This window comes from Arthrobacter sp. 01N444, assembly GCF_056399305.1.
This window is the reverse complement of the sequence record NZ_JBFTRB010000004.1, coordinates 111,578-164,343: the sequence shown is the minus strand read 5'-3', so window position 1 is coordinate 164,343 and position 52,766 is coordinate 111,578. Positions and strand designations below refer to the sequence as shown.

Annotated in this window: 63 protein-coding genes and 2 pseudogenes (2 of these 65 running past the window's edge); 32 read left to right on the top strand and 33 right to left on the bottom strand. The window is 65.5% G+C overall.

Annotated features, from left to right (window positions below):
• Window positions 1-429, bottom strand: partial view of a ScbR family autoregulator-binding transcription factor gene (locus tag AC1DKN_RS07130; RefSeq protein WP_476870871.1) — the 5' portion only. Its footprint begins 246 nt before the window's first position; 429 of the gene's 675 nt are visible here — the first part of the coding sequence; it begins with the start codon at window positions 427-429; its stop codon lies beyond the left edge, outside the window.
• A gap of 441 nt (window positions 430-870) precedes the next feature.
• On the opposite strand from AC1DKN_RS07130, the gene AC1DKN_RS07125 reads away from it, so the two are divergent.
• On the top strand, window positions 871-1,665 hold the full coding sequence (locus AC1DKN_RS07125) for an MBL fold metallo-hydrolase (protein ID WP_476870870.1): 795 nt from the start codon (window positions 871-873) through the stop codon (window positions 1,663-1,665).
• 101 nt (window positions 1,666-1,766) lie between these two features.
• Here the strand turns inward: AC1DKN_RS07125 and AC1DKN_RS07120 are convergent, their stop codons facing one another.
• Window positions 1,767-2,489, bottom strand: coding sequence for an AAA family ATPase (locus tag AC1DKN_RS07120; protein WP_476870869.1), 723 nt, complete (start codon window positions 2,487-2,489; stop codon window positions 1,767-1,769).
• A gap of 123 nt (window positions 2,490-2,612) precedes the next feature.
• Window positions 2,613-3,038, bottom strand: coding sequence for a GNAT family N-acetyltransferase (locus AC1DKN_RS07115; RefSeq protein WP_476855800.1), 426 nt, complete (start codon window positions 3,036-3,038; stop codon window positions 2,613-2,615).
• A 191-nt stretch (window positions 3,039-3,229) separates the two neighbouring features.
• Between AC1DKN_RS07115 and AC1DKN_RS07110 the strand changes: the two genes are divergently transcribed.
• Window positions 3,230-3,559 (top strand): YqfO family protein, encoded by a 330-nt coding sequence (locus tag AC1DKN_RS07110; protein WP_439954074.1) that lies wholly within the window; start codon window positions 3,230-3,232, stop codon window positions 3,557-3,559.
• 37 nt (window positions 3,560-3,596) lie between these two features.
• Here AC1DKN_RS07110 and AC1DKN_RS07105 read toward each other — a convergent pair whose 3' ends face one another.
• A complete protein-coding gene (locus AC1DKN_RS07105) occupies window positions 3,597-4,292 on the bottom strand; it encodes a class I SAM-dependent methyltransferase (protein ID WP_476870868.1) in 696 nt (231 codons plus the stop codon).
• 96 nt (window positions 4,293-4,388) lie between these two features.
• On the opposite strand from AC1DKN_RS07105, the pseudogene AC1DKN_RS07100 reads away from it, so the two are divergent.
• A pseudogene (locus tag AC1DKN_RS07100) lies at window positions 4,389-4,978 on the top strand (helix-turn-helix domain-containing protein).
• Between the two features lie 23 nt (window positions 4,979-5,001).
• Here the strand turns inward: AC1DKN_RS07100 and AC1DKN_RS07095 are convergent.
• From AC1DKN_RS07095 to AC1DKN_RS07060, 8 genes are all read right to left on the bottom strand, one after another.
• Window positions 5,002-5,541, bottom strand: a complete 540-nt coding sequence (locus AC1DKN_RS07095) for a dihydrofolate reductase family protein (RefSeq protein WP_476870867.1) — start codon at window positions 5,539-5,541, stop codon at window positions 5,002-5,004.
• Window positions 5,542-5,573: 32 nt separating this feature from the next.
• On the bottom strand, window positions 5,574-6,080 hold the full coding sequence (locus AC1DKN_RS07090) for a hypothetical protein (RefSeq protein WP_476870866.1): 507 nt from the start codon (window positions 6,078-6,080) through the stop codon (window positions 5,574-5,576).
• Window positions 6,081-6,240: 160 nt separating this feature from the next.
• Window positions 6,241-8,886 (bottom strand): PEP/pyruvate-binding domain-containing protein, encoded by a 2,646-nt coding sequence (locus AC1DKN_RS07085; RefSeq protein WP_476870865.1) that lies wholly within the window; start codon window positions 8,884-8,886, stop codon window positions 6,241-6,243.
• Window positions 8,887-9,126: 240 nt separating this feature from the next.
• Window positions 9,127-10,302: a PRC and DUF2382 domain-containing protein gene (locus tag AC1DKN_RS07080; protein ID WP_476870864.1), complete on the bottom strand. Its 1,176-nt coding sequence runs from the start codon at window positions 10,300-10,302 to the stop codon at window positions 9,127-9,129.
• 604 nt (window positions 10,303-10,906) lie between these two features.
• The gene (locus tag AC1DKN_RS07075; RefSeq protein WP_476858480.1) at window positions 10,907-11,254 is read right to left on the bottom strand and encodes a hypothetical protein; all 348 of its coding nucleotides are present in this window, start codon (window positions 11,252-11,254) and stop codon (window positions 10,907-10,909) included.
• A 159-nt stretch (window positions 11,255-11,413) separates the two neighbouring features.
• Entirely contained in the window at window positions 11,414-11,860 is a 447-nt protein-coding gene (locus AC1DKN_RS07070; RefSeq protein WP_476849222.1) for an Hsp20/alpha crystallin family protein, read from the bottom strand.
• Between the two features lie 326 nt (window positions 11,861-12,186).
• The gene (locus AC1DKN_RS07065) at window positions 12,187-12,453 is read right to left on the bottom strand and encodes a GlsB/YeaQ/YmgE family stress response membrane protein (RefSeq protein WP_028276267.1); all 267 of its coding nucleotides are present in this window, start codon (window positions 12,451-12,453) and stop codon (window positions 12,187-12,189) included.
• Window positions 12,454-12,655: 202 nt separating this feature from the next.
• On the bottom strand, window positions 12,656-13,093 hold the full coding sequence (locus tag AC1DKN_RS07060; protein WP_476870863.1) for a MarR family winged helix-turn-helix transcriptional regulator: 438 nt from the start codon (window positions 13,091-13,093) through the stop codon (window positions 12,656-12,658).
• 382 nt (window positions 13,094-13,475) lie between these two features.
• On the opposite strand from AC1DKN_RS07060, the gene AC1DKN_RS07055 reads away from it, so the two are divergent.
• The 4 genes from AC1DKN_RS07055 (at window position 13,476) to AC1DKN_RS07040 (ending at window position 16,592) form a co-directional block, all read left to right on the top strand.
• Window positions 13,476-14,315 (top strand): ATP synthase subunit B family protein, encoded by an 840-nt coding sequence (locus tag AC1DKN_RS07055; protein ID WP_476870862.1) that lies wholly within the window; start codon window positions 13,476-13,478, stop codon window positions 14,313-14,315.
• A gap of 8 nt (window positions 14,316-14,323) precedes the next feature.
• Window positions 14,324-14,725 (top strand): phage holin family protein, encoded by a 402-nt coding sequence (locus AC1DKN_RS07050; RefSeq protein ID WP_043435594.1) that lies wholly within the window; start codon window positions 14,324-14,326, stop codon window positions 14,723-14,725.
• A gap of 18 nt (window positions 14,726-14,743) precedes the next feature.
• On the top strand, window positions 14,744-15,352 hold the full coding sequence (locus tag AC1DKN_RS07045) for a DUF3618 domain-containing protein (protein WP_476870861.1): 609 nt from the start codon (window positions 14,744-14,746) through the stop codon (window positions 15,350-15,352).
• 82 nt (window positions 15,353-15,434) lie between these two features.
• Window positions 15,435-16,592, top strand: a complete 1,158-nt coding sequence (locus AC1DKN_RS07040; RefSeq protein WP_476870860.1) for a YihY/virulence factor BrkB family protein — start codon at window positions 15,435-15,437, stop codon at window positions 16,590-16,592.
• A 12-nt stretch (window positions 16,593-16,604) separates the two neighbouring features.
• On the opposite strand, the gene AC1DKN_RS07035 is transcribed toward AC1DKN_RS07040, so the two are convergent.
• The 4 genes from AC1DKN_RS07035 to AC1DKN_RS07020 form a co-directional block, all read right to left on the bottom strand.
• Window positions 16,605-17,237 carry a CG0192-related protein gene (locus tag AC1DKN_RS07035; protein ID WP_476870859.1) on the bottom strand — a complete coding sequence of 211 codons (633 nt, stop codon included), beginning with the start codon at window positions 17,235-17,237 and terminating at the stop codon, window positions 16,605-16,607.
• Between the two features lie 215 nt (window positions 17,238-17,452).
• Window positions 17,453-17,800, bottom strand: coding sequence for a DUF6510 family protein (locus AC1DKN_RS07030; protein WP_476849216.1), 348 nt, complete (start codon window positions 17,798-17,800; stop codon window positions 17,453-17,455).
• On the bottom strand, window positions 17,797-18,534 hold the full coding sequence (locus AC1DKN_RS07025; protein ID WP_476849215.1) for an FAD-binding oxidoreductase: 738 nt from the start codon (window positions 18,532-18,534) through the stop codon (window positions 17,797-17,799). Before AC1DKN_RS07025 ends, AC1DKN_RS07030 begins: the two co-directional genes overlap by 4 nt.
• Window positions 18,535-18,544: 10 nt before the next feature.
• The gene (locus AC1DKN_RS07020; protein WP_476870934.1) at window positions 18,545-19,138 is read right to left on the bottom strand and encodes a sulfite oxidase-like oxidoreductase; all 594 of its coding nucleotides are present in this window, start codon (window positions 19,136-19,138) and stop codon (window positions 18,545-18,547) included.
• A 221-nt stretch (window positions 19,139-19,359) separates the two neighbouring features.
• On the opposite strand from AC1DKN_RS07020, the gene AC1DKN_RS07015 reads away from it, so the two are divergent.
• The 5 genes from AC1DKN_RS07015 to AC1DKN_RS06995 all read left to right on the top strand — a co-directional run bounded on the left by AC1DKN_RS07015 (window position 19,360) and on the right by AC1DKN_RS06995 (window position 22,740).
• Window positions 19,360-20,796 carry an MFS transporter gene (locus tag AC1DKN_RS07015; RefSeq protein WP_476870858.1) on the top strand — a complete coding sequence of 479 codons (1,437 nt, stop codon included), beginning with the start codon at window positions 19,360-19,362 and terminating at the stop codon, window positions 20,794-20,796.
• A gap of 125 nt (window positions 20,797-20,921) precedes the next feature.
• On the top strand, window positions 20,922-21,482 hold the full coding sequence (locus tag AC1DKN_RS07010) for a Chromate resistance protein ChrB (protein ID WP_476870857.1): 561 nt from the start codon (window positions 20,922-20,924) through the stop codon (window positions 21,480-21,482).
• A 5-nt stretch (window positions 21,483-21,487) separates the two neighbouring features.
• Window positions 21,488-21,952: a DUF1232 domain-containing protein gene (locus AC1DKN_RS07005; protein WP_476870856.1), complete on the top strand. Its 465-nt coding sequence runs from the start codon at window positions 21,488-21,490 to the stop codon at window positions 21,950-21,952.
• Window positions 21,942-22,547 carry a cation efflux transmembrane domain-containing protein gene (locus tag AC1DKN_RS07000; protein ID WP_476870855.1) on the top strand — a complete coding sequence of 202 codons (606 nt, stop codon included), beginning with the start codon at window positions 21,942-21,944 and terminating at the stop codon, window positions 22,545-22,547. The genes AC1DKN_RS07005 and AC1DKN_RS07000 overlap by 11 nt, the downstream gene beginning before the upstream one ends.
• A 40-nt stretch (window positions 22,548-22,587) precedes the next feature.
• On the top strand, window positions 22,588-22,740 hold the full coding sequence (locus tag AC1DKN_RS06995; RefSeq protein ID WP_028276278.1) for an LPXTG cell wall anchor domain-containing protein: 153 nt from the start codon (window positions 22,588-22,590) through the stop codon (window positions 22,738-22,740).
• A 238-nt stretch (window positions 22,741-22,978) separates the two neighbouring features.
• On the opposite strand, the gene AC1DKN_RS06990 is transcribed toward AC1DKN_RS06995, so the two are convergent.
• Both AC1DKN_RS06990 and AC1DKN_RS06985 read right to left on the bottom strand, forming a co-directional pair.
• Window positions 22,979-23,614: a LysE family translocator gene (locus AC1DKN_RS06990; protein ID WP_476870854.1), complete on the bottom strand. Its 636-nt coding sequence runs from the start codon at window positions 23,612-23,614 to the stop codon at window positions 22,979-22,981.
• A 167-nt stretch (window positions 23,615-23,781) separates the two neighbouring features.
• Window positions 23,782-24,600, bottom strand: a complete 819-nt coding sequence (locus tag AC1DKN_RS06985) for an alpha/beta fold hydrolase (protein WP_476870853.1) — start codon at window positions 24,598-24,600, stop codon at window positions 23,782-23,784.
• A 97-nt stretch (window positions 24,601-24,697) separates the two neighbouring features.
• Here AC1DKN_RS06985 and AC1DKN_RS06980 point away from each other — a divergent pair, with 97 nt between their 5' ends.
• Window positions 24,698-25,762 carry a hypothetical protein gene (locus tag AC1DKN_RS06980; RefSeq protein WP_476870852.1) on the top strand — a complete coding sequence of 355 codons (1,065 nt, stop codon included), beginning with the start codon at window positions 24,698-24,700 and terminating at the stop codon, window positions 25,760-25,762.
• 27 nt (window positions 25,763-25,789) lie between these two features.
• Here AC1DKN_RS06980 and AC1DKN_RS06975 read toward each other — a convergent pair whose 3' ends face one another.
• From AC1DKN_RS06975 to AC1DKN_RS06945, 7 genes and pseudogenes are all read right to left on the bottom strand, one after another.
• Window positions 25,790-26,803, bottom strand: coding sequence for a patatin-like phospholipase family protein (locus tag AC1DKN_RS06975; protein ID WP_476870851.1), 1,014 nt, complete (start codon window positions 26,801-26,803; stop codon window positions 25,790-25,792).
• Window positions 26,804-27,059: 256 nt separating this feature from the next.
• The gene (locus AC1DKN_RS06970; protein WP_476870850.1) at window positions 27,060-27,587 is read right to left on the bottom strand and encodes a DUF427 domain-containing protein; all 528 of its coding nucleotides are present in this window, start codon (window positions 27,585-27,587) and stop codon (window positions 27,060-27,062) included.
• A pseudogene (locus AC1DKN_RS06965) lies at window positions 27,584-27,673 on the bottom strand (hypothetical protein); the annotation flags it as partial. The pseudogene AC1DKN_RS06965 and the gene AC1DKN_RS06970, both read right to left, overlap by 4 nt.
• Before the next feature lies 1 nt (window position 27,674).
• Window positions 27,675-28,610 (bottom strand): polyphosphate kinase 2, encoded by a 936-nt coding sequence (ppk2, locus tag AC1DKN_RS06960; RefSeq protein WP_028276283.1) that lies wholly within the window; start codon window positions 28,608-28,610, stop codon window positions 27,675-27,677.
• 211 nt (window positions 28,611-28,821) lie between these two features.
• Window positions 28,822-29,589, bottom strand: a complete 768-nt coding sequence (locus AC1DKN_RS06955; RefSeq protein WP_476870849.1) for an SDR family NAD(P)-dependent oxidoreductase — start codon at window positions 29,587-29,589, stop codon at window positions 28,822-28,824.
• Window positions 29,590-29,694: 105 nt separating this feature from the next.
• Entirely contained in the window at window positions 29,695-30,129 is a 435-nt protein-coding gene (locus tag AC1DKN_RS06950) for an SRPBCC family protein (protein WP_223916232.1), read from the bottom strand.
• 81 nt (window positions 30,130-30,210) lie between these two features.
• Window positions 30,211-30,573: an ArsR/SmtB family transcription factor gene (locus AC1DKN_RS06945; RefSeq protein ID WP_028276286.1), complete on the bottom strand. Its 363-nt coding sequence runs from the start codon at window positions 30,571-30,573 to the stop codon at window positions 30,211-30,213.
• Between the two features lie 342 nt (window positions 30,574-30,915).
• Here AC1DKN_RS06945 and AC1DKN_RS06940 point away from each other — a divergent pair, with 342 nt between their 5' ends.
• From AC1DKN_RS06940 to AC1DKN_RS06880, 13 genes are all read left to right on the top strand, one after another.
• Window positions 30,916-31,380, top strand: a complete 465-nt coding sequence (locus AC1DKN_RS06940) for a YegP family protein (RefSeq protein ID WP_476870848.1) — start codon at window positions 30,916-30,918, stop codon at window positions 31,378-31,380.
• A gap of 67 nt (window positions 31,381-31,447) precedes the next feature.
• On the top strand, window positions 31,448-32,125 hold the full coding sequence (locus tag AC1DKN_RS06935) for a PAS and ANTAR domain-containing protein (RefSeq protein WP_476849203.1): 678 nt from the start codon (window positions 31,448-31,450) through the stop codon (window positions 32,123-32,125).
• Window positions 32,126-32,270: 145 nt separating this feature from the next.
• Entirely contained in the window at window positions 32,271-32,888 is a 618-nt protein-coding gene (locus AC1DKN_RS06930; RefSeq protein ID WP_018772833.1) for a TetR/AcrR family transcriptional regulator, read from the top strand.
• A 193-nt stretch (window positions 32,889-33,081) separates the two neighbouring features.
• Window positions 33,082-33,474 (top strand): ArsR/SmtB family transcription factor, encoded by a 393-nt coding sequence (locus tag AC1DKN_RS06925; protein ID WP_230008795.1) that lies wholly within the window; start codon window positions 33,082-33,084, stop codon window positions 33,472-33,474.
• The gene (locus AC1DKN_RS06920) at window positions 33,471-34,451 is read left to right on the top strand and encodes a TIGR03086 family metal-binding protein (RefSeq protein WP_476849202.1); all 981 of its coding nucleotides are present in this window, start codon (window positions 33,471-33,473) and stop codon (window positions 34,449-34,451) included. The genes AC1DKN_RS06925 and AC1DKN_RS06920 overlap by 4 nt, the downstream gene beginning before the upstream one ends.
• A 48-nt stretch (window positions 34,452-34,499) precedes the next feature.
• Complete coding sequence (locus AC1DKN_RS06915) at window positions 34,500-34,838, top strand: YciI family protein (protein WP_476849201.1); 339 nt, start codon at window positions 34,500-34,502, stop codon at window positions 34,836-34,838.
• Window positions 34,839-35,319: 481 nt separating this feature from the next.
• Window positions 35,320-36,375 (top strand): ABC transporter substrate-binding protein, encoded by a 1,056-nt coding sequence (locus AC1DKN_RS06910; protein ID WP_476870847.1) that lies wholly within the window; start codon window positions 35,320-35,322, stop codon window positions 36,373-36,375.
• A complete protein-coding gene (locus AC1DKN_RS06905) occupies window positions 36,372-37,310 on the top strand; it encodes an ABC transporter ATP-binding protein (protein WP_476870846.1) in 939 nt (312 codons plus the stop codon). Before AC1DKN_RS06910 ends, AC1DKN_RS06905 begins: the two co-directional genes overlap by 4 nt.
• The gene (locus AC1DKN_RS06900) at window positions 37,310-38,227 is read left to right on the top strand and encodes an ABC transporter permease (protein ID WP_476870845.1); all 918 of its coding nucleotides are present in this window, start codon (window positions 37,310-37,312) and stop codon (window positions 38,225-38,227) included. The genes AC1DKN_RS06905 and AC1DKN_RS06900 overlap by 1 nt, the downstream gene beginning before the upstream one ends.
• 28 nt (window positions 38,228-38,255) lie before the next feature.
• Window positions 38,256-39,203: a TauD/TfdA dioxygenase family protein gene (locus tag AC1DKN_RS06895; RefSeq protein WP_476870844.1), complete on the top strand. Its 948-nt coding sequence runs from the start codon at window positions 38,256-38,258 to the stop codon at window positions 39,201-39,203.
• On the top strand, window positions 39,200-40,618 hold the full coding sequence (locus AC1DKN_RS06890) for an LLM class flavin-dependent oxidoreductase (protein ID WP_476870843.1): 1,419 nt from the start codon (window positions 39,200-39,202) through the stop codon (window positions 40,616-40,618). Before AC1DKN_RS06895 ends, AC1DKN_RS06890 begins: the two co-directional genes overlap by 4 nt.
• An 88-nt stretch (window positions 40,619-40,706) precedes the next feature.
• The gene (locus AC1DKN_RS06885; protein WP_028276296.1) at window positions 40,707-41,009 is read left to right on the top strand and encodes a DUF4193 domain-containing protein; all 303 of its coding nucleotides are present in this window, start codon (window positions 40,707-40,709) and stop codon (window positions 41,007-41,009) included.
• 94 nt (window positions 41,010-41,103) lie between these two features.
• Entirely contained in the window at window positions 41,104-41,856 is a 753-nt protein-coding gene (locus AC1DKN_RS06880) for a lytic transglycosylase domain-containing protein (RefSeq protein ID WP_476870842.1), read from the top strand.
• Between the two features lie 86 nt (window positions 41,857-41,942).
• On the opposite strand, the gene AC1DKN_RS06875 is transcribed toward AC1DKN_RS06880, so the two are convergent.
• Entirely contained in the window at window positions 41,943-42,530 is a 588-nt protein-coding gene (locus AC1DKN_RS06875) for a hypothetical protein (RefSeq protein WP_476849193.1), read from the bottom strand.
• A 332-nt stretch (window positions 42,531-42,862) separates the two neighbouring features.
• Between AC1DKN_RS06875 and AC1DKN_RS06870 the strand changes: the two genes are divergently transcribed.
• Window positions 42,863-43,441, top strand: a complete 579-nt coding sequence (locus AC1DKN_RS06870; RefSeq protein WP_476870841.1) for a histidine phosphatase family protein — start codon at window positions 42,863-42,865, stop codon at window positions 43,439-43,441.
• 9 nt (window positions 43,442-43,450) lie between these two features.
• On the opposite strand, the gene AC1DKN_RS06865 is transcribed toward AC1DKN_RS06870, so the two are convergent.
• Window positions 43,451-44,350, bottom strand: coding sequence for a C2 family cysteine protease (locus tag AC1DKN_RS06865; RefSeq protein WP_476870840.1), 900 nt, complete (start codon window positions 44,348-44,350; stop codon window positions 43,451-43,453).
• Window positions 44,351-44,664: 314 nt separating this feature from the next.
• Between AC1DKN_RS06865 and AC1DKN_RS06860 the strand changes: the two genes are divergently transcribed.
• The 5 genes from AC1DKN_RS06860 to AC1DKN_RS06840 all read left to right on the top strand — a co-directional run bounded on the left by AC1DKN_RS06860 (window position 44,665) and on the right by AC1DKN_RS06840 (window position 48,682).
• Window positions 44,665-45,339: a DNA alkylation repair protein gene (locus AC1DKN_RS06860; RefSeq protein ID WP_476870933.1), complete on the top strand. Its 675-nt coding sequence runs from the start codon at window positions 44,665-44,667 to the stop codon at window positions 45,337-45,339.
• 121 nt (window positions 45,340-45,460) lie between these two features.
• A complete protein-coding gene (locus AC1DKN_RS06855) occupies window positions 45,461-45,949 on the top strand; it encodes a histidine kinase (RefSeq protein WP_476870839.1) in 489 nt (162 codons plus the stop codon).
• 77 nt (window positions 45,950-46,026) lie between these two features.
• Window positions 46,027-46,872: a DUF4097 family beta strand repeat-containing protein gene (locus AC1DKN_RS06850; protein ID WP_476870838.1), complete on the top strand. Its 846-nt coding sequence runs from the start codon at window positions 46,027-46,029 to the stop codon at window positions 46,870-46,872.
• A 32-nt stretch (window positions 46,873-46,904) separates the two neighbouring features.
• Window positions 46,905-47,849, top strand: a complete 945-nt coding sequence (locus tag AC1DKN_RS06845) for an ATP-binding cassette domain-containing protein (RefSeq protein WP_476870837.1) — start codon at window positions 46,905-46,907, stop codon at window positions 47,847-47,849.
• On the top strand, window positions 47,846-48,682 hold the full coding sequence (locus AC1DKN_RS06840; protein WP_476870836.1) for an ABC transporter permease: 837 nt from the start codon (window positions 47,846-47,848) through the stop codon (window positions 48,680-48,682). The genes AC1DKN_RS06845 and AC1DKN_RS06840 overlap by 4 nt, the downstream gene beginning before the upstream one ends.
• 204 nt (window positions 48,683-48,886) lie before the next feature.
• Here AC1DKN_RS06840 and AC1DKN_RS06835 read toward each other — a convergent pair whose 3' ends face one another.
• From AC1DKN_RS06835 to AC1DKN_RS06810, 6 genes are all read right to left on the bottom strand, one after another.
• Window positions 48,887-49,909 (bottom strand): LLM class flavin-dependent oxidoreductase, encoded by a 1,023-nt coding sequence (locus AC1DKN_RS06835; RefSeq protein ID WP_476870932.1) that lies wholly within the window; start codon window positions 49,907-49,909, stop codon window positions 48,887-48,889.
• Between the two features lie 310 nt (window positions 49,910-50,219).
• Complete coding sequence (locus AC1DKN_RS06830) at window positions 50,220-50,402, bottom strand: hypothetical protein (protein ID WP_476870835.1); 183 nt, start codon at window positions 50,400-50,402, stop codon at window positions 50,220-50,222.
• Between the two features lie 411 nt (window positions 50,403-50,813).
• Window positions 50,814-51,752 carry an NmrA family NAD(P)-binding protein gene (locus tag AC1DKN_RS06825; RefSeq protein ID WP_476870834.1) on the bottom strand — a complete coding sequence of 313 codons (939 nt, stop codon included), beginning with the start codon at window positions 51,750-51,752 and terminating at the stop codon, window positions 50,814-50,816.
• A gap of 145 nt (window positions 51,753-51,897) precedes the next feature.
• The gene (locus AC1DKN_RS06820) at window positions 51,898-52,278 is read right to left on the bottom strand and encodes a hypothetical protein (RefSeq protein WP_476870833.1); all 381 of its coding nucleotides are present in this window, start codon (window positions 52,276-52,278) and stop codon (window positions 51,898-51,900) included.
• A gap of 6 nt (window positions 52,279-52,284) precedes the next feature.
• Window positions 52,285-52,605: a hypothetical protein gene (locus tag AC1DKN_RS06815; RefSeq protein WP_476870832.1), complete on the bottom strand. Its 321-nt coding sequence runs from the start codon at window positions 52,603-52,605 to the stop codon at window positions 52,285-52,287.
• Window positions 52,606-52,648: 43 nt separating this feature from the next.
• Window positions 52,649-52,766 carry the end of a Y-family DNA polymerase gene (locus AC1DKN_RS06810; RefSeq protein WP_476870831.1) on the bottom strand. 1,181 nt of this gene lie beyond the right edge of the window, so the window shows 118 of its 1,299 coding nt (coding positions 1,182-1,299); its start codon lies beyond the right edge, outside the window; the stop codon is at window positions 52,649-52,651.

Below are 52,766 nucleotides of genomic sequence, written 5' to 3'. Positions count from 1 at the left end.
CTGCAATTCTGCCTTGGCCCGTTCGGTAAGCTGCTCCATGACGGCGATCCAGTCCTCGTAGGGGCCGCGCACGGGCGGACCAAAAGCCGTCGCTTCAAACGTCAATCGGATGCCGGCCCTGACAACTGGCTCGTGCACGAGCTGAAGACCGAAAGCGCGGCACAGCAGGATCATTGCCGTCAGGCCTGGCCAATCCCCGGCAAGGATGCTCTCGCTTTCGGCCACGACGATCCGATGCTGCTCCTCGATGACCGCCCTGGCGAGATCTTCCTTGGACTGAAAGTGGAAATAGAGGGCGCCCTTGGTCACCCCGGCTGTCTCAGAGACCTGGGTCAGGCTGGCACTGCCGTAGCCGTGCTCCTCAAAGACCGCAGCGGCACCGACGACAATGGCACCGCGGGTGGCCTTCGCGCGATCCTGAATGACCATCTGTGAACCTCAACTTCAACTCTGGGATGTGGAAGCAGGATCTTTACCCACCCGCTGCGCGAGTTGATCGGGAGTTCCGCTGGCCTTCTCTGAAGCACCCTGGCGCGCATTTCCGGGATCCACCGGCCGCCAACTGAAAGGTAGGGGACGAAAGACTGGTCCGATCCTAGCAAAACGGTCAACCGTCTTGGTGCGCCAGCCGAGGCCCCAGCTGGCGACGGTGTATTGGGACCGAGGTTCCACGATTCCTCCTTGACAGGTATTTAGTCCTCAATATATGAGTTGCAGAACGTATCACTGTTAGGAAGAGGAGATGATGGGCCGCATCGACCATTGGATGAATGTCTCCGCCGAGCTGCGGGTCGAGCAAGTTCCGGGGGACAACCACGCCGTCCGCGATGTAAACGAGGCCAGCTCGTGTTGAGGCAGGTCGCGGAGGGTGTGCTGATCCACGAGAGCGAGTTCTGCGAGAGTAACGCCGTCGTCGTAAAGGGCCGGGCTGGCGTGTTGCTCATCGACGCCGGGGTGCACGGCTACGAAATGGACTGCCTCGGGAAGGATCTGTCCGATTCGGGCCAGACCGTTGTGGCAGGCTTCTCGACGCATCCTCATTGGGACCACCTGCTTTGGCACGCCGGGCTCGGCGCGGTTCCCCGTTACGGCACCGCGCGCTGCGCGGCTACCGCCCGGGATCGGCTGTCGGGCGGAGTGGACGCGGTCGCGAAGGCGGCCGGCACCCCCGAACAGGTACCGCTGGACCTCCTCGGCCTTATTACCGGCCTGCCCGTCGGGACGGTGCAGATTCCTTGGGATGGGCCCCAAGTCCGCATTCTCGAGCATCGAGCACATGCCCCGGGCCACGCGGCGCTGTTGATTGAGGAACGTGGGGTTCTCGTCGCCGGCGACATGCTTTCTGATGTTTTGATCCCGATGCTCGACTTGAACGACACCGAAGACCCGATCGAGGACTACCTCGCCGCGCTGCGGCTGCTCGAGGGCGTGGCGGGCGACGTCGATGTCCTTGTCCCCGGACACGGGTCCGTCGGCGGAGCTGAACAGGTACACGCACGGATCGACCAGGATCGGGCGTACGTGCACGCCTTGCGTGACGCCCATGAGCCCAGCGACCCGCGGGTCGGCCCATCGGCCGCTCCCGGGTGGGACTGGGTGAGCGGCGTTCACGCACGGCAACTCCAGCGCCTCGCCCAAAGGAAGTCTGGAAAGCTCGACACATGACATGAGCGTTGACCGCGGTCGGCGGTTCGTTTTTCCCCTGTGGCGTTGTCTGGCATTTTCCGTTCGGGGACGCCGTTAGTTCAACCCCGACCGGGCCGGCCTTATAGGTGTCTCAGGTATCTTTCGGGGGAGTCCATGAATGATCGCCAGTTGGAAACCAGATCGAGGTCCGACCATTCCTGCTGCCGAAGTCCCCACGGGCCGACTTCGAGAATCTGCGCGCCTGGAAGCGCTGCAAGAACTGGGGAGTGCGTGGACATGATGACTTGCGAGGAGCCTTCGGCGAGGAGATCTTTCAAGACCGCAAGGAGGCTGAGGCATCCCGCGAAGGACAGCGCTGATTCCGGTTCATCGAGCACCCACAATCCGGGTCCGCGGAAACGATCCACGGCCAGTTCCAGGAACGATTCACCGTGTGACATGTCGTGGAACGAGATGTCCGGACCCGCGGTGCTCGGGTTCTTCTCGAGGTAGGTGAAGAAGCCGTGCATGGTTTCCGCGCGCAGGAAGTAGCCGCGTCTTGTGGCGCCGGCGGTGCGGACAAGCTGCAGGTGATCGGCAAGTATGGACTCCGTGGATCGGGTGCTGTGGCGGGCGCCTGTAGATCCGCCTTCTGGAGACAAGCCATAAGCCAGTGCGATGGCTTCCACGAGAGTGGATTTTCCCGACCCATTTTCGCCTACGAAGATTGTGGCCGGGGTCAGGTCGAGCCCTTGGTCCAGAACCTGTGCGACAGGGGGCAGGTTGCCTGGCCACCGACGGCGGTCGAGGACGTGGGCCGGGTCTTCGGCCAACCGTCTGATCGGAAAGCTAGGCGGGGGCATGCCCCATTCTTACAGGCACCTCTCGCGGTCCTGCCCCACCGGGCAGGGTCACTGGGGAGTTCGCAGCGGCTCATTACGAAAGGTCCTGGAACATACCAGTCATTTCGAACTGAAACTCCGGGACTACCGAAATAGAGCGAAGACACGCACGGGTTCCGGAGCGAAGTTCGACCCCTCCGTAAAACCCATGGCTTCGTAGAAGGCGCGTTGCCCCGGTTCATTGTCAGTGATGAGTACTGTTTGCCGGACATGCGCGTATCGTGCCGTGACGTGCTCGACCAGAGCCCGGCCTACGCCCGTGCCTTGGAAAGGCGGCCGTACAAGGATGTCCTGCAGATAGCAGATGGTCGCATCGTCGGACACAACCCTCGCGAGGCCAACAAGCTCACCATCCGCAGTCCGGGCCGTCACGACAAACGAGGAACTTCGGATCGCTCTGGCGAGCAGTTCCGGATCCCGGGTATAGGCGGCCCACCCCACAGATTCGTACAACGAGAGAACCTCGGCATCGGAAAACTCGTTGGATGTGAGGATGCTGAACGCCGGCATCCGACCAGTGTTGCATGGCCTTGCCATTTGTTCATGGACACCGTGCGCAACTCCGATTACGGCGCCGACGAGAACGATCCGAAGGTCGCCCAGATCGAGCGCGTGGACCCGCTCGGCGGGTCCGGAGCATCCACATTCTGATTAGCTGGAACCCTCGGCGCTGAGAGGCACCCGGTGGCAGACTTTCTGCCATGGAGCCCATGGATTGTCTGGTCATTTACGTCCCCACCGACGCTGCGCCCGCGGTCCGGCAGGCCATTGGCGACGCCGGGGCGGGCAGGCTCGGCAATTACTCCCACTGCTCGTTCAGCCTCGACGGCACCGGGCGTTTTACCCCGTTACCCGGCGCGACCCCGTTCGTCGGCGTCGTCGGTTCCTCCGAGGAGGTGCCGGAAACCCGGATCGAGGCAATCTTCCCCCGCTCCCGGCGTAACGCTGTCGTCAATGCCGCGTTGTCCGTTCATCCGTACGAGACGCCGGCGTTCATGACCTACCCGGTAGATGCCAGCCGGCCGGACTGAGCAACACCGGGGGTGCAGCGCGGCGGAAACTGTGAGGTCACCCGCGCCGGGTGGCACGCACGACGACGTCGTGCAGCGGCAACGCACGGTCACCGGGTCCGGGGAGTGTCCGCGTGATCTCCTCGGCACTCGTGATGCTCCATACGGCAGCGTTGAGACCCCCGGTGATGTCCGCGAGGGTGACAGTCGCTTCCGGGGGCGGGCGGTGCCCGTGCCCCGGGGAGGCGGGAGCGTGCAGGTGCCCGACGATCAACAGCGTGCCGCCGGGGGCTACCCAATCCGAAATGCGTTCGTAGAAGGCAAGTTGCGGCATCGCCGGGTGAGCGTAGTGGGTGGTCACAAGGTCGAACCGATCACCCGGTGCCCATGACGTCAGGTCCGCCTCGACCCAGGTCACCGTGCCGGACACAGACTGCCCTTCGGCACGCTCGGCCGCTTGGGCGAGGGCAGCGCCGGAGATGTCGGCGCCGGTGACCTGCCAGCCGTGCGCGGCGAGCCAGGTCGCCTCTGCCCCTGTCCCGCACCCGGCATCCAGCGCCGTTCCCGGTGCGAGTCCGCTGGTTTCGCGGATGAGATGCGGGTTCGGGGCAGCCCCTCCCGAATCTGCCTTGGCGGGACCGTGGGCCTGTTCCCAGTGCTGTTGCCAGTAGTCCTTGTCGAAGCTGTGCGTCATCGCGTCACCGTCGCGTCCGCCCGCTGCTTCCCCTGGCGATGTCTCTGCCGTCCCGGCCATGTGGAACCCCTTACGATCTGATGTGCCTTCAGATTCCATGCTCCCGGGCCGGCAGGTGGATGTGCAAGCGGTATTGCCGAATGGCAAAATAGCCCCATGAATGACGATCTCGACCACACACTCAGCGCCGTCGGGCCGCGCCTCAAGCGCCTGCGACTCCGCCGGGACGTCACCCTCGCAGACCTCGCCGAGCAGACAGGCATCTCCGCCAGCACACTCTCCAGACTCGAAGCAGGCCTGCGGCGGCCCACTCTCGAGCAGCTCCTCCCCCTGGCCCGCGTGCACGGGGTAACCCTCGACGAACTCGTCGATGCGCCGCCGACTGGCGACCCCCGGCTCAATCTGCGTCCCGTCGCAGGTCCGGACGGGTCGACGATCTTGCCTCTCACGCGCCGCCCGGGCGGCATTCAGGCCTACAAGTTCATCCTCCCCAAGGGCAGGGATGGCAGGAGCCTCAGCTGCGCACCCACGAAGGCTACGACTGGGCCTATGTCCTCAATGGCACCTTGCGCCTGGTCCTCGGTGAACATGACCTGATCCTGAGGCCCGGCGAAGCCGTGGAGTTCGACACCCGAACCCCGCACTGGTTCGGCGCAACCAGCGCCGGTCCGGTCGAATTCCTCAGCCTTATCGGCAAACAAGGTCAGCGCACCCATGTCCGGGCGGCACCCAAGCGCGATAGCTAGGCGCATCCTCTGATGTGCTCTCCTTAAAACCCTGCCGGCGCCATTCGGAGGGCCAGCATCCCGCCTTCGAGGAGTTCAAGTTCGACGATCCGCAATGTGTGCCGGGTTCCGTCCTCCGGCAGCATTTTCTTGCCACGCCCGAGCACGATGGGGGAGACCAGCAGGACGTACTCGTCCACGAGGTTCTCCTCCATGAGCGTCTTGGTCAGCGTCGGGCTTCCCCACACGAGCACGTTCTCCCGCTCGCGAAGCTCGCGGACCTGGCCGGGTATGTCGTCGGCGATAATCGTGCTGTTGTTCCAGCCGGCGTGGTCCAGTGTGGTCGACAAGACATACTTCGGCATCGCGTTGAAAGTGTCGGCGGTGAAGTCGCCCGACCGCGACGGCCACGAGGCGGCGAAGCCGTCATAGGTGACCCGGCCGAGCAGCATCGAATCCGCCCCGGCCAGAACTTGTTCGTTGTAGGCCACGGTGGCGTCGCTGAAGAATGGGCCCGTCCAGAGCTGGGGCTCCTCGGCGACGTTGTCCAGAGTGGAAAAAGCAGTCACTGTCAGCTTGCCCATGAAGATCTCCTTCAGGTTGTGGCGCCTGGCTGTTATCCGCGGTTTCGGAGCCGGAGTGTTCGGGCCTCGTGGATGGCGGCCAGGGCAACTGCGCTGGCGGCGAGCCTGACGGCGTGGACCCTGTACCACCGCTTCAGTAGGGGGTTGCGGCGCGTCTCACTGAGCGGTTGTGGGCTGAAGAACAGGTCGGGGTTGATGGACCGGAGCAGATAGGCGGTGGCGGCCGCACCCGTCGTCGAGCTGGCCGCAGCGACTAGCAGCCATGGCCTGCTGTCGGCATGATTCCAGCCTGCCACGAGGGCAGCGATCGCCGCCGGCGCATTGATCGGTGCAATCGGTGCGTAATAACGGCCCGGGCTTCCCGCTCCAAAGGGCGAGCGGGGCAGCTCACGGCTTGCTTCAGCGGCCGCGACGCGGTGCGGGATTTTGACGAGGACCTCATAGAGATTGCCGAAAAACCAATGCGCGTGGCTGAACTCCGCCACGCCCAAGATCCGATCAGCGAAAAAATCCCGGCGGCCCGAGGAAGCCTGTCCCATGCCCACAATCTACCGCCGATGCCCACCGCCGGGCCATGGTGACGAGCCCGCGCGCCCCGGGGCGGGAGTGCAGAACCCCGCGCTGCTGCCGTCAGTTCTGCTGAAATTCTGGCTGGCCTCCGTGGTCGGCGGAACTCGGGGAACTGTCCTGAGAACGCGGTCAGTCTGCGACCGTGACGGTGCCGGCGTCGCCGTCAACGCGGATCCGTTGGCCGCTGGTGAGCCGCTGGGTAGCCACACCGGTGCCAAGCACGGCCGGGATGCCGTACTCGCGGGCCACGATCGAGCTGTGGCTCAACGGCCCTCCGACGTCGGTCACCACGGCGGAGGCCATCGCGAACAGCGAGGTCCAGGCCGGGGTGGTGATGCGGGCTACCAGGACGTCCCCGGGCTCCATCAGACCGAAATCCTGCGGGCCCCTCAGGACGCGGGCCGGGGCGGTGACCCGGCCCGCGCTGGCGCCGACGCCCTTGATGGCGTCGCCGAGCTGGTCCCGTGGGCCCGCCGGCATCATTGAGCCGAAGGCCCGCTCCATCCACCGGCTCTCCGGCAACAGTTGCGGGGCAGCGGCCTTGGCCTGGCCCCGCCACAGCATCTTGCGCTCCTCGACGGCGCCGGCGCGGACGGGCCGGTCTGCCCCGGTAATTGCCACGGCTGCCGGTGTGCCCGACCCGGCAAGGCCGAACTCGACGGCGCTGCGCAACTCCCGGTGGCGCAGCCAGAACACGTCGGCGGGCTCGGCGATGACAGCGGAGCCGACGAGCCGTCGTCCGAGCTCGAACAGCATCCGCCGCAGCAGCGGCCACGCCAGTCCGACGTCGGCAAGGGCGTCCTCGCGGATCGGAGCCGCATTTTGCGCCCACCGAAGCAGCCGGAGGAATGCGGCCCGGCGCCGCGGCCCGAGCCGGGCGATGATTTGGCTGGTTTCATCTTCGCGGCGGGCGGCCGAGAGCCGCTGGCGCTCGTATGGGTCATTGCCATGTCCCCGCAGGTAAAACTTCACGGTCTCCAGCAGCGGCGAGGGATCGTCAGCAGGCACCGGACTGACGAAGTCCAGGTTATAGACCGCATGGCCGAACCGGCCGAGGTGCTCCTGGAAGCGGGCCTGCCATTGCTGCCAGGGTGCCGGGTCCACTCCGGCAGGCGTGGACCCGGTGCGTTGCGGCCCGGCCAGCGCAGCGGTGGGGGCGTTGAGGATCGCCGGGGCCAGCCCCGGGACGTCCCGGGCCCAGGCTGCGAGGTCGTATAGCGACTTCTCTGCGCGGATGGGTTCGCTGTCGTAACCAAGGAGGAAGGTCTGGGCGGGGGGATCGCCGTCGCGCCGAACGAACTTGTCGTAGTAGGCCCGGAAGGAGATTTCGCTTGTTGCGGCGATCGGAATGATGGACTGCACGGCCGTGTAGTACACCGTGCCGGCGTCAAGCAGCGTCTGAACACCCGCCAGCAGTTCCTCTCCGGAGAGATCCCCGACGGGCTTCGCGGACCAGTCCTTGATCACCTGCTCGTAGCGGGGATGCGAAAATTCCCGCCAGCCGGCCACTCCCATATGCGCCTTGCCACGGGCCAGCGCACGCATCGCCGTCAGCGACTTGCCCATCACCCGCCACATTCCCGAGTTGCGGTAGTAGTAATAGGCGTAGCCGTTGATAGTGGGCAGCCCGACGTCGTCCTCGCGGATGACCTCCTTGCCGACGGCGCCGGCCATCAGGGCCCTCAGCGACCGTGACACCGAGCCGTCAATGAGGTCGGCGAACAGCGGTGAGAGCGGATCGGGCAGCTGTTCAACGATGCTTGCCCGGAAGTAGAGCCCGTGCCGGTAGGGCACCGGCCAGGTGTCCGGGATGTCGGCTGCCGGTTCGGGCAGAGCGGTGATGGGCCGGGATTGCAGGATGAAGAACTCGCCACCGGCGCGTGCCCACTCGATGTCCTGCGGCGTCCCGAAATGCTCCGCGATCCGTGTTCCGTAGCCGGCCAGCTCAGCCGCCGCCGGGTCGTCCAATACGGCCTGCCGGCGGCGCGTCGCCGTCACCGGCTGCTCCAGGGTGCCGCGCTCCGCGTAGACGGTCATGACCTCCTTGTCAGCTGTCCGGCGCGACAGCACACGGCCCGTCCCCGCTTCCACGACGACGTCGTCCGTGGTGACCGATCCGCTGACAACGGACTCGCCCAGGCCCCACGCGGCACTGATCACCGTCTGGTCGCGGCGCCCGTTGGCCGGATTGGCGGTGAACATCACCCCGGCGGCCTCGGCGTCGACCATCTGTTGGACCACGACGGCGAGGCGCACCGTGTCCGGGTCGATGCCTTCACGGGCGCGGTAGGCCATGGCACGCGCCGTCCACAGGGAGGCCCAGCACTCGGTCACGGCCGCGGCCACAGCCTCCGTCCCCCGGACGTTGAGGTAGGTTTCCTGTTGCCCGGCGAAGCTGGCTGAGGCGAGGTCCTCGGCCGTGGCGGAGGAGCGCACCGCCACGGCTGTGCCTCCGTCGCCGAGCCTGCCGTAGGCGGCGCCGAGCTCCGCCGCGATGGCGTGCGGCATGGTGCCGCTGGTGAAAAGGGCGCGGATCCGGTTCGAGGCTTCCTCGTAGTCCTGTGGTGCCGCGTGTGGCGACAGTACGGCAAGTTCATGGATGCCGGCCTCGAGATGGTTGGCAGTCACGTAATCCGCGTAGGCTGCGGTGTTCAGCACGAACCCCGGCGGGACCGGCAGTCCTCCCTGGCTGAGGCCGCCCAGTCCGACGCCCTTGCCGCCTGCCACGGCGACGTCGCCGCGCCCCACATCGTCGAAGTTGTTGATGTAGGTCATGACCTCGAGTCCTTTCCGCCCGGAGCCGGGGCTCCGTGGTTCAGCCTGATTCCCAACATACTGGCACTGCCGCAGGCGAGAGGCCATAGCCGTACCGGTGGGCAGGGGATCCAGTTAATCCAACCGGCCGAGGGGTGTGGCCGGGGGGCCACCAATCGCTCGCACCCCCGTTCCGACAACAAAATGCCCGGGGCTATGGGTCGCAGCCCTTGCCCCGGGCATCTAAAACAATCCGCATTTTCAGCCGCGGCTGGCGTCGGTTCCCTCGGAGCCCTCTGATCCCTCGCTGTCCTCGCCGTCAAAGTGTTCCTTGTGGACCTTCTCACGGATGGTGACTTCATCTGCGACCGTTTCAGTAACGATGCGGACCCGTTCAACCGGGACGGTCTCCTTGGTCACTATGACTCGCTCTTCGTGAAGGATTACCTCGTCGTCGCTGGCCGGACGGTTCGAGACCTCGTCGCGGTCTTCCTCGGCAATCGGTTCCCGCTCGATACGAACCTCTTCGCGCTGCACTGGCACCGTCCTGGTGACGGTTTCCGTCGTGACGTATTTGCGCAGGCGCCCCCGGCCCTTGGCGTCGCGGGTTTCGGCGCGGTCCTTATCGGTGTCCTGTGGTGTGGCTGGGGTAGGGGCGGTGTCGGTGGCTGGCGTGGTGGTGCCGTATCCGGCTGTGCCGGCGGCGTCGCGGGTTTCGGCGCGGTCCGTATCGGTGGTGTCCTGTCGTGTCGTGGGTGGCGGGGCGGCGTCGGTGGTGGGTGTCGCTGTGCCGTATCCCGCTGGGCTGGTGGCGTCGCGGGTTTGGGCGCGGTCGGTTCCGGTGGTGTCCTGTCGTGTCGTGGGTGGCGTTGCGGCGTCGGTGGTGGGTGTCGTTGTGCCGTATCCGGCTGGGCTGGTGGCGTCGCGGGTTTGGGCGCGGTCGGTTCCGGTGGTGTCCTGTCGTGTCGTGGGTGGCGTTGCGGCGTCGGTGGTGGGTGTCGTTGTGCCGTATCCGGCTGGGCTGGTGGCGTCGCGGGTCTCGGCGCGGTCCGTTCTGGAGGCGTCCTGTCGTGTGGCGGATGCTTCGTCAGCTGTATCCGCGTCGGTGTAGGCGCGTCCGCTGTCCATCCGGTAATGCTGGTAGAGCCGGTCTTCCTCGGCAGGCTCCAGAGGCCGATCGGCGTCGATCCTTGGCGCGTCTTTGACCTGATTTTTGTTGTACGGGACGACGATGTCATTGCCCTCCAGCCGAGCACCCTCGAGGGGAACAAATGATTCGGACATCCCGAACAGGCCCGTACGGACGGTTACCCAGCTGGGCTGGCCGGCTTCGTTGTCTACGAACACCTGGCCGATGGAGCCGATCTTTTCTCCGTCTCCCGACAGGACATTTGCGCCTTGGCTGAGCAGACGGTTAATTTGTTCGGTGGTGAGCATGACGTCTCCTTGGATCTCTTAGGTTGAAATAGTGGGTCCGATCGGGAGCCCTTGATGGGTCGCCCGACCGGTACCGGACAGGTCGCTTTGGTGCTGTCCGGTGCTTGGGAAGCGTACGCGGCAATGCGAACCACGGGAGGGGGCGATGATTAGTCGGCAGTGCGCTCAGCTGAGGTTTTCCGAGGCCGACCCGCAGTTCTGGCAAGGTTGGGGTCCTGCGCGAGACCTTCGCGAGCGGGGGCCTGAAGTCGAAAGGGAGCGCAGACTGGGGATGAACGTTGTCGCCACCGCCAGTCCGGCTTGGAGCCGGTGGGAAATGTCCAATGGAATGCGCCGCCATTCGATCAGGAGGCTGGGACCGGTCCCGTTGCGCAGGGAGTTCTCCTGCGCCGTTTTTCGTGTTATATCACGAGCCCGGTTAGATTAGGAAGCCCCCTTATGAATAGGTGATCTCCCGGTGGTTGGGCTCCGCCGGAGGGCACACGGGGGAAGCCCGGGCGCCCAGGAGACGGCCCGGTGAGGACACCCGCGGCGGGCATTCCGGGCCGTACAGGTGGGGCCTTGCGCGAGGCGATGGCGGAAAGAGAATTGTGCTGGCCCAGGTCTAGTCTTGGTCCAGTTCGTCGAGTAGGGACTTCGCTGCGGCGGCGACGTCGTCGTGGTTATTCTGGGCGGCCCGGCTCTCGATGGCGAGAATCGCGCAGCGATGCAGCCGGCGGAAATCACCGAAGGGAAAGCTGTAGCGCCCCTTCGTGTCGTGCGTCTTCTCGGCGTCTTCGCCCAGATGCCACGTGCCGTACTCCTTGTACCCGTGCTTGTCGATGAATGCATTTTCTGTCTCAGCGTCGGGCGCGTGCTCGCTCCAATCGTCACGGGTATCCCGGGCAAACCTCGAGTCCTTGATGAGCTGCCGAGCATGACGCAGCGCCGCGTCGTTGATCTTGATAGTCATGAGATGGTTTCCGCTCTGTGGCAATTTTCGGAGGCGGGGGCTGCGGAGGCCGTGGCGACGCAGGGCACCGGAAAGAATACCGATGGCCCCCTACGCCATGCCAGAAGGAGCCCGTGGTCGCTGGTCGGTGCCGGGCGAGTCAAGTGCCGAAAATGCCGTTCAGGTCACGAAGTTCTCTGGTGCTTCCGGTGACTGGTTTCCACCGCGGGAGACATGGACTTTCGTGGCGGACGGTCCGGACTGCTCCGGGATCTGGGCGCGGATTTCCAAGACACCGTCGATGTAGCTGGCCTCGACGGTGTCGGGGTCCGCGCCGCGGGGCAGCGGGACGCTTCGCGAATATTCGCCGTACCGCACTTCGCTTCGGTAACCCGGTTGATCCTTGTGCGCGGGCTCGGTGCGCCGGGCAGCGATATTCAAGTTGCCCTCGGTGACGGTGATATCGATGTCCTTGTCCGGGTCGATGCCGGGGATATCGGTTCTGACCACCAAGGTGTTTCCGTCCCGGTATTCCTCGACCCTGAGCCAGGTGTCCGTCTCGCCTTGCAGGAAGCGCCGGACTGGTTCGGGCACGTCGATGCCTGTGCGGCGGAATAGGTTGTCCATGTCTATCTCCTTGCTGTTTAGCATCTCTGGTCGCATGGTGTCGGATGCGCGCGGAGCAATGACTTCTGCCGCTTTGGCGATTACTACTTACGACAGCGGAACCGGCCGCCGGGGCTGCGCCCGGAGGCTTTCAAAGCTTGTTCTCGACGAAGCGTTGCGGGCGGGCGCCCGGCATGAGGTCAACCGTCATGCCGTTGGACTCGGCGGCGCGGGCCGAGAAACGCCGGGTGGTTCCTCCCGGGGTGTTTCAGCAGCGGCCCGCAGCCGTCTAACAGAAGTCGCAGGGCGTCCTCAGTGGCAGCCCTGCATCCGGAGGATCGAGGCTGCTACGCCCTGGTCCTCCGACCGGCAAGAGCCCCATAGATCAGGAGCACAATAACGGCCCCGAGGATGGAGAGGAGCCAGGTCCGCAGGTCAAAGAAGTCAGCGAGCCCTCCGCCGAAGATCAACGAGCCGATCCAACCTCCGAGGATTGCGCCCACGACGCCAACAACGAGTGTAATCAGCCAGCCGCCTCCTTGACGGCCGGGAAGGACCGCCTTGGCGATAGCTCCAGCGATAAGGCCGAGAATGAGAAAAGCGAGAATTCCCATCTTTGTACTTCCTTTCGGTAGACCGGTCGTGGAATGCGGCCGTAACGGCGATTTAATCAGCATGCATAGTAACGCGCAATACCCGGCTCATGGGCCTTCTGTCTTGCTCGCCCCTTGCCGGTCCGAACTGCAATGGAAGCGGCGACTGCCCGTGGGCGCCGGGCGGGGGAGGCCCAGAGGCACCCAGCCGCGGGCGGCTAGTTCATTGGCGCCGGAGGCCGTCTTGGGCAGGGGAGGGCACGTCGAGCCTGGAGTTCCCGGTCGTGGAGCCTTGGGTGCCGGGCCGTGGAGCCTGGAAGAAATCCACAAACCGGGCGAGTTGCTCAGACAGGGCCTCCCACCCGTCGAAGTCGGCAGGAACGGCTGCGCGCTCAGCCTGGGAGGCTGCTTGCAGTGCGGCTGTGCCGGCGTCGGTAATCTCGACCTGAAATTGGCGCCGATCGTCCGGGTTGCGCGTCCTGGTGACCAGACCCGCGTCCTCGAGCCGGGCAAGGACGCGGCCGAGCGTTTGGCTTTGGACATGAACTCTTGCGGCGAGCTGTTCCTGGTACATGGGGCGGGGAGCCACGGCTTCCAGTGCGATGACGGCGGCACGCGTCAATCCCAGTGGCGCCAGGGCATCGTCGTGGAGGCGTTGCACTAAACGGGCCGCTGCGGTTAGAAGCCGGTAAACGTCCCGGGCGTGGGGCTCGCGGGCGAGGATCACGAAGACGACCTTCCTGATTGGGTGGCAACGAAAGTCACGCTACCTGCGACGGCGGCACAAAGCGCCGACGCTGGACCCCCACCATATGCATGCCGGACTCCTTTTTGGCAAGTATGCTTACTATTTTTCACGCGCGGCTTGCAGTGCGCGCCGCGCGTCACCAGGCGGGCGGGAGGCGGCCCGTCCGATTTTCGATCGAGGCCTTGCGCGACATATAGCAAGTGTGCTTAGTATTTAGTTAGTAACCGTGCTTACTAATTTCATCCGGTAGCGCTAGTCACGATCCCAAGCGGACCATTCCTGAAAGAGAGCAACGATGACACAGAACCCATGGGCCCAGGCAGCACCCGAAGCTTCCCCGGACCGGTACGCCGGCGTTGGAGTTGTGCCCCCACAAGGCACGGGACGCGCTGACTCTAAACAGGAAGCGGCCAAGGACGAAGCTGCGGACGTAACGCGGCACGCGGCAGATGCTGCCCAGAACGTCGCCGAGACGGCTAAGACGGAGGCAGTCAACGTTGCCGCCGAGGTCAAGACCAATGCCCGGGACCTGCTTCACCAGGCCAAGTCCGATCTCACCGAGCAGGCAGGAACCCAGCAGCAGAAGGTCGCCGAAGGTCTGCGGTCCGTCGCCGGCGAACTGCATTCCATGGCTGCCGCCTCCGACCAGCCCGGCGTGGCCACCGACCTTGTCCGCCAAGCTGCCGAGCGGTCCTCCGCTGTTGCGTCCTGGCTCGATGGCCGGGATCCGGGTTCGCTGCTGACCGAGGTTAAGTCCTTTGCCCGCCAGCGCCCGGGAACCTTCCTCCTGCTCGCGGCCGGAGCCGGTGTTCTGGCCGGGCGTCTCAGCCGCAGCTTGAGCGCCGGCGCCCCCGAAGCGACGGGCGCTACCGCTACGGGCACGTCCAATGGCGGCCGGATCCCCGATACCGGGGTAGCGGTTCCGCCGCCGCCGGTACAGATGCCCGCTCCGCAAACCACGACGGCGGGCCTAGCCGACACCTACCCGCCGAATCCGCTGGACTCCGATTTGGGAACCCCCGATCCGCTCCGCGACGCCGGGCAGGGCCGCCGGTCCTCAGAGTCCGTGGCCGGTGAGCCCTTGCAGCAGGCTGATCCGCTGCGCGATGACCCCTTTGACGGTGGCCGTCGATGAGCAGCGAAATGCCCCCCACAGCCGCGCAGGCAAAGGCTGAATCGACTTCCCTGGGTGACCTCCTCGGTGAGGTCACACGGGACATGTCCACCCTGATGCGACAGGAAGTGGAACTGGCCAAGGTCGAACTTAAGCAGTCCGCCACCCGGGCAGGCAAAGGCACCGGCATGCTCGCCGGCGCCGGCGTCGCTGGCCATTTCGTGCTCCTGTTCCTGTCTTTGGCGCTCTGGTGGGCGCTGGGGATCGTAATGGGACTGGGCTGGTCCGGCGTTGTTGTCGCCGTCATCTGGGCAGTTGTGGCCGCCGTTCTGGCAGCCATGGGCCGCAAGGAACTGAACGCGATCAAGGGCATGCCGAGGACGGCTGAAACCCTCCAGGAAATCCCGCCCACCCTAAAACCCAACTCCTAGATTCAGCGAGGAAACACGATGAGTGAAAACCCGGATGTCATCCGAGCAGATATTGAAGCAACCCGTGCCCGCCTGGGCACAAACGTGGACGCCGTCGCTGACAAAGTCACGCCGTCGCATATCGTCCAGCGGCAGACGGACAGAGTCAAAGAGAACGTCAAAGACGCCGTCTTCGGAGTGAAGGATAAAGTCATGGGAGCCGCAGACCACACCGCCGACCACGTCCACTCCACCACCGGAAGCGTCGGCTCGCATGTGAGCGACGCCGGCTCCGCAGTTGCGGGCGCGCCGGGCCAGCTGAAGAACAGCACACAGGGGAACCCACTGGCTGCCGGGCTGATCGCCTTCGGTGCCGGCCTGCTCGTTTCCTCCCTGATCCCGGCCAGCCAGAAGGAGCGTGAAGCCGCTGATGCCCTCAAATCGGCGGCCGAGCCACTCACCACGGAACTGACGGACGCCGCCAAGCACGTGGCCGAAGGCCTCAAGGCGCCCGCCCAGGAAGCCATGGAGAACGTCAAGGCCACTGCCGCGGACGCAACCGATCACCTCAAGGCAGACGGGCAGGCCGCTGTGGAGGACGTCAAGGATCGGACTGCAGAAGCCAAGGACAACGTTCAGCAGGCCTGAGGCCGCGTCTGAATACGGCCGGCTGCCCTCGCTGATGCGCTGGGCGGCCGGTCATTTCCCTTAACCCCCCGAAGGAATTTCCATGGCCAAGAACCCAACCAAGGCAGAAAATGAATCCATGACCGACGCCGAAACGGACGAGAGCAGCACCGCCAAGGCCCGCACGGCACCTGCCCCGGACGACTCCCGTAAACCGGACAGTCCGGCCGACGTCACTAAGCCCTCGTGGAAGTACATCGCCAAGAAGACCCTGCGTGAGTTCACCAAGGACCAGTGCCCGGATCTCGCCGCAGCCCTGACCTATTATTCGGTTCTCTCAATTTTCCCGGCGCTGTTGGCACTCGTGTCTTTGCTGGGCATTTTCGGGCAGGCAGAGAAGACCACGTCCGCGCTTCTGGAGGTCGTCCAGGGTTTCGCGCCTGCTGAAACTGTGCAGGCGATCAAACAACCAGTCGAGCAGCTCAGCAGTTCCTCCGCTGCCGGACTCACCCTGGTACTCGGCATCCTCACCGCCCTCTGGTCCGCCTCCGGTTACGTCGGCGCGTTTGGCCGGGCCATGAACCGGATCTACGAAATTGACGAGGGCCGGCCGTTCATCAAGCTTCGGGGCACGATGCTCGCGGTCACCATTGCCACCGTGCTGATCGTTCTTGTGCTTTCGGCCATGCTGGTGCTGAGCGGGCCGGTGGCCGAGGCCGTCGGCAACGCTATCGGCTTGGGCGGGGCCGTCCTGACGGCGTGGAACATTCTCAAGTGGCCGGTGATTCTGTTGCTCGTGATTCTGGCGATCGCCATCCTCTACTACGCTACGCCGAACGTAAAGCAGCCCAAGTTCCGCTGGATGAGCCTGGGTTCCGCTATCGCCTTGGTCATCTTCCTGCTGGCGTCCCTGGCCTTCGCTTTCTATGTGGCCAACTTCAATAGCTACGAGAAGACCTATGGTGCGATCGGCGGCGTCATTATCTCGCTGCTGTGGCTCTGGATCCTGAACATGTCGTTGCTGTTCGGTGCCGAGTTCGACGCCGAGATGGAGCGTGGACGCCAACTCCAGGCCGGCATTGAGGCCGAAGAGACCATCCAATTGCCGCCACGGGACACGAAACAGAGCGATAAGCTCCAGGCCCGCGAAGAAGAGGACATTCGCCGCGGGCGCGAGCTGCGGGAACGGCGCGGGATGCAGCCTGAACGGCAGGAAGGCGATACCCAATCCCGGGACACGGACGGAGTGGGGCGCCCCTAACCCGCGGAAATGTCAGGCACCACTGACGGCGGCGAGTTTGACGTTGTCCTTCTGACCTTCCCAGGTGCCGGTCAGCGCGAGCGGGCCGACCGGTTGCTCATCCAGGTCCAGCCGCCGGATAACAAGCAAGTGAAGGTCAGCAGTCTCGATGGCGGTGCCGGCGTCGGTGGCGCGCGGTGCCGCTGAAGAGACGTCAGGGACTGCCTCGAGTTTCGGTCCGGTGCTTCGCACGAAGACCGTCTGGGCCAGAAGTTCCAGATTTTCCCCCTTTTGGAGGTATTGCTCTGCCTGCGGCCGGCCCAGCATGATGCTCGCCGCCAGCGCTGCCACGTAGATTGGATCGGCGCAGGCATCGTAAACCCACCTCGGGCCGAGAACCGAGTGCTGCATGGTTCCGACCAACCAGGATTCCGCTCCGGCCAAGGGCTGGGCCCTGTACGTGAGTGGGACTTGAAAAGTGGAGTTGCCCACCGACACGATGATGGTTTCTATGCCGACCTCGCCGGCGGGGTCGTCGAACCGGTAGGAGCCTACTTTGTGCAGCGCTGCCGTGCCGGGTTGCGTGAACCACGGCTGGCGGGGCAGCCACTGTGCGAGAAGTTCAAGTTTCGTCGGCTGCAGTTCTGCCGGGTGGATGATCGCCATGACTGCAAGCCTAACCGTGCACTGGCGACACGTTGATCAAATAACTAGAGGAAAGGTACTGACCACTGGTTGGCGATCGCCCGGCCGAGTGTCGTTGTTCCAGATCCACTGGCTCCCATGATGAAGGGTTGAGAGTGTTCAGCATCGTCGCAGGCTACCCCTTCACGCCCCCTGCGGTCTTGAGCACGCCGGGGTGCGGATAGCAGAGCAGCGCGTTAGGTCTCCCGGTCGATCTGGAGGTAGCTGAGTCCGCTGACATCGAGCCAGAATTTAGTCGGAGTCTCTACGAGACGCAGCAGGACGCCCCCGCAGGAACTGCAGCGCACAACCATTCCCGGGGCATCGGCATAGACCGCTGCTTCCCCGAAGACCCTGACAGCGCCACAATTCTTGCACCGACCGATCGCTGCAATGATGTCGATGCGGAACAGTTCCCACAAGGGTCCCGCTGCCGCGTTCCCGTCAAGATGAGGTATCGGATTGCCGCCGGTCCCGGCGATGTCCTGGTCCTCGAGGCGCGGGTCCTCAGCACCAGGGGAAGCGGAGCCGTTGTTGCCAGTCACCGTATTCCTCCCGTTCCGCCAAAGCGTTCGGTCTTGATCGAGGCGGCCGGATAGCCCGCCTGCACCATCCACTCTGTGACCGTTTCGACAAACATCGTCTGACCGCAGATGAAGATGTCGGGTGCCATGTCCGCCGGCAGGATGCTTGCCAACAGTGTTTCAGCGGTGAGTCGCTGCGGGACCATTGGCCAGCCCTCCGGGACTTTGCGTGTATAGACATAGTCGACCGTCAGCTTGGGAGATCCCTGGTTCAAGGTGAGCAGCTCCTCCCGATAGAACCCTGCCTCGGGCGATTTCAGCGAGTACAGCAACCGGAACTGTGAAGGATTCCCGGATGCCTCGTGGGCGCGGATCATGGACATGAGCGGGACAATGCCGGATCCCCCGGCGATCAGCTGAACCGGGTTGGGGTCGGTCGGAAGCCAGACGAACCAGCCGCCGACGGGCCCCCGGATCTCCAACTGGTCCCCGACCATCAGGTCTCTGACCAGGTAGGGGGAGACCTCCCCGTTGGCCAGTTCGTCGACCGTGATCTCCAGGAGTTCGTCCATGCCGGCTGTGGCCACTGAGTAGGACCGCACTGCCGTGTATCCGTCGTCCGCCGTGAGCCGGATATCGATGTGCTGGCCGGGAAGGTTGCCGTTCAGCCCGTCCACGCGCAGGCCGATGGTTCTGGAGGATTCCGTTTCTGGAACGCCACGAATCACCTCGGCGACGCGCCACAGGGTGCTCATCTGTCCTGCCTCATGAGTAACGCTCCTCGCGCCACGGGTCGCCATAGATGTGGTACCCGTTCGATTCCCAGAAGCCGGGAACATCGTGCGGCATCAGCTCGATGCCATTGATCCACTTCGCACTCTTCCAAAAGTAAAGATGGGGTATCAGCAGGCGGGCAGGGCCACCGTGGGCCCGTTCCAATGGCTCACCGTCGTATTGCCAGGCCACCCATGCCTGGCCGTCCAGCAGGTCCTGCAACGGGACATTGGTCGAATAGCCGCCGTAGGAGTGAGCGGTAGTGAACTCGGACGTTGTTTCCACATCCGCGAACAAGGTGTCCAGGGACACCCCGCGCCACGAGGTGCCTAGCTTGGACCAGCTGGTCACGCAATGAATATCGGTCCGGATATCAATCTGCGGTAGCGCCAAGAGCTCGTCCCAGGACCAGGCGCGGCGCTGCCCAGTCTCCGTTGTAATAAAGAATTCCCAGTCAGCCCGGGCGATATAAGGTGCAGGGCCCGCCGTCAGTACGGGAAAGCTTGGCGTCTCGTATTGGCCGGGTGGTAACGCTGGATTGCCGGTGCGCCGTTTTCCACGAAAACCAGACGAGATGATTCCCATCATGTACCTCCGATGCGGAGCTCCGCCGGTCGAATGTAATCGGTGCCCCAACGATAGGGCAACGGCGGGACAGAGACCAGACATAAAAATATACTCCGGTGCCGCCAGGATGCGCCGAGTTCGTAAACGCAGCCGACGGCGTCGTCTGTCGCCAGAGCGACGGGCTGAACGTCCTTCCATAGGTGAGTCCGGCAACCGCCGGCGCGGGTGTAGCTTGAAGGATGAGTTCCCTACCGTCGGCGCGTACGCAGAGGCTCGTGCTGTGGATCGCGATTCTCGCTTCCTTTGTGTCGTTTCTCGACGGCAGCGTCATCAATGTAGCGCTGCCGGCCATTTCCCGTGAACTGGGCGGCGGACTGACAACGCAGCAATGGGTTGTCGATGCCTACCTGATCACCCTGGGTTCACTGATCCTTGTCGCCGGTTCGCTCTCTGATTTGCTGGGCCGGGTTGTCGTTCTCCGGGCAGGCCTGATCGGGTTCGGCGCGACATCAGTGATGTGTGCGCTGGCACCGACAGCGGACTGGCTGGTCCTGGCCAGGGCGCTTCAAGGCGTCGCGGGCGCCTTGCTGGTGCCCAGTTCCCTGGCTCTGATCACATCAAACTTCGACGAAGCGCCCCGGGCGAAGGCAATCGGCCAGTGGACTGCCGGTACAACCGTGGCTTTCATCGCGGGACCCCTGCTCGGCGGAGTGCTCGTTGATTCGGTGGGCTGGCGTTGGATCTTCGGAATCAACGTCCTGCCCATTGCCGTGACCTTGTACCTGCTAGCCGTGTTGCGGGTCAAGGATGTTCGCAAGGAGGGCGTGCGGATCGACTACGCGGGTGCCGTGCTCTGTGTGCTCGGGTTGGCGGGGCCGGTCTACGCGTTGATCGAACAGGGCAACTATGGCTGGGGGAGTCCGCTCATTCTGATGCCCCTCGCCCTCGGTATCCTGTGCCTCGCCGGGTTCATTTGGCGGGAAAAGACCGCGAAGTACCCGCTCCTGCCGCTCAGCCTCTTCTCCGTCCGAAACTTTGCCGTAGGCAACGTGGCTACGGCCTTCGTCTACGCCGCGCTGTCGATCGGCGGGTTCATCATCGTGCTTTTCCTGCAGCAGGTTGCCGGGTTTCCGGCGACGTCGGCCGCTCTGGCCTTGCTTCCCGTCAGCCTCGTCAACATCCTCCTGGCGTCATGGTTTGGCTCACTGGCCGGGCGGTCCGGGCCGAGGTGGTTCATGGCCTTCGGACCTGCCCTCGCCGGGGGCGGCTATCTCCTGATGCTCGCATCGGAAATCCCGGTCGATTACTGGACCCAGCTGATGCCCGGGATCCTCCTGTTCGCAGTCGGGCTCTCGGCGACAGTCGCGCCGCTAACCGCCGCCATTCTCGGTTCGGTGTCGGAACAGCAGGCAGGCATCGGTTCGGCAGCGAATAACGCCGTCAGCAGGGTAGCCGGTCTGGTCGGCATCGCCCTGGTGGGCCTCGTCATGGGCGGCAAACTTGATCTCGACGGATTTCACCGGGTGGTGACCGTGACGGCGGTGCTGCTCATCCTCGGGGGCATCGTTTCCGCCGTCGGTATCCAGAACCCGCCTAAGCGGCCTGCACTTCGGGCCACGCAGAAAGTCCCATCCCAAGGCACCCGGAGCTACCGTATTTTCAGACCGGGCCGATAGGGCTAAGAGATTCCATCGGACCGACCGAACGTACCGGCCGAGGCCCTCGGGTATCTGTGCCGTCCAGGGCAGTGGGTGATGTAACAGCTGTTACTTACCTTGTTGTAGCAGTATATGATTGACGCATGGATTGGTTGGTTCTTGTTGTCCGGTTGACTGGTGAGGCCTCACGGACGAGGGTCGGTGTGTGGCGGGAGCTCCGGAGGATCGGTGCTGCGCCAGTGGCCTCAGGGGTGTGGACCGTTCCGGACACGCCGTTCTTCTCGGAAGCCGTGCCGAGGGTCGTGGAGCTGGCCGGCCGCGGAACCGGCAGTGTCCTTGTCCTGCCCACGCCGGGCAGCGGCGATGCGGGAGTGGAAGGCCTGCGCTCGGCATTCGAGGAGCTCAGGTTAGATGAGTGGAAGGAATTCACCGGCGATTGCGGGGCGTTCGAGGCCGAAATCGCCAAGGAAACCCGAAGCGGCAAGTTCACTCTGGCGGAGCTGGAAGAGGAAGAGCAGAGCCTGGACCGCTTGCGGCGCTGGTACCGTGATCTGAAAAGCCGTGACGTTCTGGAACTGCCGGAAGCGCAGGCCGCCGACGAGCGGTTGCGCGAGTGCTCCGCTGTATTCGACGAGTACACCGAGAAGGTCTACGCGACTCTGCATGCCCCGGCAGGCCATGGCTTGCCTGAGGCCGGGGAGTAGGGGCCGTGCAGTGGTGGCAGACGGCGCTGGGTATCCTGGCCGGGCTCGTTGGCGTCTACGCGGTTCTTCTGCTGGGGTTGTGGGTCTATGCGAGGTCCCATCCGGAGACGGTGGGAATGCGGGACGCGTTGCGGCTGCTGCCGGATGTGTTGCGCGTGCTGAGGCGTTTGGCGGCCGACCCGGCGGTATCCCGCGGCGCCCGGATCAAGCTGTCGCTTTTGCTGGGATATCTGCTCTTGCCGCTGGATCTTGTCCCGGACTTCCTCCCGCTGATTGGCTATGCCGATGACGTGATCGTTATGGCCCTGGTTCTTCGTTCCGTGATCCGCTCCGCGGGTCCGGAGTCTTTGCGGCGGCATTGGCCGGGCACCACGGCCGGGCTTGCCGTCATCGAACGGCTGGCCGGCCTGCCGGCACCCATCGCCGGAAACGCCGGGGGCGCCGGGAAAGAGAGCACAGATGCTGCCTGAAATTTTGAAGCGCCCTGAGATGGCGCGCCTGAGACGTCGCGGGTTCATCCTTGAGGGCATCACGTTGGGCTGGAACGTCGTCGGAGTGGCAGTTCTTGCCGTCACTTCCATCACGGCCGGATCGGTGGCGCTGGCCGGCTTCGGCCTGGACAGCCTGATCGAGATCGGTGCCAGCACCGTGGTGATCTGGGAACTCTCCGGGGCCGGGGAACGGCGTCAACGGTTCGCGTTGAGGCTGATCGCCGGGGCGTTCGTTGCCCTGGCCCTCTATCTGCTCATCCAATCCGGACTTGCCTTGGCGGCCGGGCACCACGCACGGCCTAGCCCCACCGGAATTATCTGGACGGCTGTCACGGCAGTGGTCATGTTCGCCCTCTCAGCCGGAAAGGCCCGCACGGGCAAGGCGCTGGGCAATCCCGTTCTGATAGCAGAGGGCAAGGTGACGTTTATCGACGGTCTTCTGGCGGCCGCCGTGCTGGCCGGTATCTTGCTGGACACCTTTGCCGGTTGGTGGTGGGCCGACCCCCTGGCCGGCATGGTCATCGTCTACTACGCGGTCCGCGAAGCCGTGGCCATCTTCCGCCACGATCACTGATCGTTCGGAAACAGCCACCTGGGTGGCTTAGGCTTTCCGTATGGGACTAATAATCACACTGCTTATCATTTGGCTTATTCTTTCGATCCTTGGCTTCGCTGTGAAGGGTCTGCTCTGGTTGGCCATCATCGGACTGGTGCTCCTGGTGGCTACGGCTGTATGGGGCTGGGTGAAGCGCAAGGCCAAGGCCTGACGCAACCCTGATCTTCATTCGGCGGCGGCCGGTCCTCTTCAGGACCGGCCGCCGTTTTCGTGAAATTCGCGGAGTCAATGAGCCAACTCGGGGGTGGCGTCCTCAACAGGCCTGGACTGCGAAGGATCCCGGTGATGTATGCCCTCGACTGGTCGCAGCCACCCGAGGAACGGCTGGATTCGGGTTGGCGTTCTACCGGATAGGGAACTGCACCTGTCCGTCGAGGTCCGGCGCGCCGCTACGAGCTGGTGCTGGATGCCAGTACACCCAGGCCGAGCGCGGCGATGATGCCGCTGCTGCCGCGTTCGAGACAACTGCTCACCCGGGGGCGCTGCAGCCAGGCCATTGCCTTCGCTGCCGCGACGGCTACAGCCGCCAGGTAGAGGAATCCAATGGCGCTTTCGATGGCACCGAGCACCATGGCTGTATCCAGCGTGTTGCCGCCGTGTGGAATGAACTGCGGCACGACGGCGAGGTAGAACAGGCCGACCTTGGGGTTGAGCAGTGTGGAGAACGCGCCGGCGCCGAAGCCGGTCCTTCGGCTGTAGCTCCGGCGGGGAGCGTGCCCGGCCGCCGGGGATGCAGTTGTGCGGCGCGCCCGGATCAGCGACGAGACTCCCAGATACAGCAAGTACAACCCGCCTGCGATCTTCAGCCAACGGAACACTTCCGCCGAGTCCTCCAGCACGGCGGCGAGCCCCACTCCCACCAGCGCGGCCCAGACCAGGGATGCCAGAGCTGAGCCCAGCGCCGCCGCCAGGCCGGCCCCGGCACTTTGCAGCGAGATCCTCAGCACCAGGAAGGTATCCGGGCCGGGGGTAACGGAAAGCAGCAGGCACAGCCCGGCAAAGGCCAGGAGGGTCACGGCGGTCATGGGCACCATTGTCCTTTCGCTGGCCGCCCGACTGCAATCCGTCGCGATGGTTTGCTGCTTACCGGGCATTGCATGACGCCGGTTGGACGCCGCGGACGCATCGCCTTGCCCTTCTTCGGCGGAGCCATGACACAGGGATTCCGTCCGCATGCGGGCGCCACTGCCCGCTAGCTTTTGTCGTCTGACGCCTCACGCACGCGCATGAGCCAGTCGGCGGCAAGGGCTCGCACGAGGTTGGGTTGCTCATGGATCAAGGCGTGGCCGGCGCGGTCGAGTACGGCCAACGTAGCGCGTGGGTAGTGCAGGATCAGCTCCGACGGTCCTGTGTGCCCGGCGGTGGCATCCTGTCGCCCGGCAACGACCAACACCGGATGAGGATAGGCTTTCGCGGCTTCCGGCCGATCCCGCAACTCCCAGTGCCAAAAGATCCGCATCAGGCTCGACTCGTCAGCCAGGGACGTTGCGGGAGCCACATACTCCTGGAACCGACGCAGCGTTTCAGGCGTCTGCACAACGAAGTAGCTGCGGTAAGTAGCCTCGAGATCCGAGCCGAGTGCACCGGTCAGATCGACCGACGAAACAAGGACCTCGTGCTGAGGCACGTCGCGCGTCTGTTGGCCAACAGGGCAGATTAGCGCCAGCCCGACGGCCTGATCAGGTCGCAGACTCGCAATCGCACGGGCCAGGTATCCGCCGTAGGACTGACCCACGATAAGAAACGGTTCATCACCAATAGTGCTGGCGATAAGGCCGAGCAGAATGTCCACGACGTCGTCATTGCTCGTGATCGTCTCAGGCGCCGGGGTCCGGCCCATCCCGGGCAGGTCCGGATACAGGCGCCGGTAGCCAGGCACGTCGTCGAAAATCGGTTCAAGGGCACCGGCGATCTCGCGATGATCCACACCGGCGCCGTGCAGAGCGAGAACCGGCGTGCCACTGCCGTACTCGGCGTAATGCACAGAAACTCCGCTAACCGTGGTCTCCATCACGCTATGGTAAAACGCGTTGCGACGATACCCGCCATCATCGACGGCACCTGAGACCGCTCCAGATAAAGCTGCGCTGTGGTGGGAGGATGATCTGATGACGCCAAGTGTGGACGTATTTCTGCGGGGGCCCCGGGGGCGCCGTCTGTGCCTCGAACTGGCGATGCAGCTGGATCCGGAGGTCAAAACGGCGGCCTTCTGGTTGGGATACGAACTTGATAGTGGACCGGGGACCTCGCGGGTCCTGCTGAGCGCTGCTGCCTCCGGGGAGACCGCGATGCCGGCCTTTGCCGCGTCACCAGAACAGCTGGCTGCCAGGCTCGCCTCACTGGATTTTACCGACCTTGACAGCGACCTGGTCCAGGCGGCCCTCGAGCGGTCCGTGGACGCTGCAAGGTACTGGCAGGCACCCGATGGAGAGGACGTGCTCGCGGATCTCCCGGGTGTGACGGCGGCCCTGTCGCCCGTCGCGGAACAGGTCATGGCGCTGCCCGACATCCAGTGGTTCTGGCGGCCTCGCCGGGCGGAGCAGTGGGCCATCGACTGGCGATCGACAGACGGCCAGGCACTGCTGCCGAAGAATCCGCGACAAACACTGGCTGGGTGGGGCCGAGACGAACGAGCCGGTGAATTGCGGGCCGCGCGCGAACGCCCGGGCGACCCTCGCGCCAACTGGTCAGGAACCTGGTGGTCGATACCGCACGGGCTAGTCCACACCGTCGGGCAGGTCCCGGCCGCACTGAGCCTCGTGGAAGATTCCCTGGGCTGGGAGCAGGCGACCACGGTTCCAGTTCAGGGAGCGGGCCGGACACTTGAGATCGGCACAGCAAAAGAGTGGATAACGCTGTGCCGCAGGTTCCCAATGGAGGTCACTGCATCCCGGCGACACGACTGGTTCCGCCTGACTGGACGCGACGGCCGGTGGGTCATCCCGGATTGGGAACAAGTGGCAGGGGAGTGGGACGCCGCGCACCTCTCCGTCCTGGGTTACCTCGACGGCGCGACGCGCCCACTACAGGTCGACGCCGAAACGGCGACGGTCATCGCCGGATGGGCCCCGGACAGCACGATCTGGCTGACAGATGTCGCGCACGAATCGGGTGGCCCGCGGCAGGCATGGCACCGCGCCTCGCACGGCGACCCCTGGACTCTCGCGCCGTAACAGTCGAACACCGACAGGTTTCGGCCGTCACCGCCAGATTTCGGCGACCAGCTCCGCGAGGGCTCTGCCCTGGCTGTAACCAGCTCGAGCCGCAGGCGGACGCAAGGACAGATCCATCGCATTGGCGCCGAACATGTGCTCCGCGGCGCTATCCGGGAAGATAGTTTGGACCCTGCTGCCCCCGGCGCGCAGTTCGTCGACTTGGGTGGCGAGATCCATGCCCCACTCGAGCGGCATCCGCGACCTGCCGCCGAAGGGTGACAGCACCAGCACAAGCCCGTATCCAGCCGCCAGGTCGGCGTTCTCACTGCGTCGATAGCCGCCGTTGATGTACCGGCTCCCGCCGATGCGGTAGCCGTTGCTGGTGCTGGCGGCGACGGCGTCCACCAGATCGATTCCGCTGTTGCGGTCGAACACGACCGGTTCCCCGGTATCCGCATCAACAGCCGCGATCAGCACGGGCTGTTGCGGCCAGTGCCGGCTGGGAAGCCGGGCCGCGACGATGTCGCGCCAGCGCATCTGGGCAGAGCCGTCCGAAGCTTCCATCTCGAGTGCCGCGGCGCCCATCCTGCGGCGCATGTCGGTGGCATCCGCAGCAGAACCAATGATTCCGTTGGACCACTCCAGATAGGTCTGCCCCGAGAAATTCGGAGCGCGTCCCCTGTCCGGTCCGGAGTGGCCGGCTTGTGGCCGAGGCACCTCGGCGAGGATGGCGGCGTACAGTTCGGCCGGCCGTGTCCCGCTGGTGATCTGGGCAGCCACTGTCGATCCTGCCGATGTCCCGATGATGAGATCGGCCTCGGTGACATCGATGCCGGCATCGGACAGGCCTGCGATGAGACCGAGTTCCCACGCATTGCCTGCCGCTCCGGCGCCGGCGAGCACCAAGGCCCGCTCGTGTGAATTGCCTGCCTGTCGTCCGGCGTCGGCCTGTTGGCCGGGAGCGGGCCAATTTCCGGGCTGTGGTGTCCGCGTCACTGCAACGGCACCGGAAGCGGTCGCCGAACGGATGCGCGGAGTTGAAGAAGATGTTGTGTTCATGGGAGTCGCCTTTCGCGAATTTGCCTTGCGGCACTCCCGGAGACGACTACTTCAGTCGCGCGACCGTGTACTTCGGGGGAGCGCCCATTACGGATACTGCTTTCATGGGTCTCACCTCCTGAAGATTGATCACGATCACCGGAAAGCTATCACGCCGGCAAGGCGGGGCACAACGGGCTTCAAGCCGCCAGAGCGAGCACCGGCTGAGTCGCCACACGCACCGGCAGCAAGTCTTGCCGGCGTAAGCGCGATGTGCTCACCACCCGGCCGTGCCCGGGCCGCCCTTGAAAGGACCAACGATCTGCGTGGTGATCCAACCGCCGTAGAAGTCACCTTCCTGGAAGGTCACCTGCTCGCCGTCGACTTGGCAGGAGTCCATGTGAGCCGGGTAGAGGGCCACTCGGGAGCTAAGCGCCCCGAAACCCCGGGTGGGTTCGGGGTAGGTCCACCCGCCACGGGGAACGACGACTCCGCCGGCAACGACGTCGAAGTAGTGCGCTTCTCCCTTGAACTCGCAGAAGCTGGTGCCCCCTACCGGGACGAGTACACCGGCAGGAAATGAGTCCAATGGCAAGTAGTAGACAGGCGGGTGACTTTTCTCCAGGACGCGCACCGCATCGGTGGTGTCGGCAATCACCTGCCCGCCAAGCCGCACGATAACCCGTTCGGATCGGGGCTCGACCCTCGGCGGCCGCGGATAGTCCCACACCGATTCCTGGCCCGCCTTGGGTTTGATGGGCTGGGGCCGCCGGAAAAGGCCGGAAGAACCGTGTGCAGGAGTCATGTCCCCATGGTGCCATCTTCTGCTGGGATCCCACCGTGAGCGCGACGCAGCCGTGCGACAGCGAATACGCCGACCGCGAGCCAGCCGCTAGTCGCCGGCGGCTTCGCGGCCGCGGCGCACGATCAGCCGGTCGGGGCTGTGGACCACTGACGTGTCCTTGTCCTCGTAGTCGAACTGGTTGAGGAAGTAGCGCATGGCGTTGATCCGACCCCGCTTCTTGTCGTTGAACTTGATGGTGATCCACGGCGCATGGTCCGTGTCGGTTCGCAGGAACGTCTCCTCCTTGGCGGCCGTGTACTCCTCCCACCGGTCCAGGGAGGCGAGATCGATGGGCGAGAGTTTCCAGCGCCGCACCGGGTCGATCTGCCGGATCGCAAAACGGGTGCGCTGCTCGTGGCGGGTCACCGAGAACCAGAACTTGGTCAGGTGGATCCCGGAATCCACCAGCATCCGCTCGAAGAGCGGGGCCTGAACCATAAAGGTGTCGAACTCCTGCTCCGTGCAGAAGCCCATGACCCGCTCCACATTTGCCCGGTTGTACCAGGAGCGGTCGAACATCACGATCTCCCCGGCCGTGGGCAGGTGCTGGATGTAGCGCTGGAAATACCACTGGCCCAGTTCACGGTCAGAGGGTTTACTCAATGCCACTGCCCGGGCCGAGCGGGGATTCAGGTGCTCGGTGAAGCGCTTGATTGTTCCGCCCTTGCCGGCCGCATCCCGGCCCTCGAAGACGATCACGTGCCTGAGCTCCTGGTCCTGGCCCCAGTACTGGAACTTCAGCAGTTCAACCTGCAGCCGGTATTTCTCCAGCTCGTACTCTTCGCGGGACATCCGTTGCTCGTAGGGGTAGTCTTCCCGCCACGTCTGGACGGCCGAGCCGCCGGGGTGAATCAGTTCCGGATCTTCGCCTTGCCCCCCGCGCACGGTGTACCCCATCTCCACCAGGTGGTCGATGGCCTCACGCAGGTTTTCCCGGAGCCAGCCCTGGTCCTCGGGTGTCCACGTCCTGTCCGCCGGCGTCATCCCGGCCCCCTTCCGGCCCCCTCGAACCAGCTGCCGGCCTTCCAGATGCCGGCGGTGTTCGATGCTCAACTGCGTTCATAGAATGCGACCAGCCTAAGCCGACAAGTGGAGCTCACGATAGGGACGGGCTGGGGGATACTTTCCGCCACCTGACCCGCCGGCAGGGACTACCTACCCTTGCGTGCCGGTCGGGCCGGGTCGATGGTTCGATTCAGAAGAGCGTGATGCCGGTGAGTTCGGCCAGTTTGTCGGTGAGCTTGTCCTGGAAATCAGCGTCGGTGACCTCCGGAGCCGGTTTCCGCGGCCGGCGGTGGTGCCAGTACATTCCGGAGACCTGGGCGACCGGGTCAGGGCTGACGGCGAGCCAGCCCTGGGTGTCCTGGCCCAGGGCGAGGTCGTCGGGGGCGCCGGCGCCGCCCATTTTGGTGGGCACCCAGCCGGGGTCAACGGAGTTGCTGAGCACGTTGGTCCACTGCCGGGCGACGGCAGCGGAGAGCGCGGAAACGTAGAGCTTGCTGTCGGAGTAGGCGGCGCTGGCGTCCCAGCGCCGTCGGGTCCAATCGATGTCCTGGAGGTTTCCGCCGGCCGCGCGGTGCATCCCGCTGCTGAGGTAGATCAGGCGGTGCGGCCGCTCGATCAGCGCGGTGAGAATGTAAGGGGCCAGAACGTTGATGGCCAGGGTGCGGGAGTGTCCCTCCGGGGTCGCGACGCGCCCCGGCGAGAGGTAGACGCCCGCGTTATGGATGACGGCGTCCATCCGCCCGTGAGCGTTCACCTGCGCGGCCAGTTCCCGGGTTTCGGAGGCCCTGCTGAGGTCACCGATCACGATGCCGATGGCAAGCGGCGCGAGTTCTTCGAGGGTGGCGGCGCGTTCCCTGGAGCGGGCGTGCAGCAGGACCTCGTCGCCGCCGTTCAGGAGCGTCCGGGCGGTGGCGAGGCCAAGTCCGTCGGTGGAGCCTGTGATGAAAATGCGAGCCATGAGGATGGTCCTTTCTTCACCGTTACGTATGAAGGTTTCTGCTTGCCACTTGATGGCCTTAGCTAGGACGGGTCACACTCAAGAATGAACGCCCTGCGCCCTCATCTAAGCGGATTCGAGAACGTTCTTGAGATTGGTCAACTGAGCGACCTCGGCATTCATGGTGCGGACAATCACCGGGCCCACGAGCTTCATGAGTCCCTTGGGCTCCAGGTCCAGGCTGAAACGAACAGTCGTTCCGCCCGGCGCTTCACTGAGCCGGTACGCACCGGCCGGACGGGCCGGACCGGCCACTACCTGGAAGCCCAGGAGCTTTCCGGGGTCCGCCGCGGTGATTTCATAGTCCCCGACGATCGGCCGGCCACCGGGGCCCGAGAGGGTCTGGCTGTACACGGCACCGAGGTCCCCGGGTGTTCCACTCTTCAGTGCTATGTCCTGAACCCCGGAGCGCCATGCGCGGTTATTCAGCCCATCCGCGAGGAACGCATAGACGTCCTCCGGTGATCGGTTGATGGTGGTCTCGTTCTCGGCGTGAGCCATTACTACCCCTACTGGTTTTAGTCCGGACGCGTCCAGGCCGGTCGATCGATGTTGTCCATACAGTCCGGCGTGCGCCGGCATTTAGCGGATTGCTTCTTCAGGCTCTTCAGCCATGGGGCTCAGGGTCATCCGGGTGGTGACCAGGAGGGATCCGAGCAGGGATCGGGCGGCCGCGAGCAGGACATTAACCTCAGGGCTGGCCAGTTCATAGAACAACCTGCCCTCGCGCCGTGAGGGGACAATCAGGCGCTGGCGGCGGAGAATGCTCAAATGTTGGGAGAGGTTCGACGGCTCAAGGCCCGTGTTGTCGCGCAGTCGGCTTACGGCAACTGGTCCGTCGGCGAGCATTTCCAGCAACTGGATTCGGGCAGGGTGGCCCATGGCCTTGAACAGTTCTGCCTTCACATCGGTCTGGACCGGACTTGCAGGAAGATCATCCGGCATCGGGGCCTCCCTCCTTCACATTCAAATATTCTGAACCGCGCGTCTGTGCAGACCCCGGCGACAGGAAAACTAGCACGTGCAAGACAGAAAAGTCTGTCTTGCACACCCATGATTTGGTCAGCCCGCTTACATATCGTAGCGCCGGACCGCTGCAGTGTCGTCGCCGCCGCCAGACAGGGTGGTACCTCTTGCGCAGGTGAGTTGCATAGTTCAGACTTTCATGAATTCATCAATTCGATCCGGCCGGTACGAGTGACTGGCATCGTTCGGGTGGATTCAGGCTGTTCCCGGTGACAACGGCGTCGCCGGGAACAATCGGGTCCCGGCTTCCAGGAGGGTTCTATGACAGGCATGTTCGAACTGTTCACCGATTCCGACACGTCCTACCGATTTCGACTTACGGCCCCGGACGGGACCGTCATGGCCTTCTCCAGGCCCTTTCCAGACCTGCCGGCGGCGGTGGCCGGGATCGCAGCAGTACGGGAGTATGCCGGCATGGGGCTGGTCTCGGAAATTTCGGCACCGCGAGATGACGCGCTGCTCCAGTCCGTAGCCGAGGGCATTCCCGTGGAACCCAGCGCTCAGAGGCGCGGAGTTCACGAAGCGCACGTGAAGGGCCAGCGCGCCCGGGCGAGACCGGCCCGCGGCTGGGCGCCCAGGTCTCCTGAAGGGCCGCCGCGCCTCCGCATCCCGTCCGCAGCGCGCTTCTTGGGCCGACTCGCAGGGACCCGGAACCAGCAGCTGATCGTGCGGTGGCGGCAGGCATTGGAGACGCGGACTGCGCAGGTTGGGCTCAGTTCGTGCTGACCGTGTCCCGGGACAGGGCGTCCGCCGCCGCCGCCGCCGCCGGCGGGCCGGGCAGGCAGGCCCGGCCATGACGGAGTTGAAGGCGTTGCAGGCCTATTCCAGCGCGCTGGCCACCGAGGGCTGCCTCGCCGGGACCTTTCGCTACGATGCTGCCTCGGGGGAGCTGCAGTGGTCCGAGCAGATGTACCAGATCCACGGCTATCACCGCGGCGAGGTGGTGCCCACGGTGGGTGTTCTTATGCAGCACGTGCATCCTGACGACCGGAAGCCGTGCAGGGAAATCTTTGAGGATGTGTGCCGTGGCGGAGGTTTTTTCGCCAATTATCATCGTCTCTTCGACGCACGCCGGCGTGAACGCCGCGTCCTGACGGCGGGGGAGGGCGTGCTGGACAGTGACGGGAAGCTGCTGTTCGTCGACGGGTTCATCCTGGACCTCACCAGAACAGTTCAACTTGAAACGGACCGGTCCGCCCGCGAGGCCGTCGCCGGGGCCATCGGCACCCGAGGCCTTATCGAACAGGCCAAGGGCATCCTGATGGGAATACTCCACATCGGTTCCGACGACGCCTTCGAACGGCTTTCCGCCTACAGCCAGCACCACAACATCAAGTTGGCCCACACGGCTTCGGCCATCGTCCGGCTGGCCAACAGCACGCACGAATCCGCGACCCTCCGCAGCTTCGTCCACGCACTGGACGGTCGTTTCTCACAACGCCGCGATGGCGACCGGGTTCTGCATCCCTAGGTGGGGGTAAGGCGCCGGGCGGGTCCTCGGCCGGCCCGCCGGCGTCGTGCTGGCCGACAGCGCCGGTGGAATCCGGCGGAGACTGATAGCACACTCCGAGGCAGACCGGTCTGTACGCCTCGGTCCGGTGTAAAATTTTTTTATCATGACTGTCAACGACGCCGAGGGTCCTACGCTGCTGCCCGCCACAGCCATGGCCGGACGCGACGAGCCGGTGGACCGTATCCTCGCCACTGCTTACGAGTTATTCTCCCGCCGCGGCATCCGCGACGTAGGGGTCAATGAGCTGATCAGCAGTTCAGGGGTATCCAAGGCAACCTTCTACCGGCACTTTCCGTCCAAGGACGCCCTGGTGCTGGCCTTCCTGGAACTCCGCGACCAGGTGTGGACCGTGGACCTGATCGTGGCCGAGGCCAGCCGGCGGGGCAACACCCCCGAGGAGAGGCTGCTCGCCGTCTTTGACGTGTTCGGTGACTGGTTCCAGCGCGAGGATTTCGAGGCGTGCTCGTTTATCAATGTGCTGCTGGAAATGGGCGCCGGGCACCCGCTGGGCAAGGCGAGCATCGATTACCTCAGCCGCATCCGCGGGCATATCCAGGCGCTGGCCGAAGAAGCCGGGCTGGACCGCCCCGAGGAATTTGCCCGGTCCTGGCACATCCTGATGAAAGGCTCCATCATTTCCGCCACCGAAGGGGACGCGCTGGCCTCCAAGCGCGCCCAGCAGATGGCGCGATGGCTCATCGAGCACCACCGGGGCCTCTAGCCGCTGCGCCCGGGGATTCCCCGTCCCGGTTACCGGCATCTCTTTAACCCGGGACGCGGTAACCCGGCACGCGCCATAGCGCCCTGACAAACCGCTCCGATAACAGCTGCGCCATGCCCGGGCCGCGATCCGCAAGGGTGCCGGCCTGCGTTCCCTGATCCCTCTGACTGCTGGGCACTTGCGGAATACGTTAGTGATCACTAACGTATTAGTTGTGTTGGATGCCTTGGAGATTGCTGCGGAGCCGAACCGGCGACGCCTGCTGCATCTTCTCGCCAGCCACGAACAGGCTGTCGGGGAGCTGGCCGCCCATTTCACGGTCAGCCGCTCCGCGGTGTCCCAGCACCTGCTGCTCCTGGAGCAGGCCGGCCTGGTATCTGCCCGCAAAGAGGGCCGGAACAGGTACTACCGACTCGACCCAGGCGGCATGGGCCGGCTACGTGACCTTGTCGAACAGTTCTGGACCTACGAACTGGACCTGCTGGCATCAGATGCGGCCGCACTTGCCGCCCAGCGTCACCGGCCCCCTCAACATCACACGACCACTTCCGATGCTTCGCCTCAAGACAAGGGACCACTCTCATGACGTTCGATAAAACCATTCACCTGCCCGTCAGCGCCGACGAGGCCTTTGCGCTCATCACCGAGCCGGAACGTCTGCGCCGCTGGCAAACGGTGGCGGCCCGCGTTGACCTTCGGATAGGCGGCGACTACCGCTGGACCGTCACTCCCGGCCACCACGCCGCCGGCACATTCCAGGAGATCGAGCCGGGCAAGCGCATCGTCTTCACTTGGGGCTGGGAGTCCGGAATGGACCTGGCGCCGGGCGCGTCCACCGTGACCATCACGCTGGAGCCCGACGCCGGGGGCACCACGCTCCGCCTGGTCCATGCCGGCCTCAACGCCGAACAGGCCGCAGCACATGCCGAAGGCTGGAACCACTACCTGGGCCGCCTGATCGCCGAGACCTCCTCCCCGGACGGCGCCGGTCCGGACGCATGGTCGGCTGCCCCGGACCCGATCGATCACCTCAGCTCGGCCGAGGCTTCGCTCGCCGTGCTCCTGGGCGTGCTGCGCAAGCTCACCCCGGAGGACCGTGAGAAAGCCACTCCCTGCGAAAATTTCACGGCCCACGAGTTGCTGGAGCACCTGGCCGGTTCGCTGAAGCAGATCGGCGGGGCGCTGGGCGCGGACGTAAGCGACGACGCCGGGGCGGGCCCGGAAGTTCGCATCGCCGGACTCGCGCAGGCCACCCTGGAGGCGTTCAGCCGCCGCGGCTTCGAAGGCACCATCGACATGGGCTTCGCCGAGCTGCCCGCGACCGTCGTCGCCGGGATCGTCAACCTCGAGCTGCTCGTCCACGCGTGGGACTTCGCGAAGGCCACCGGCCAGGAACTTGTAGTTTCCGACGTCGTCACGGATCACGTTGAGGCCCTGGCCTTGGTGACCATCTCGGACCAGGTCCGCGCCAGCGGCAGCTTCGCCGCTGTCCAGCCGGTCGCGGAGACTGCGAGCAGCCTGGAGCGCCTGATCGCGTTCACCGGCCGGACCGTCGCCGTCTGAAGTTTTCCAACCTAAGCCCGTCAAGACCGCCAGGAAAGCAGGAGCAACATGACCAAGTTCGTCTTCCTCTATCACGCCCCGATGACCCCCGCCGAGGCCGCGCCGCCCGCGCCGGATGACATGGCAGCCGCCATGGAACAGTGGAACAACTGGGCCGCCAAGGTCGGCAACGGCCTGATCGACTTCGGAACGCCGCTGGCCAACGGTGTCCGCGTTTCCGCGGGCGGAGCCACTGCGCCAAGCCAGCGTGAAGTCGCCGGATACAGCATCATCGAGGCCGACAGCCTTGAGGCGGCCGTGGAACTGGCCAAGGTGCACCCGCACCTGAACATGCCCGGCGGCTGCGAAATCGAGGTTCACGAGGCGCAGCAGATCCCCGGAATGTAAGCAGCGGCTCGGCCCGATGCTCAAGGCGTGTTCGCCGCTGCTTAAGAGCAGCGGCGGACACGCCTTTATTCGTCCTGTTGTGCGCCTGGTCGTGCTGGGCCCTGACCGCCGGTACCGCGCCGGCGCGCAACATTCGGCCACATCTCCAGCAATCTTTCGTCCCATGCACGACAGTGGCGCGGCGCCGGCCCCTTCACGCGCCGTCGCCGGGCGTCACCAAGACTTCACAGTGCCGGGCCGGTGTGGCACGGGTGTGTCCCAGGATGGGCGCAAATGACCGCGTGAGTCTTGCCCTGTTACGGACTGCTTCGCGCTGCGTCCGATCGGGTACCGGGGGTGCGTCCATGGCTGTTTCCGTCGCCGGATTACGCGCGGTTTCCTCGGGTGTCGAGGCACCTGCGGAACGGATTCGACTCTGCTCTGATGGTGGGCACGGTCCGGTAGCCCCGGTCCGCACCATCGAATCCAGAAAGAATCCGCTATGAAAAACCGACACTTACCCGCAGGACTTTTCTCCACCTTGGGCGTTGCTGCCGCCGTGGCGGTCTCGCTGGTGGTCTCCGGTTGCGGCGGCCCTGGGAGCGCCCAGTTCCCGGCCGGAAATACCCCCGGGGCACCCGAAGTGACCGAACTCCGCTACGAGGGCTCGGCCAACAACGTGAGCCTGCCGGAGCTGGCCGAGGACCTCGGCTACCTCGGCGACGTCAAGCTGAACTGGGTGGGCAACACCATCAGCGGGCCGGCGAGCATCCAATCAGCCGCGACAGGAGCCACCGACTTCGGCGGCGCCTTCTCCGGCGCCGTGGTCAAGCTCATCGAAGCCGGCGCGCCGGTCACTGCGGTGATCAACTATTACGGCGAGGACGAGAAGACGTTCAACGGCTTTTACGTCACCCAGGACAGTCCGATCCGGACGCCGCGGGATCTGATCGGCAAGAAAATCGCCGTCAACACCCTGGGCGCCCATGCGGACGCCGTGATCAACAGCTACCTGAAGAAGAACGGACTGTCGCAGGAGGAAATCAGGCAGGTCCAGCTCGTCGTCGTTCCGCCCAATGACACCGAAGAGGCCATCCGCCGCGGCCAGGTCGACGTCGGTGCGCTCGGCGGAGTGCTGCAGGACAACGCTGTCGCCACGGGCGGCCTGCGGTCCCTGTTCAGCGACTTCGAACTCTTTGGAACCTTCGCCGGCGGCCAGTACGTCCTGCGCAAGGACTTCATCGAGAAAAACCCGGAAACCACGAAGATCTTCACCACCGGTGTGGCCAAGGCCATCGAATGGGAACGCACCACCCCCCGCGACGAGGTGATCGCGCGGTTTACGAGCATCATCAACAAGCGTCAGCGCTCCGAAAGCACCGCGGCGTTGAAGTACTGGAAGAGCGTCGGAGTCCCGTCCAAGGGGGCCATCAGCGACCAGGACTTCACCCGCTGGTCAGCATGGCTGAACGACACCGGCATCGTCAGCGGCGGGATCACCCCGTCCAAGTACTACACCAACGATTTCAACGGACTGCTGAACGGGGCGGCATCATGACCCGCGGTACCGGACCGACGCCGAAAATCAGCCTCCGCAACGTCGGGAAACAGTTCACCGTCCGGCCCAGCAAGGACCAGCCCGAGGGCTCCACCCTGACGGCGCTGGAGGGCATCACCCTGGACGTCGCCGCAGGCGAGTTCATTACTCTGGTCGGACCGAGCGGCTCCGGCAAAACCACCCTCCTGGACCTCCTCGCCGGGCTCACCCGGCCGGACGCCGGCCAGGTGCTCGTGGACGGCAAGGAGGTGACCGGGCCAGGCCGCGACCGTGCAGTCGTCTTCCAGCAGTACGCCCTTTTCCCATGGCGCACCGCGGCCGCCAACGTCGCCTTCGGCCTCGAAGGAACCGGCAGCGACGGGCGCCGCCCGAGCCGGAGGGAACGTGCCGACAAGGCCCGCCACTACCTCGAGCTCGTCGGCCTCTCCGGGTTCGAGGACCGGTATCCCCATGAGCTATCCGGCGGCATGAAGCAGCGGGTTGCCCTCGCACGGAGCCTCGCGTACGAACCCGACGTCCTGCTCATGGATGAACCGTTCGCAGCGCTGGATGCCCAGACCCGGGAACAGCTCCAGGAGGAACTCCTGCGCATCTGGCGCTCCACGGGCAAGACCATCATCTTCATCACCCACGGCATCGACGAGGCCGTGTACCTGGGCCAGCGGGTCGCCGTGCTTAGCTCCCGACCCGGCCGGCTCAAGCAGATTGTCGACATTGACCTGGGGGAGCGGAGCGGTGACCGGGACGTCCGCTCCGACGCCGTCTTCGTCGAACACCGCCACGAAGTCTGGTCGCTGCTGCACGACGAGGTCCGGAAGGCCCAGGAAGCCGGGCACGCCAAGATCCGGCCCGACGGGTCCGCGCCCGACGAGGCACCCCAGCTCAGCAAGATCGAGCCCAGCAAGGGACAGCTCAGCACGGGAAGGGCAGCCTGATGACCGCACCAACACTGACCAAAGAGACCACCGCGCCTGCCGCTCCTACCACCCCTGCCGCCCCCGCTGCAGCCGCAACCGGGCGGCCCCCACAGCCCGCCGCAACCCGACGCCTTCCCGCCCTGGTCCGGTCCGGCGCCCGCAGGGCCGGGCGGGGGATCTGGGCCTCGGGCGCGATCGTGCTGTTCCTCCTGCTCTGGGAACTGGGTCCCACCTATCTCGCCTCGGCCTCGACCAGGGTATTCCTTCCGCCGCTGCACGAGGTCCTGCGGGCACTGGGATCACTCGTCGCCAAGGGCCAACTGCAGAACCATCTGGCAGCCAGCCTGACCCGCTCCGCCAGCGGCTTCGGCATCGCCGTCGTGGCCGCCGTCGCCCTTGGCCTGCTGGTCGCCTGGTACCGGTCCCTTGACCGGTTCCTCAACCCACTGCTGGAGGTCTTCCGGAACACCGCGGCACTGGCGCTGCTCCCGGTCTTCACCCTCCTGCTGGGGATCGGGGAGACCTCCAAGATCAGCATCGTCGCTTACGCCGCGTTCTTCCCCGTGCTGCTGAACACCATCGCCGGCGTCAGGACCGTCGACCCGCTGCTCGTCCGGGCCGCCCGCTCGCTGGGACTCTCCAACTTCCGGCTGTTCCAGAAGGTCATCCTTCCCTCGGCGGTGCCCACCATTTTCACCGGCATCCGGATGGCCGGAACGTCCTCGATCCTGGTGCTCATCGCCGCGGAAATGGTCGGCGCCAAGGCCGGACTCGGGTACCTGATCGTCAACGCACAGTCCAGTTTCCTGATCCCGGACATGTACGCCGGGATCCTCACCGTCTCGCTGCTCGGCCTGCTGGTCAACTACCTGCTGGTCGCCGTCGAACGGCACTTCTCCCGGTGGCGGACCGCCGTCGGATCCCAGTCCAATTAACCCCCACAGACCAAAGGACACAACCACCATGTCGACAACCACCGAAACCCGGCTCGAATTCCGGCAACTCAGCGCCCGCATCGGCGCCGAGATCCGGGGCCTGGACCTCAGCAATGACCTCAGCGACGCCACCATCGCCCAGATCCGTGCGGCCCTGAACACCCACAAGGCCCTGGTCTTCCGTGACGCCAACGTCCACGACGACGAAGCCCAGGTCCGCTTCGCCGCCCGCTTCGGCCCGCTCACCCAGGCACACCCAACCGTGGCCTCCGTCGAGGGCAAACCTGCCGTCCTGCCGGTGGACAGCGAAAACGGCAGCGCGAACAACTGGCACACCGACGTCACGTTCGTCGTGAACCCGCCGCAGGCCTCCACCCTGCGCAGCATCACCTTGCCGGCCTACGGCGGCGAGACCCTGATCGCCTCGGCCGCCGGAGCCTACACCGATCTGCCGGAGGAGCTGCGGAACTTCGCCGACACCCTGTGGGCCATCCACACCAATGATTACGACTACTCCGTGCCGAAAAACCTCGAGCACGCCAACGCCGGTGAGCGGCGGAAGGAATTCACCCGGATCCACTTCGAGACTGCCCACCCCGTGGTCCGGGTCCACCCGCTGACCGGCGAGCGCGGCCTCTTCATCGGCGGCTTCGCCCAAAGGCTGCGCATCGTGGGACTGTCCAACACCGAATCCAAGGACATCCTGCGGCTGCTCCAGGCCTACGTCACCCGTCCCGAGAACGTGGTCCGCGTCAACTGGGAACCGGACCAGCTGGTGCTGTTCGACAACCGCATCACCCAGCACTACGCCCCGGACAACTATGACGGCCAGCCCCGGCAGCTGAACCGGGTCACGGTGGCCGGCGACGTACCCCGCGGCGTCGACGGACGCAGCAGCACGTCCATCCAGGGCGATTCATCCGTCTATTCCGAGACGGTGGAACTGCGCGCCGACTCTCCCGGAGTTCAGCTGTGAGCGGGGCACGGCAGCTGCACCTGAACGCGTTCCTCATGAGCACCGGTCACCACGAGGCCTCGTGGCGGCTGCCGGAAAGCGACAGTTTCGCCGGGACGGACGTCGCGCATTTCCAGCAGCTGGCCCGAACGGCGGAACGCGGCACGTTCGATTCGATCTTCTTCGCGGACTCACCGGTGCTGCACGGCGACGTCGGCCAGCGGCCCTACGGCACACTCGAGCCGACCGTCCTGCTCGCCGCCATCGCCGCCGTCACCGACCGCATCGGGCTGATCGCCACGGCGTCCACAACCTACAACGACCCCTACAACCTGGCCCGCCGGTTCGCTTCCGTGGACCACATCAGCGGCGGCAGGACCGGGTGGAACGTGGTCACCACCGCCGGAGACGCCGCCGCGAGGAACTTCTCCCTGCCGGACCAGCCGACCCACGCGTTGCGGTACGAGCGGGCCGCGGAATTCCTCGACGTGGCCCGCAAACTCTGGGACAGCTGGGAGGACGACGCCGCTCTCGGCGACAAGGAAGGCGGGACCTGGGGAGACAACACCCGGGTCCACCCGGTCAACCACTCCGGCACGTACTTCAGCGTCCAGGGGCCGCTGGACGTGCCACGCTCCGCCCAGGGCCACCCGGTGATTGTGCAGGCCGGCTCCTCAGAGGACGGCAAGGACTTCGCCGCCCGCTACGCCGAAGCGGTGTTCACGGCGCAGCAGACGCTGCCGGACGCTCAACGCTTCTATGCCGACCTGAAGCGGCGAACCGCCGCCGCCGGCCGTGACCCGGGAACGATCAAGGTGCTCCCGGGCATCGTTCCCGTCATCGGCTCCACCGAGGCCGAGGCGCGGCGGCTGGAGCAAGAACTCGACGAGCTTATCCACCCGGAGCACGCCAGAAGGCAGCTTGCCGGGGTGCTGCGGGTCCCCGCAGCATCCCTGGCCCTGGACGCCGAGCTGCCGGACGACCTGCCCTCCGAGGACGAGATCGAAGGGGCCAAGAGCAGGTACACGCTGATCGTAGACCTCGCGCGGCGGGAACGGCTGACCGTGCGCCAGCTCATCGGCAGGCTCGGCGGCGGCCGCGGCCACCGCACCTTCTCTGGCACCCCTGGGCAGGTGGCCGACGCGATCCAGGAATGGTTTGAGGCCGGGGCGGCGGACGGCTTCAACATCATGCCGCCCGTGCTTCCGTCCGGCCTGGACGCCTTCGTGGACCACGTCATCCCGATCCTGCGGGACCGCGGACTCTTCCGGCGCGCATACAGTGGACGGACGCTCCGCGAACACTACGGGCTGCCCCGGCCGGCCAACACCTTCGCCTCGGCTGCCCGCAGCAGTCCGGCGGCCCCGGGCCCGGCGGGTTCCCAGGACCCCAGGCCGGTGCCGGTCGACGAGGTCCCGGGACTCCGTTCGGCCTGAAGGACTTGGTTCACATGAGGCAGCGACGCGCGCAATGGTGTACGTTGGCTTCCCGTCAGAACTAAACACAGGAATGAGAGTCACCCCCGTGGCAACCGATTACGACGAAGTCCGATCCGACGTCAAGGAGTCGCAGGATAATTCCCTGCAGGCGCTGCAATCCGCCAACGCCCCGGATGCCCGCAGCGTTGTCCGTGAACTGGATGAAGCCGACGCTTTTGACGATGCGATCAGCCCGGGCGGGGAAATTGTCGCCGAGGAACTCGTCGTGCAGGTCATCCCGCAGGCGCAGGACGAATTCACCTGCTACTCCTGCTTCCTGGTCCGGCACCGGTCCCAGGTTGCACGCGAAAAGAACGGCCACGCTTACTGCGTCGAGTGTGTTGGCTAGGGCCATGGCCTCCCGCGTGTCCGGCGCCGGCGCGGTTTTCCGTGCCGCGCCGGACAGGCGGGTCAGCACCGTCCCCGGCCGGCCCGCTTAGTCTATGCTCTGTCTGAAACGCCTTGCCGTGCTCGGCCTGTTCGTATTTTGCGTCATCACCGGGTTCTTGTTTTGGGTCTTCCGATTCTCCGGCGCGGAAGCCCGCGTGGCCTTGCCCGCGCCGCCGCGGGCAGAGGCGAAACTCGAATCGCTGTCCGCCGGCATCACCTCCGCCGTGAACATCACCCGGAGCGCGGACGCCGAGTGGCTCACCCATGCCGCCGCGCAGACCGGCATCCCAGCCCGGGCCCTCCAGGCCTACGTGGCGGCGGCCGATGCGGCCAACACATCGGCCCCCACCTGCGGGATCGGCTGGAATACGGTGGCAGCGGTGGGCTTCGTCGAATCCGGCCACGGAACGTACGGCGGCGGCAGCCTGACCGCCACCGGTCAGGTGAGCGGGCCAATTGTCGGTCCGAGCCTGAACGGTGACGGCTTCGCCGCGATCCCTGATTCGGACGCCGGCGCCCTGGACGGTGACGCCCGGTGGGACCACGCCGTCGGACCCATGCAGTTCATTCCCTCCACGTGGCAGCTCGCAGGCCGGGACGGGAACGGGGACGGAACAGCAGACCCGTTTAACATCGATGACGCCGCGCTAAGTGCCGCCTCATACCTGTGCGCACACGGTGGTGACCTGACCACCGCCGCGGGCTGGGCCGACGCGATCTACTCCTACAACCAGTCTGATCCGTACGTGGACCATGTACGCGACCGGGCCACTGCCTACGCCGCACAGTCGGGCACTCCCGGATAGCGCAACCGTGCAGCTCGACTTAGTCTCCGGACACCTTGCCGACTCCCATAGTGATTGGCAGCGGCTGGCCGCGCTCCGGCCGGGCCCTAAGCCCATGCCCTGGCAACCAGGTCTCCTGCAGGACCGAGAATGAAGTCCACATTGAGGGATGCGCTGGGCCCCTCACCCATAGAGATCTTCTCGTCGAAAGACCCAAAGGTTGCCGGCAAGAAGTACCCCACGTTGTCCCAGTAATACTGGAAGACATACAGGAGGGGATCTTCGATCGTGTCCAGGTCCTCCCCAAGGCGGTACACAACAATGGCCTTCTTGCGGACCTCTTGGGAATTCGAGCACCAGGGCAGAATCAGCCCTCCCGCATTAGCCATATTTCCGGGCGGAACCTGATCCGTGTCCCTTGGAATGATCCCCGAGGGATCGCCCGGGCCAAAGAGGGGATTCCACTCAAGGTCCTCGTAGAACAGGTTCACGCCCACATCGTCTGGCTGTCCCGGCAGACGGGTTCGGTTGGTGAGCCTTTCTAAGCCTGAATTCCACAGTAGTGGTCCTCTGCGGTCCTGGGCACCGTACGAAACCTTCTTCCGCGACCCGGAAATGGACGCCCCCGCCGCGTCTTTGGCGGCCCTGGCCGCAGTTACCGTCTTGGGGCCTTGGGCCGGTTGCTCGAGATCCATCCTTACTTCTCCTGTCCAAGAGGTGACCGGAGCGCTCCCGTTGGTGACCGCAAGCGGCTCCGCCGGGGAGGGGCTCAAGGGATGCAATATGCTCCGCCGTGCAGCGGTTGTTGCGGCATGAGGGCTCCGTCGGGACGGTTATCGGCCATCTGAGGAATGACTCTCGTGTGAACTTTGCGTCCGGTGCTTGCCATGCGTCAAGGGACTATGCGAAGTGGCGGTGTATTGTGATCGCTCTTTGCCGCTCTTTGCCGATGAAAAGGATGCTCGCTGCGGCTCCCAGACCGGCGCCTCTGTCATCGCCAGCCTGCCGTCAGGGCAGAATGGAAGGCATGACATCTACGACGTTCGCCCTCATCCTCCATGGCCAGACGGACTGGAATGCACAGCGCCGGCTGCAGGGATCCACCGACATTCCTCTGAACGACGTCGGCCGCGGTCAGGCTCGCGACGCCGTCGCCGTCCTGTCCGGCTATGAATGGGACGCGATCGTGTCTTCACCGCTGAGCCGTGCCGCGGAAACCGCCGATCTCATCGCCGCCGGGCTCGGCCTCAGCGTGGCCCGGCGCGTGCCGGAGCTCGCCGAGCGCAGCTTCGGACCCGCGGAGGGCCTTCAGGACGGTCCTGAACTGGACGCACTGCGCATCCCCGACGGGTTCCGCGGCGCAGAAAGCGAGGACGAGGCCGCCGGCCGAGGGTTGGCCGCGCTTGAGGCGCTGGCCGAGGAGTTCCGTGGCCGCCGCGTCCTGGCCGTCGCCCATGGCACGCTCCTGCGCGTGAGTCTCAGCCGCGCCGTCGGCCGCACCCTGGACAGCATCGACAACGCCGTGCTCAACCTGGCCCACCACCATGCCGTCGACGGCTGGCAGCTCGAATACTTCAACGGCGAGCGGGCCATGGCTGCCGTTTAGGGCTGCCGCTCAAGGATATGTTGGTATCGCGATGTACTGGTTGATGTTCGTTGACTGGAAGGTCGCAAAAGCCAGCGTGGTGTGGCCACCCTCCGGGTCACCTACCACAACCGTTTGGTCGGAGGGATTCAGACCCAGCAATGCGTAGGAATGGTCGGAGACCAGCTCGCCGTCGGAGTTGGACGTCCCAAAGGTCACGAGGCCTTTCGTGAAATCCTGCTGCATCTGCTCAAAGCTCACTCCCGTCATGGGGCCGCCGGGGTTGCGGTCGACGCCCACCTCGCCGGTGATGGCATAGAGAGCATTGTGTACATCATGATCCTGGGCGTTGCTGAGGTCGGTGCCATCGATGCCGTTGTAGCTGTTGCCGTTCGCGGCCGCCCACCCTTTCTCGATAATCGCGGCCCATGACACGTTTTTGCCATCGATATTTTCGATGCCGTTTTCGAAGGGCTTGCCGCGGCGGTACGGAAGATCACCGTTGACCGTGACCGTCACCGGATTGGACACCCCGTCGTACTTGCTGTGGAAGGAAATGGTGTAGGTGCCGTTGCCGTTGTCATGGACCATGTTCAAGACGGTCGCAGGGGCCCGGGACGCCACTGTCATCAACGCTGCGAGGAAATAGCAATCGCCGGCGTCACCCTGCTTGATATTCGTCAAGTCTCCGGAGAGATCTGGGTTTCCGGAATCATCAAGCGCAAACAGAACCTGATTCGGGACCTTCTGGAAAGCCGCACGTCCCGATACTGAAGGATTACTCACCGGGGCCCCGGACGCTCCCGGAGGCGTCGTGACCGGTGACCGGGTAGTCACGATCCACGCAATTCCAAGAATTACCATCACCGCCACCACTGAGAAAATGACGGCGGCGCGAATTTTTGCCGGCCTGGATCCTGCACGTTCCATGTTCCGAGCCCTCCCGTCCTGCGGGGTTCCAGCCCCGCAACGGCACCGCCGCGGCAACCTTCCGGGGGCTGCCGCCGTCGGGTCTCTCCCGGTTGATCAATTCATCAGCTGATCAACAGCTTGCCGCAGGCAACCAGTCTGGGGCAAGGGGCAGCGGGCGATTCACAGGTGAGCACCGGACGCTCACCGGCGTGCGCGGCAACGGTGCAGTCGTCTGTTTTCGTCGCCAAGCCGCATATTGCCGCGGGCGGCCGAACCGCCGACGTATGCTGAATCGCACAAGCAACGGACAGGAGGCCGAGGTGGCCCAGACGATGGAAACCGGAACGACGGCGGCCGAGGTGATGGCCGAGCTGGCTGACCTCGAGGACCCGAGGATCCGGGACGTGAACGCCAAGCACGGTGACGACCACGGGGTGAACCTCGGCAAGCTGCGGGCGTTGGCCAAGCGGCTCAAGACGCAGCAGGAGCTGTCCCGTGAGCTGTGGGGGACCGGTGATACCGCGGCGCGGCTCCTGGCGCTCCTGATCTGCCGTCCGAAGGCTTTCGATCGTGATGAGTTGGACGGCATGTTGCGCCAAGCGCACACTCCCAAGGTGCAGGACTGGCTCGTCAACTATGTGGTGAAGAAGAACCCGCATGCCGAGGAACTGCGCGTGGCCTGGTTCGCCGCTCCGGACCCGCTGGTGGCAAGTGCCGGCTGGGCGCTGACCACCGACCGCGTTGCGAAGAAGCCGGAGGGCCTCGACCTGCCAGGACTGCTCGACATCATCGAGGCGCAGATGAAGGACGCCCCGGACCGCTTGCAGTGGGCGATGAACCACTGCCTGGCCCAGATCGGGATTGAGCACCCCGCACACCGCGCCCGCGCGATCGGCATCGGCGAGCGTCTCGAGGTGCTCAAGGATTACCCGACGCCGCCGAACTGCACCTCTCCGTTCGCGCCGATCTGGATCGCCGAAATGGTGAACCGACAGGACGCCAACTAGGACTCAGGGCGGGGGGCCTTTCACCCGTACTCACCCTCATCGAGCCGCCGCACCAACCTGCGGATCACCCGTGACACCACGAAGGCTTGACGTGACACCACCGTGGTGTCACTATGGTGGCATGGAACTCGGACAATACGTCAACGACCTACAGCGGCAGCTAGTGGATGCCGCGGAGAGCGGCTCGGAGGACACCCGCGCCGTGGCCGAGCGGCTCGCCGCCGGACTGGACGCCGCGACCCGGCTCGTGCTCCTCGACGTTCTCTCGGCTGCGGCCGGCGAGATCACCCGCGACCTCGCACCCGGATCAGTCGACATGCGGCTGCGCGGACGCGACGTCGAATTCGTGGTGACCCAGCCGAACCCGGAATCTGACACCGACGAGCGGCCGGCCGCACCCCTCGACCTCGACGACGCGAGCACCTCGCGCACGACGCTCCGCCTGCCGGATGCCCTCAAGACGCGGGTGGACGAGGCCGCGGCCGCTGACGGCCTGTCCGTCAACACCTGGCTGGTCCGCGCGGTCGCAGCCGCTCTCCAGCCCAAGCAGCGACGATCCGCGCAGCGCACGCTGCGCACCGGCGACAACTTCGCCGGCTGGGCGCGCTAAACCGCCCACCGCACCACACCCACCAACCACGCGGACCCGCGGGGTCGATCAAACACACCCAAAAGGAAGGCGCCAGCATGCCCACCTACGACACCCCCACCCCCATCGACCTCGCCATCAAACTGCAGGTCGGCGCGATCGAAATCATCGCCACTGACCGTGACGACACGGTCGTGACCGTCTCGCCGACGAACCCCGCGAAGGCAGTCGACCGCCGGGGCGCGGAAGAGACCAAAATCGACGTCGACGGCCAGCGGCTCATCATCACCGGCCCCCGGCCCCGCATCAGCTGGATCGGCCCAACCGAGTCGGTCGATGTGAAGGTCGAGCTGCCTGCCGGGTCGCGGCTCACCGCCGAGATCGGGGTCGGCGGCGTGCGCGCTGTCGGACGCCTCGGCGCAACCCGGATCAAGAGTTCGATGGGCCGCGTTGATCTCGACTCCACCGGCGACCTGTGGCTGCGCGCCTCGCACGGCAACGCGACCCTCGGCACCGCCGAGGGCGGGATCGAGATCACGGCCGACCACGGTCAGATCCGGATCGGCAAAGTCACCGGCGACGCGATCCTCAAGGCGTCGCACGGCACCATCCTGATCGGGGAGTCCGGCGGCGACCTTGAAGCGAAGCTCTCCTACGGCGACCTCGAGATCTCGAAGGCACTCGGCTCTGTCGCGGCGAAGACCGCCTACGGCAGCATCCAGCTCGCAGAGGTCTCGAGTGGTTCCATCCAGGTCGAGAGCGGCTTCGGCCAGGTCACCATCGGCGTGCGGCCCGGCGTTCCCGCCTGGCTCGATCTGTCCTCGAAAGAGGGGCACGTCCGCAAGCAGCTGGACAGCGACCGCGCTCCGGACGCGTCCGAACAGACCGTCGCAGTGCGTGCACGCACCCAGCACGGCGACATCAGCATCCAGCGCGCTCAATGACTCCGGGCCACCAACAGAAGGGAACCAAGCACATGAACACGCCAGCAATCGACGTCCGCGGGCTGCGGAAGTCCTACGGTGCAAAGGCCGTGCTCGACGACGTCGACCTCACCGTGGACGCGGGCACAGTCACCGCGCTGCTCGGCCCGAACGGCGCCGGCAAGACGACGACCGTGCACATCCTGTCCACCCTGGTGCGGCCCGACGGCGGCACGGCACTGGTGAACGGATGCGACGTCGTGCGCGACCCTGACGGCGTCCGCGCCGCGATCGGCCTCACCGGCCAGTTCTCCGCGGTGGACAAGCTGCTCACCGGCGAGGAGAACCTGCTGCTGATGGCCCGGCTGCGCCATCTTGGAGCGAAGCGCTCGAGGGCCCGGGTGGTCGAGCTGCTTGAGCAGTTCGACCTCGTGGAGGCCGCCCGTAAGCCGCTCGCCACCTACTCGGGTGGGATGCAGCGCCGCCTCGACCTGGCCATGACCCTCGTCTCGGCGCCCAGCGTCATCTTCCTGGACGAGCCCACCACGGGCCTGGACCCGCGCAGCCGCCACACCATGTGGGACATTGTCCGCAGCCTGGTCGCGGACGGCACCACCGTGCTGCTCACCACCCAGTACCTGGACGAGGCGGACGAACTCGCGGACCGCATTGCGGTGCTCGACGGCGGCCGGCTCGTCGCCGAGGGGACGCCGGACGAGCTCAAGCGCCTGGTGCCCGGCGGACATATCCGGCTCCGGTTCGCTGACGCCGGGCGGCTCGACGCCGCCTCCCGCCTGCTCGGCGAGTGCGCCCGCGACGACGCCGGGCTCTCGCTCACGGTGCCGAGCGACGGCGGTGTCGGCGCGCTGCGCACCGTGCTGGACCGCCTCGACACGGCCAACCTGGAGGTCGACGACCTCAGCATCCACACCCCGGACCTCGATGACGTGTTTTTCGCGCTCACCGGCCGGGTCGAGACGAAGGGAACCGAATCATGACCACCATCGCCGCCAAGCGCCGGACGGCCCAGGGCACCCGCCAGCAAGCGCACGTCATTGCCGACTCGGTGACGATGCTGCGCCGCAACCTGCTGCACATGCTGCGCTATCCGGGCCTGTCGGTGTTCACCATCGTGGGGCCGGTAGTCCTGCTGCTGTTTTTCGTGTTCGTGTTCGGCGGCACGCTCGGGGCCGGCCTGCCCGGCGCGGATCCGGCCGGCGGGCGCGAGGCGTATGTCGCCTACGTCATGCCAGGCATCTTGCTGTTGACCATCGCCGGCAGCGCAGGCGGCATCGCGACGACCGTGTCGATGGACATGACCGAGGGCATCACCGCGCGGTTCCGGACGATGGCGATCTCGCGGGCCGCGGTGCTCGCCGGGCACGTGCTTGGCAACACCATCCAGGCGATTATCGCCGTCGTGCTTGTGCTCGGCGTCGGCCTCCTGATTGGCTTCCGCCCGGCCGCCGGGTTTGTCGAATGGATCTCCGCCGCAGGTCTGATCGTGCTCATCGCGTACGCGATCAGCTGGCTCGGGGTGGCCATGGGCATGCAGGCGAAGTCGGCCGAGACCGCCAGCAACCTGCCCCTCGTGCTGACCTTCCTGCCCTTCCTCAGCAGCGGCTTTGTGCCGACCGAGTCGATGCCGGAATGGCTGCAGTGGTTCGCGCAGTACCAGCCGTTCACGCCGTTCATCGAGGCCATCCGCGGGCTGCTGCTCGGTACCCCGCTCGGCTGGAGCCCGGTGCTGGCAATCGGGTGGTGCGTCGTGATTGTGGTCGCCGGGTACGCCTGGTCGATGGCGATCTACGAGCGCAAGTCGGTGCGCTGAGCCCGGGTGCACCCGGTTTCTGCGGGCGGTCGCGAGCGCATCGCGGCCGCCCGTCCTGTGCTTCAGCCGAAGTGGCGTTCGGCGTCAAGGCTGCCGCGCGGGTGAGTGCCGGCCGGACCGGCGTCGTCGCCGTCGCACTGGCGTTGCAAGGCTGGATCCCGCAAGTGTCGACGGCGCGGTGCCCGGGGAATCTGTCACGAGGGGTCAGCGCCAGCCGAGCTGCGGCGCCACATACTTCAGGATCGACTCGATGACGTGGGCGTTGTAGTCGACACCGAGCTGGTTCGGGACCGTGAGGAGCAGGGTGTCTGCCGCGGCGATCGCCTCGTCCTCGGCCAGCTTCGCGGCCAGCTCGTCCGGGGCACCGGCGTAGGAGCGGCCAAAGACCGCGCGCGTTTTCTCGTCGATGTTGCCCACCTGGTCGGAGCTGTGGCGGTCGCGGGCGAAGTATTGCCAGTCGCGCTCGTCCGTCAGCGCGAAGATGCTGCGGCTGACCGAGACGCGCGGCTCCCGCTCGTGCCCCGCCTCCTTCCAGGCCCGCCGGTAGAGCTCGATCTGCTCGGCCTGCTGGACGTGGAAGGGCTTGCCGCTCTCATCATCCTTGAGCGTGGAGCTCTGCAGGTTCATGCCGAGCTTCGCAGCCCAGATGGCCGTGGCGTTCGAGCCGGAGCCCCACCAGATGCGCTCGCGCAGCCCCCTCGAGTGCGGCTCCACGCGCAGCAGGCCCGGAGGGTTCGGGAACATCGGGCGGGGGTTCGGCGCCGCAAAGCCCTTGCCAGTGAGCACCTCGAGCAGACGCTCGGCGTGCCTGCGGCCCATGTCGGCGTCCGACTCGCCCTCGGCGGGGGCGAAGCCGAAGTAACGCCATCCGTCGATGACCTGCTCGGGTGAACCCCTGCTGATGCCCAGCTGCAGCCGGCCGCCCGCGATCAGGTCGGCCGCGCCAGCGTCTTCCGCCATGTAGAGCGGGTTCTCGTAGCGCATGTCGATCACGCCGGTGCCGATCTCGATGCGGCTTGTCCGGGCCCCGATCGCAGCGAGCAGCGGGAACGGGGAGGCGTATTGCTGCGCGAAGTGGTGGACCCGGAAGTAGGCGCCGTCCGCACCCAGCTCCTCGGCCGCGACCGCGAGGTCGATCGCCTGCAACAGCGCCTCCGACGCGGTGCGCGTGCCGGAATCCGGGTGGTCGGTCCAATGGCCGAAGGACAGGAATCCGATGTTCTTCACACCGGAAACGAACATGATGGCGGCGGTTCTTATTCCCACTGGATCGTGTCAGGTATTTCTGGCCCCCAGAAGGGCATTTGAAAATGACCTCATCCCGACAGGCGCCTGTGTGCGGTGTGGCCGTCAAGGACGAAGCGGATGAACGCCTCAATCTGGCCGGAGCCTGGCGCCCTTAGGCGGGACCGGGGGATCCGCCGGCCGAGTAGGGGGTCCGGAAGAGGGTGATTCCCCATTCCGGGTTGTGCAGCACGATTCCAGTCTCCCGCTGTGCAAACTGAAACGGAGCCTGAAGGTATCGTTTCATCCGCGCCTATTCCTGGTCCCACGGGAAGTTGCACGTGCCCAGGGAACTTTCCAGTGTCCCCACATCCGGCGTGATCGTTTCGCCGGCAATGCTGACCGTGACCGCATACGAAGCGCAGGGGATACGCACGGTCATCAACGTGCGGCCGCCAACGCTGCCGAACCGTATCGCGTAATCGCCGGAGCTCATTCCCGGATCACGGGGCACAGAAGCCGGCGTCATGGAACCGGATGTGAAGTACTGGCACTCCAGCGCTCCATTGCCTACGACTTTCTCTGCACGCTGTGGCCGGCATTCATCTAAACCGTGCCCGGGGGCAGGCGGAATCGGCGGAGCCGGGGCGAGGGTCATGCCTGGTGACAGTCCGGCGCCCGTCGATGGTGCGGCCGTGGCGGCGGGCGGTTTGGTGACGGTTTGCTCGCCTGCCGACGTGCTGAGTGGGGGAGTTGACGCGCAGGCCGCGGTTAGCGCGACGACGGCGAGGAATACTACGGACAGCAGTGTCGGCGTCGTGTGCATTCCATAACGAGCGGGTCCCCCGGGCGCGGCCATGATCCGAACCCTAGGGGTTCGGGGCTTGTCCTTGCAACAACCCCCAGGCTAGGGGACCGGGGCCGGTGAGCTCTGCTGCACGTGCTGGTCCAGGACGTCCCGGGCGGTGGTCCACGTCCGGCTCCCGTACCGGTCGTTGCTGACGTAGTTCAGGGTCGCGTCGCCGCTGAACATGCTGGCGAAGTACTGCATGCCCTGCCACGGCGGGAACGGCTTGTCAGAGGCCGGCATGAGGGCTTTGACGGCCCGGCTCATAGCAGTCAAGGAGCCGACGCTGCCCGCGTAGAGGAGCCCGAATTGCGTTCCGGTCAGGTCGGACATGGTGGCTGCCAGGGTCCTTGCCGTGACCTGGTCTCCGGCGATCTGAAGGACGCGGGGCGCCCGCTCGTCGAGGGCGGCGGCGGCGGTGTAGGAGGCAGTGTCATCCTTCGTGGTGAAGTCGAGCACCTGGTCGGCGTCGGACCAGAAGAGCACCCGACGCCGGGAGAACAGGATCATGGGAGCCTGCCCGGAGAGCATGTCGGTGAAGGCGCCATTGAGGATGGAAGTGGCCCGGATTTCGGTGGCATCCAGCCGCTGTGCAAAGTCTCGGCGGAACTGCAAGTTCCGGTTGCTTCGGGGGCGGATTCCGCGGTAATCGATGGAGTAATCGGAAGGGATGAAACGCGGTACGCCCACCGCGGCCGCCGCCTCCAGCAAGCGCGATTGGGCGTCGAGAATTGCGCTGTCCACGCCGTTGATCGCGGAGACTACGCAGTCAACATCCGCGCAGGCCCTTCGGAGGGCCACCGGATCGTCGTAGCCCGCCTGGATCACTTCGACGCCTTGGGCGCGGAGCAGCGCAATGCGCTCCGTGCTGGTCCCAGGCCGTGTCAGGACCCGAACGGTGGCCCCCAGGGCGACCAAATTCTGCAGGATACGCCCGCCGAGATCGCCGGTGGCGCCGGCCAGAAGGACAGTGCCCGGAGTGGGAGTCGTCGGGATCATGGTTCGCACCTCAAGTGTCGGGCGGAAAGGGATGGTGGGCTAAAGACTACCAACGGCAGGGCAGCTGCGATTCCCGCGTGTGACTCAATACATCCCGGGCCGGACTCATCAGCGGAACCGTTGCACGTCGGGTCGCGGGCCTGACCTAACTCCAGCGGTGGGATTCCAGCGCACGAAACAGGGGAGCGCGGCCGCTTTTCAGATGGTCAACGGGGCGGGACCCGCCGAGTTCCCGGCAGGGTGTAACCATCCAGACCGTGAAGTAGTTGTGCGGAACCTTCAGTTCTATGGCGCGCTGGAAGAGGTCGACGACGGTCGGGTGGAGGTGGCCGCCGGCGACGAATTGGAATCCCGGGCAGAACGTGCCGTCGTCGATGAAGACGCGGACGAGCTGCTGCATTACCGGGTCGGGGTCGTCCATCAGTTCGGCGAGTCGGCGGCGGACCTGTTCCAGGGCGGGCAGCGTGAATTCTGCCCTGATCCTCGCCCAGGTCTGGTCGTTGATCGGCTGACTTTTCAGTGACACCGTTGCCTAGCCGCCGTCGCTGATGTCTTCCAGGAGCCACTGGACGGAGCGCGGATTCCGGCGCAGCGTGAACGTGCGCAGCGCTGAATTCGACCCCAGCCGGGCCTCGACGCGCCAGTATTCGATACCGGCCGGGTTGGCGCCGCCAGCGGCGGCCGTGCATCGGGTGCCCCGCCCGGCGTCACCGCTGATCCAGTGCCGGGATTCGGTGGCCGGATCGACAAGCCAGATCCGTCCGTCGTGCCGGATGGCAAGGGGCTTGCCTGCCGGGTCGAGCCGGACTTGAAGGTCAAGGGCTCGTGTGGGGTTTTCGGTGCTGAGGGTCATGGGGTGGTCTTTCGTGGTGCGGTGCTGCGGGGGCGTGGTGGCGTTAGGCGGCTTTGACGAGGGGGAGTTCGTCCCAATGGGTGGTGTAGCGGGGGGAGAGCATGCCCCGTTTCATGGTCCAGTCCGGCCCGCCCCGTATGCCGGCGTGGCCGAGGCCGATG

Bases quoted from the DNA above. Each gene is read 5' to 3' on its own strand.
- AC1DKN_RS07120 (WP_476870869.1), bottom strand. From the start codon at position 2,489: ATGCCCCCGCCTAGCTTTCCGATCAGACGGTTGGCCGAAGACCCGGCC.
- AC1DKN_RS07115 (WP_476855800.1), bottom strand. From the start codon at position 3,038: ATGCCGGCGTTCAGCATCCTCACATCCAACGAGTTTTCCGATGCCGAG.
- AC1DKN_RS07110 (WP_439954074.1), top strand. From the start codon at position 3,230: ATGGAGCCCATGGATTGTCTGGTCATTTACGTCCCCACCGACGCTGCG.
- AC1DKN_RS07105 (WP_476870868.1), bottom strand. From the start codon at position 4,292: ATGGCCGGGACGGCAGAGACATCGCCAGGGGAAGCAGCGGGCGGACGC.
- AC1DKN_RS07095 (WP_476870867.1), bottom strand. From the start codon at position 5,541: ATGGGCAAGCTGACAGTGACTGCTTTTTCCACTCTGGACAACGTCGCC.
- AC1DKN_RS07090 (WP_476870866.1), bottom strand. From the start codon at position 6,080: ATGGGACAGGCTTCCTCGGGCCGCCGGGATTTTTTCGCTGATCGGATC.
- AC1DKN_RS07085 (WP_476870865.1), bottom strand. From the start codon at position 8,886: ATGACCTACATCAACAACTTCGACGATGTGGGGCGCGGCGACGTCGCC.
- AC1DKN_RS07080 (WP_476870864.1), bottom strand. From the start codon at position 10,302: ATGCTCACCACCGAACAAATTAACCGTCTGCTCAGCCAAGGCGCAAAT.
- AC1DKN_RS07075 (WP_476858480.1), bottom strand. From the start codon at position 11,254: ATGACTATCAAGATCAACGACGCGGCGCTGCGTCATGCTCGGCAGCTC.
- AC1DKN_RS07070 (WP_476849222.1), bottom strand. From the start codon at position 11,860: ATGGACAACCTATTCCGCCGCACAGGCATCGACGTGCCCGAACCAGTC.
- AC1DKN_RS07065 (WP_028276267.1), bottom strand. From the start codon at position 12,453: ATGGGAATTCTCGCTTTTCTCATTCTCGGCCTTATCGCTGGAGCTATC.
- AC1DKN_RS07055 (WP_476870862.1), top strand. From the start codon at position 13,476: ATGACACAGAACCCATGGGCCCAGGCAGCACCCGAAGCTTCCCCGGAC.
- AC1DKN_RS07050 (WP_043435594.1), top strand. From the start codon at position 14,324: ATGCCCCCCACAGCCGCGCAGGCAAAGGCTGAATCGACTTCCCTGGGT.
- AC1DKN_RS07045 (WP_476870861.1), top strand. From the start codon at position 14,744: ATGAGTGAAAACCCGGATGTCATCCGAGCAGATATTGAAGCAACCCGT.
- AC1DKN_RS07040 (WP_476870860.1), top strand. From the start codon at position 15,435: ATGGCCAAGAACCCAACCAAGGCAGAAAATGAATCCATGACCGACGCC.
- AC1DKN_RS07035 (WP_476870859.1), bottom strand. From the start codon at position 17,237: ATGGCGATCATCCACCCGGCAGAACTGCAGCCGACGAAACTTGAACTT.
- AC1DKN_RS07025 (WP_476849215.1), bottom strand. From the start codon at position 18,534: ATGAGCACCCTGTGGCGCGTCGCCGAGGTGATTCGTGGCGTTCCAGAA.
- AC1DKN_RS07020 (WP_476870934.1), bottom strand. From the start codon at position 19,138: ATGGGAATCATCTCGTCTGGTTTTCGTGGAAAACGGCGCACCGGCAAT.
- AC1DKN_RS07015 (WP_476870858.1), top strand. From the start codon at position 19,360: ATGAGTTCCCTACCGTCGGCGCGTACGCAGAGGCTCGTGCTGTGGATC.
- AC1DKN_RS07010 (WP_476870857.1), top strand. From the start codon at position 20,922: ATGGATTGGTTGGTTCTTGTTGTCCGGTTGACTGGTGAGGCCTCACGG.
- AC1DKN_RS07000 (WP_476870855.1), top strand. From the start codon at position 21,942: ATGCTGCCTGAAATTTTGAAGCGCCCTGAGATGGCGCGCCTGAGACGT.
- AC1DKN_RS06995 (WP_028276278.1), top strand. From the start codon at position 22,588: ATGGGACTAATAATCACACTGCTTATCATTTGGCTTATTCTTTCGATC.
- AC1DKN_RS06990 (WP_476870854.1), bottom strand. From the start codon at position 23,614: ATGACCGCCGTGACCCTCCTGGCCTTTGCCGGGCTGTGCCTGCTGCTT.
- AC1DKN_RS06985 (WP_476870853.1), bottom strand. From the start codon at position 24,600: ATGGAGACCACGGTTAGCGGAGTTTCTGTGCATTACGCCGAGTACGGC.
- AC1DKN_RS06980 (WP_476870852.1), top strand. From the start codon at position 24,698: ATGACGCCAAGTGTGGACGTATTTCTGCGGGGGCCCCGGGGGCGCCGT.
- AC1DKN_RS06975 (WP_476870851.1), bottom strand. From the start codon at position 26,803: ATGAACACAACATCTTCTTCAACTCCGCGCATCCGTTCGGCGACCGCT.
- AC1DKN_RS06970 (WP_476870850.1), bottom strand. From the start codon at position 27,587: ATGACTCCTGCACACGGTTCTTCCGGCCTTTTCCGGCGGCCCCAGCCC.
- ppk2 (WP_028276283.1), bottom strand. From the start codon at position 28,610: ATGACGCCGGCGGACAGGACGTGGACACCCGAGGACCAGGGCTGGCTC.
- AC1DKN_RS06955 (WP_476870849.1), bottom strand. From the start codon at position 29,589: ATGGCTCGCATTTTCATCACAGGCTCCACCGACGGACTTGGCCTCGCC.
- AC1DKN_RS06950 (WP_223916232.1), bottom strand. From the start codon at position 30,129: ATGGCTCACGCCGAGAACGAGACCACCATCAACCGATCACCGGAGGAC.
- AC1DKN_RS06945 (WP_028276286.1), bottom strand. From the start codon at position 30,573: ATGCCGGATGATCTTCCTGCAAGTCCGGTCCAGACCGATGTGAAGGCA.
- AC1DKN_RS06940 (WP_476870848.1), top strand. From the start codon at position 30,916: ATGACAGGCATGTTCGAACTGTTCACCGATTCCGACACGTCCTACCGA.
- AC1DKN_RS06935 (WP_476849203.1), top strand. From the start codon at position 31,448: ATGACGGAGTTGAAGGCGTTGCAGGCCTATTCCAGCGCGCTGGCCACC.
- AC1DKN_RS06930 (WP_018772833.1), top strand. From the start codon at position 32,271: ATGACTGTCAACGACGCCGAGGGTCCTACGCTGCTGCCCGCCACAGCC.
- AC1DKN_RS06920 (WP_476849202.1), top strand. From the start codon at position 33,471: ATGACGTTCGATAAAACCATTCACCTGCCCGTCAGCGCCGACGAGGCC.
- AC1DKN_RS06915 (WP_476849201.1), top strand. From the start codon at position 34,500: ATGACCAAGTTCGTCTTCCTCTATCACGCCCCGATGACCCCCGCCGAG.
- AC1DKN_RS06910 (WP_476870847.1), top strand. From the start codon at position 35,320: ATGAAAAACCGACACTTACCCGCAGGACTTTTCTCCACCTTGGGCGTT.
- AC1DKN_RS06905 (WP_476870846.1), top strand. From the start codon at position 36,372: ATGACCCGCGGTACCGGACCGACGCCGAAAATCAGCCTCCGCAACGTC.
- AC1DKN_RS06900 (WP_476870845.1), top strand. From the start codon at position 37,310: ATGACCGCACCAACACTGACCAAAGAGACCACCGCGCCTGCCGCTCCT.
- AC1DKN_RS06895 (WP_476870844.1), top strand. From the start codon at position 38,256: ATGTCGACAACCACCGAAACCCGGCTCGAATTCCGGCAACTCAGCGCC.
- AC1DKN_RS06880 (WP_476870842.1), top strand. From the start codon at position 41,104: ATGCTCTGTCTGAAACGCCTTGCCGTGCTCGGCCTGTTCGTATTTTGC.
- AC1DKN_RS06875 (WP_476849193.1), bottom strand. From the start codon at position 42,530: ATGGATCTCGAGCAACCGGCCCAAGGCCCCAAGACGGTAACTGCGGCC.
- AC1DKN_RS06870 (WP_476870841.1), top strand. From the start codon at position 42,863: ATGACATCTACGACGTTCGCCCTCATCCTCCATGGCCAGACGGACTGG.
- AC1DKN_RS06865 (WP_476870840.1), bottom strand. From the start codon at position 44,350: ATGGAACGTGCAGGATCCAGGCCGGCAAAAATTCGCGCCGCCGTCATT.
- AC1DKN_RS06860 (WP_476870933.1), top strand. From the start codon at position 44,665: ATGGAAACCGGAACGACGGCGGCCGAGGTGATGGCCGAGCTGGCTGAC.
- AC1DKN_RS06855 (WP_476870839.1), top strand. From the start codon at position 45,461: ATGGAACTCGGACAATACGTCAACGACCTACAGCGGCAGCTAGTGGAT.
- AC1DKN_RS06850 (WP_476870838.1), top strand. From the start codon at position 46,027: ATGCCCACCTACGACACCCCCACCCCCATCGACCTCGCCATCAAACTG.
- AC1DKN_RS06845 (WP_476870837.1), top strand. From the start codon at position 46,905: ATGAACACGCCAGCAATCGACGTCCGCGGGCTGCGGAAGTCCTACGGT.
- AC1DKN_RS06840 (WP_476870836.1), top strand. From the start codon at position 47,846: ATGACCACCATCGCCGCCAAGCGCCGGACGGCCCAGGGCACCCGCCAG.
- AC1DKN_RS06830 (WP_476870835.1), bottom strand. From the start codon at position 50,402: ATGAGCTCCGGCGATTACGCGATACGGTTCGGCAGCGTTGGCGGCCGC.
- AC1DKN_RS06825 (WP_476870834.1), bottom strand. From the start codon at position 51,752: ATGATCCCGACGACTCCCACTCCGGGCACTGTCCTTCTGGCCGGCGCC.
- AC1DKN_RS06815 (WP_476870832.1), bottom strand. From the start codon at position 52,605: ATGACCCTCAGCACCGAAAACCCCACACGAGCCCTTGACCTTCAAGTC.